At 32.6% G+C, this 57,671-nt stretch carries 55 protein-coding genes and 1 pseudogene (1 of these 56 running past the window's edge); 42 read left to right on the plus strand and 14 right to left on the minus strand.

Features of this window, described 5'->3' with window-relative positions; translation table 11 throughout:
- Window positions 1-362, plus strand: the 3' portion of a protein-coding gene (locus tag MY490_RS06720; protein ID WP_248268533.1) for a hypothetical protein. Its footprint begins 97 nt before the window's first position; only the last 362 of its 459 coding nucleotides appear in the window; the start codon falls outside the window, past its left edge; its stop codon occupies window positions 360-362.
- Between the two features lie 180 nt (window positions 363-542).
- Here the strand turns inward: MY490_RS06720 and MY490_RS06725 are convergent, their stop codons facing one another.
- Window positions 543-1,952 carry an Ig-like domain-containing protein gene (locus tag MY490_RS06725; protein ID WP_248268534.1) on the minus strand — a complete coding sequence of 470 codons (1,410 nt, stop codon included), beginning with the start codon at window positions 1,950-1,952 and terminating at the stop codon, window positions 543-545.
- Between the two features lie 378 nt (window positions 1,953-2,330).
- On the opposite strand from MY490_RS06725, the gene MY490_RS06730 reads away from it, so the two are divergent.
- Both MY490_RS06730 and MY490_RS06735 read left to right on the plus strand, forming a co-directional pair.
- Window positions 2,331-3,749 (plus strand): fibronectin type III domain-containing protein, encoded by a 1,419-nt coding sequence (locus tag MY490_RS06730; protein WP_248268535.1) that lies wholly within the window; start codon window positions 2,331-2,333, stop codon window positions 3,747-3,749.
- Between the two features lie 211 nt (window positions 3,750-3,960).
- Entirely contained in the window at window positions 3,961-4,494 is a 534-nt protein-coding gene (locus tag MY490_RS06735) for a DUF6933 domain-containing protein (RefSeq protein WP_248268536.1), read from the plus strand.
- A gap of 41 nt (window positions 4,495-4,535) precedes the next feature.
- On the opposite strand, the gene MY490_RS06740 is transcribed toward MY490_RS06735, so the two are convergent.
- A complete protein-coding gene (locus MY490_RS06740) occupies window positions 4,536-5,081 on the minus strand; it encodes a hypothetical protein (RefSeq protein ID WP_248268537.1) in 546 nt (181 codons plus the stop codon).
- Between the two features lie 829 nt (window positions 5,082-5,910).
- Here MY490_RS06740 and MY490_RS06745 point away from each other — a divergent pair.
- Complete coding sequence (locus MY490_RS06745; protein WP_248268538.1) at window positions 5,911-6,474, plus strand: RpnC/YadD family protein; 564 nt, start codon at window positions 5,911-5,913, stop codon at window positions 6,472-6,474.
- Between the two features lie 60 nt (window positions 6,475-6,534).
- Complete coding sequence (locus MY490_RS06750; protein ID WP_248268539.1) at window positions 6,535-6,888, plus strand: hypothetical protein; 354 nt, start codon at window positions 6,535-6,537, stop codon at window positions 6,886-6,888.
- Between the two features lie 31 nt (window positions 6,889-6,919).
- Here the strand turns inward: MY490_RS06750 and MY490_RS06755 are convergent, their stop codons facing one another.
- Window positions 6,920-7,378, minus strand: coding sequence for a hypothetical protein (locus tag MY490_RS06755; RefSeq protein ID WP_248268540.1), 459 nt, complete (start codon window positions 7,376-7,378; stop codon window positions 6,920-6,922).
- A 668-nt stretch (window positions 7,379-8,046) separates the two neighbouring features.
- On the opposite strand from MY490_RS06755, the gene MY490_RS06760 reads away from it, so the two are divergent.
- The 11 genes from MY490_RS06760 (at window position 8,047) to MY490_RS06810 (ending at window position 20,198) form a co-directional block, all read left to right on the plus strand.
- The gene (locus MY490_RS06760; protein ID WP_248268541.1) at window positions 8,047-9,330 is read left to right on the plus strand and encodes an ABC transporter substrate-binding protein; all 1,284 of its coding nucleotides are present in this window, start codon (window positions 8,047-8,049) and stop codon (window positions 9,328-9,330) included.
- Window positions 9,331-9,370: 40 nt separating this feature from the next.
- Complete coding sequence (locus tag MY490_RS06765) at window positions 9,371-10,318, plus strand: carbohydrate ABC transporter permease (protein ID WP_248268542.1); 948 nt, start codon at window positions 9,371-9,373, stop codon at window positions 10,316-10,318.
- Window positions 10,305-11,135: a carbohydrate ABC transporter permease gene (locus MY490_RS06770; RefSeq protein ID WP_248268543.1), complete on the plus strand. Its 831-nt coding sequence runs from the start codon at window positions 10,305-10,307 to the stop codon at window positions 11,133-11,135. The genes MY490_RS06765 and MY490_RS06770 overlap by 14 nt, the downstream gene beginning before the upstream one ends.
- Before the next feature lie 15 nt (window positions 11,136-11,150).
- The gene (locus MY490_RS06775) at window positions 11,151-11,939 is read left to right on the plus strand and encodes a sugar phosphate isomerase/epimerase family protein (protein WP_248268544.1); all 789 of its coding nucleotides are present in this window, start codon (window positions 11,151-11,153) and stop codon (window positions 11,937-11,939) included.
- A gap of 4 nt (window positions 11,940-11,943) precedes the next feature.
- Window positions 11,944-12,912 carry a Gfo/Idh/MocA family protein gene (locus tag MY490_RS06780; RefSeq protein WP_248268545.1) on the plus strand — a complete coding sequence of 323 codons (969 nt, stop codon included), beginning with the start codon at window positions 11,944-11,946 and terminating at the stop codon, window positions 12,910-12,912.
- 17 nt (window positions 12,913-12,929) lie between these two features.
- Window positions 12,930-13,838 (plus strand): myo-inosose-2 dehydratase, encoded by a 909-nt coding sequence (gene iolE / locus MY490_RS06785; RefSeq protein ID WP_248268546.1) that lies wholly within the window; start codon window positions 12,930-12,932, stop codon window positions 13,836-13,838.
- A 26-nt stretch (window positions 13,839-13,864) separates the two neighbouring features.
- Window positions 13,865-14,860 (plus strand): LacI family DNA-binding transcriptional regulator, encoded by a 996-nt coding sequence (locus tag MY490_RS06790; RefSeq protein ID WP_248268547.1) that lies wholly within the window; start codon window positions 13,865-13,867, stop codon window positions 14,858-14,860.
- Window positions 14,861-14,974: 114 nt separating this feature from the next.
- On the plus strand, window positions 14,975-16,840 hold the full coding sequence (iolD, locus tag MY490_RS06795) for a 3D-(3,5/4)-trihydroxycyclohexane-1,2-dione acylhydrolase (decyclizing) (protein WP_248268548.1): 1,866 nt from the start codon (window positions 14,975-14,977) through the stop codon (window positions 16,838-16,840).
- A 17-nt stretch (window positions 16,841-16,857) separates the two neighbouring features.
- On the plus strand, window positions 16,858-17,682 hold the full coding sequence (iolB, locus tag MY490_RS06800) for a 5-deoxy-glucuronate isomerase (RefSeq protein WP_248268549.1): 825 nt from the start codon (window positions 16,858-16,860) through the stop codon (window positions 17,680-17,682).
- Between the two features lie 15 nt (window positions 17,683-17,697).
- Entirely contained in the window at window positions 17,698-18,708 is a 1,011-nt protein-coding gene (gene iolC / locus MY490_RS06805; protein WP_248268550.1) for a 5-dehydro-2-deoxygluconokinase, read from the plus strand.
- Between the two features lie 29 nt (window positions 18,709-18,737).
- Window positions 18,738-20,198: a CoA-acylating methylmalonate-semialdehyde dehydrogenase gene (locus tag MY490_RS06810; RefSeq protein ID WP_248268551.1), complete on the plus strand. Its 1,461-nt coding sequence runs from the start codon at window positions 18,738-18,740 to the stop codon at window positions 20,196-20,198.
- Between the two features lie 174 nt (window positions 20,199-20,372).
- On the opposite strand, the gene MY490_RS06815 is transcribed toward MY490_RS06810, so the two are convergent.
- The 5 genes from MY490_RS06815 to MY490_RS22100 all read right to left on the minus strand — a co-directional run bounded on the left by MY490_RS06815 (window position 20,373) and on the right by MY490_RS22100 (window position 24,713).
- Window positions 20,373-20,828 carry a hypothetical protein gene (locus MY490_RS06815; protein WP_248268552.1) on the minus strand — a complete coding sequence of 152 codons (456 nt, stop codon included), beginning with the start codon at window positions 20,826-20,828 and terminating at the stop codon, window positions 20,373-20,375.
- A gap of 23 nt (window positions 20,829-20,851) precedes the next feature.
- Window positions 20,852-23,002 carry an FtsX-like permease family protein gene (locus tag MY490_RS06820; RefSeq protein WP_248268553.1) on the minus strand — a complete coding sequence of 717 codons (2,151 nt, stop codon included), beginning with the start codon at window positions 23,000-23,002 and terminating at the stop codon, window positions 20,852-20,854.
- 12 nt (window positions 23,003-23,014) lie between these two features.
- Window positions 23,015-23,638 carry a putative bacteriocin export ABC transporter gene (locus MY490_RS06825; protein ID WP_248268554.1) on the minus strand — a complete coding sequence of 208 codons (624 nt, stop codon included), beginning with the start codon at window positions 23,636-23,638 and terminating at the stop codon, window positions 23,015-23,017.
- Window positions 23,639-23,702: 64 nt separating this feature from the next.
- A complete protein-coding gene (locus MY490_RS06830) occupies window positions 23,703-23,987 on the minus strand; it encodes a lactococcin 972 family bacteriocin (RefSeq protein ID WP_248268555.1) in 285 nt (94 codons plus the stop codon).
- A gap of 591 nt (window positions 23,988-24,578) precedes the next feature.
- Window positions 24,579-24,713, minus strand: a complete 135-nt coding sequence (locus tag MY490_RS22100) for a hypothetical protein (protein ID WP_268875887.1) — start codon at window positions 24,711-24,713, stop codon at window positions 24,579-24,581.
- Window positions 24,714-24,929: 216 nt separating this feature from the next.
- Here MY490_RS22100 and MY490_RS06835 point away from each other — a divergent pair, with 216 nt between their 5' ends.
- The 5 genes from MY490_RS06835 (at window position 24,930) to MY490_RS06855 (ending at window position 29,263) form a co-directional block, all read left to right on the plus strand.
- Complete coding sequence (locus tag MY490_RS06835) at window positions 24,930-25,673, plus strand: metallophosphoesterase family protein (RefSeq protein WP_248268556.1); 744 nt, start codon at window positions 24,930-24,932, stop codon at window positions 25,671-25,673.
- 413 nt (window positions 25,674-26,086) lie between these two features.
- A complete protein-coding gene (locus tag MY490_RS06840) occupies window positions 26,087-26,425 on the plus strand; it encodes a hypothetical protein (protein ID WP_248268557.1) in 339 nt (112 codons plus the stop codon).
- 206 nt (window positions 26,426-26,631) lie between these two features.
- Window positions 26,632-26,886, plus strand: a complete 255-nt coding sequence (locus tag MY490_RS06845; protein ID WP_248268558.1) for a DUF2187 family protein — start codon at window positions 26,632-26,634, stop codon at window positions 26,884-26,886.
- A 469-nt stretch (window positions 26,887-27,355) separates the two neighbouring features.
- The gene (locus MY490_RS06850) at window positions 27,356-28,252 is read left to right on the plus strand and encodes an ABC transporter ATP-binding protein (protein WP_248268559.1); all 897 of its coding nucleotides are present in this window, start codon (window positions 27,356-27,358) and stop codon (window positions 28,250-28,252) included.
- A gap of 54 nt (window positions 28,253-28,306) precedes the next feature.
- On the plus strand, window positions 28,307-29,263 hold the full coding sequence (locus tag MY490_RS06855) for an ABC transporter permease (protein WP_248268560.1): 957 nt from the start codon (window positions 28,307-28,309) through the stop codon (window positions 29,261-29,263).
- Window positions 29,264-29,344: 81 nt separating this feature from the next.
- On the opposite strand, the gene MY490_RS06860 is transcribed toward MY490_RS06855, so the two are convergent.
- Together MY490_RS06860 and MY490_RS06865 are read right to left on the minus strand one after the other, a co-directional pair.
- Window positions 29,345-29,983 carry a GntR family transcriptional regulator gene (locus MY490_RS06860; protein WP_248268561.1) on the minus strand — a complete coding sequence of 213 codons (639 nt, stop codon included), beginning with the start codon at window positions 29,981-29,983 and terminating at the stop codon, window positions 29,345-29,347.
- Window positions 29,984-30,363: 380 nt separating this feature from the next.
- A complete protein-coding gene (locus MY490_RS06865; RefSeq protein WP_248268562.1) occupies window positions 30,364-31,011 on the minus strand; it encodes a GntR family transcriptional regulator in 648 nt (215 codons plus the stop codon).
- Window positions 31,012-31,294: 283 nt separating this feature from the next.
- Between MY490_RS06865 and MY490_RS06870 the strand changes: the two genes are divergently transcribed.
- The 4 genes from MY490_RS06870 to MY490_RS06885 all read left to right on the plus strand — a co-directional run bounded on the left by MY490_RS06870 (window position 31,295) and on the right by MY490_RS06885 (window position 36,346).
- Window positions 31,295-32,782, plus strand: coding sequence for a spore germination protein (locus MY490_RS06870; RefSeq protein ID WP_248268563.1), 1,488 nt, complete (start codon window positions 31,295-31,297; stop codon window positions 32,780-32,782).
- A gap of 17 nt (window positions 32,783-32,799) precedes the next feature.
- Window positions 32,800-33,885, plus strand: coding sequence for a GerAB/ArcD/ProY family transporter (locus MY490_RS06875; RefSeq protein ID WP_248268564.1), 1,086 nt, complete (start codon window positions 32,800-32,802; stop codon window positions 33,883-33,885).
- Complete coding sequence (locus MY490_RS06880) at window positions 33,882-34,964, plus strand: Ger(x)C family spore germination protein (RefSeq protein WP_248268565.1); 1,083 nt, start codon at window positions 33,882-33,884, stop codon at window positions 34,962-34,964. Before MY490_RS06875 ends, MY490_RS06880 begins: the two co-directional genes overlap by 4 nt.
- A 266-nt stretch (window positions 34,965-35,230) precedes the next feature.
- The gene (locus MY490_RS06885; protein WP_248268566.1) at window positions 35,231-36,346 is read left to right on the plus strand and encodes a GGDEF domain-containing protein; all 1,116 of its coding nucleotides are present in this window, start codon (window positions 35,231-35,233) and stop codon (window positions 36,344-36,346) included.
- 74 nt (window positions 36,347-36,420) lie between these two features.
- Here MY490_RS06885 and MY490_RS06890 read toward each other — a convergent pair whose 3' ends face one another.
- On the minus strand, window positions 36,421-36,915 hold the full coding sequence (locus MY490_RS06890; RefSeq protein ID WP_248268567.1) for a hypothetical protein: 495 nt from the start codon (window positions 36,913-36,915) through the stop codon (window positions 36,421-36,423).
- Between the two features lie 98 nt (window positions 36,916-37,013).
- Here MY490_RS06890 and MY490_RS06895 point away from each other — a divergent pair, with 98 nt between their 5' ends.
- The 3 genes and pseudogenes from MY490_RS06895 to MY490_RS22295 form a co-directional block, all read left to right on the plus strand.
- The gene (locus MY490_RS06895; RefSeq protein WP_248268568.1) at window positions 37,014-37,595 is read left to right on the plus strand and encodes a vWA domain-containing protein; all 582 of its coding nucleotides are present in this window, start codon (window positions 37,014-37,016) and stop codon (window positions 37,593-37,595) included.
- A 140-nt stretch (window positions 37,596-37,735) separates the two neighbouring features.
- Entirely contained in the window at window positions 37,736-38,170 is a 435-nt protein-coding gene (locus MY490_RS06900; RefSeq protein ID WP_248268569.1) for a DUF6526 family protein, read from the plus strand.
- Window positions 38,171-38,352: 182 nt separating this feature from the next.
- Window positions 38,353-38,503, plus strand: a pseudogene (locus MY490_RS22295) (phosphate ABC transporter permease PstA); the annotation flags it as partial.
- Window positions 38,504-38,715: 212 nt separating this feature from the next.
- Here MY490_RS22295 and MY490_RS06905 read toward each other — a convergent pair.
- Window positions 38,716-39,924 carry a macrolide family glycosyltransferase gene (locus MY490_RS06905; RefSeq protein ID WP_248268570.1) on the minus strand — a complete coding sequence of 403 codons (1,209 nt, stop codon included), beginning with the start codon at window positions 39,922-39,924 and terminating at the stop codon, window positions 38,716-38,718.
- A gap of 328 nt (window positions 39,925-40,252) precedes the next feature.
- Between MY490_RS06905 and MY490_RS06910 the strand changes: the two genes are divergently transcribed.
- Complete coding sequence (locus MY490_RS06910) at window positions 40,253-40,690, plus strand: MarR family winged helix-turn-helix transcriptional regulator (protein WP_248268571.1); 438 nt, start codon at window positions 40,253-40,255, stop codon at window positions 40,688-40,690.
- A gap of 114 nt (window positions 40,691-40,804) precedes the next feature.
- A complete protein-coding gene (locus MY490_RS06915) occupies window positions 40,805-42,751 on the plus strand; it encodes an ABC transporter ATP-binding protein/permease (RefSeq protein WP_248268572.1) in 1,947 nt (648 codons plus the stop codon).
- A gap of 164 nt (window positions 42,752-42,915) precedes the next feature.
- On the opposite strand, the gene MY490_RS06920 is transcribed toward MY490_RS06915, so the two are convergent.
- Entirely contained in the window at window positions 42,916-43,188 is a 273-nt protein-coding gene (locus MY490_RS06920) for a hypothetical protein (RefSeq protein ID WP_248268573.1), read from the minus strand.
- Window positions 43,189-43,552: 364 nt separating this feature from the next.
- Here MY490_RS06920 and MY490_RS06925 point away from each other — a divergent pair, with 364 nt between their 5' ends.
- A complete protein-coding gene (locus tag MY490_RS06925) occupies window positions 43,553-44,539 on the plus strand; it encodes a LysM peptidoglycan-binding and 3D domain-containing protein (protein WP_248268574.1) in 987 nt (328 codons plus the stop codon).
- A gap of 57 nt (window positions 44,540-44,596) precedes the next feature.
- On the opposite strand, the gene MY490_RS06930 is transcribed toward MY490_RS06925, so the two are convergent.
- Window positions 44,597-46,045, minus strand: coding sequence for a L,D-transpeptidase family protein (locus tag MY490_RS06930; protein ID WP_248268575.1), 1,449 nt, complete (start codon window positions 46,043-46,045; stop codon window positions 44,597-44,599).
- Window positions 46,046-46,518: 473 nt separating this feature from the next.
- On the opposite strand from MY490_RS06930, the gene MY490_RS06935 reads away from it, so the two are divergent.
- From MY490_RS06935 to MY490_RS06985, 11 genes are all read left to right on the plus strand, one after another.
- Window positions 46,519-47,517 (plus strand): NAD(P)H-dependent flavin oxidoreductase, encoded by a 999-nt coding sequence (locus MY490_RS06935; RefSeq protein WP_248268576.1) that lies wholly within the window; start codon window positions 46,519-46,521, stop codon window positions 47,515-47,517.
- 268 nt (window positions 47,518-47,785) lie between these two features.
- On the plus strand, window positions 47,786-50,713 hold the full coding sequence (fdhF, locus tag MY490_RS06940; protein WP_248269333.1) for a formate dehydrogenase subunit alpha: 2,928 nt from the start codon (window positions 47,786-47,788) through the stop codon (window positions 50,711-50,713).
- Between the two features lie 12 nt (window positions 50,714-50,725).
- Entirely contained in the window at window positions 50,726-51,205 is a 480-nt protein-coding gene (locus MY490_RS06945; protein WP_248268577.1) for a helical membrane plugin domain-containing protein, read from the plus strand.
- Between the two features lie 147 nt (window positions 51,206-51,352).
- Window positions 51,353-52,144 carry a formate dehydrogenase accessory sulfurtransferase FdhD gene (gene fdhD / locus MY490_RS06950; RefSeq protein ID WP_248268578.1) on the plus strand — a complete coding sequence of 264 codons (792 nt, stop codon included), beginning with the start codon at window positions 51,353-51,355 and terminating at the stop codon, window positions 52,142-52,144.
- Between the two features lie 45 nt (window positions 52,145-52,189).
- The gene (gene moaA / locus MY490_RS06955) at window positions 52,190-53,215 is read left to right on the plus strand and encodes a GTP 3',8-cyclase MoaA (protein ID WP_248268579.1); all 1,026 of its coding nucleotides are present in this window, start codon (window positions 52,190-52,192) and stop codon (window positions 53,213-53,215) included.
- Window positions 53,216-53,469: 254 nt separating this feature from the next.
- Window positions 53,470-54,486, plus strand: a complete 1,017-nt coding sequence (locus MY490_RS06960; RefSeq protein WP_248268580.1) for a molybdopterin-synthase adenylyltransferase MoeB — start codon at window positions 53,470-53,472, stop codon at window positions 54,484-54,486.
- 19 nt (window positions 54,487-54,505) lie between these two features.
- Window positions 54,506-55,795 carry a molybdopterin molybdotransferase MoeA gene (locus tag MY490_RS06965; protein WP_248268581.1) on the plus strand — a complete coding sequence of 430 codons (1,290 nt, stop codon included), beginning with the start codon at window positions 54,506-54,508 and terminating at the stop codon, window positions 55,793-55,795.
- Window positions 55,796-55,834: 39 nt separating this feature from the next.
- A complete protein-coding gene (locus tag MY490_RS06970; protein ID WP_248268582.1) occupies window positions 55,835-56,305 on the plus strand; it encodes a molybdenum cofactor biosynthesis protein MoaE in 471 nt (156 codons plus the stop codon).
- Window positions 56,302-56,538, plus strand: a complete 237-nt coding sequence (gene moaD, locus MY490_RS06975) for a molybdopterin converting factor subunit 1 (RefSeq protein WP_098426792.1) — start codon at window positions 56,302-56,304, stop codon at window positions 56,536-56,538. Before MY490_RS06970 ends, moaD begins: the two co-directional genes overlap by 4 nt.
- Window positions 56,539-56,571: 33 nt before the next feature.
- Complete coding sequence (locus tag MY490_RS06980) at window positions 56,572-57,066, plus strand: MogA/MoaB family molybdenum cofactor biosynthesis protein (RefSeq protein ID WP_248268583.1); 495 nt, start codon at window positions 56,572-56,574, stop codon at window positions 57,064-57,066.
- Window positions 57,063-57,635: a molybdenum cofactor guanylyltransferase gene (locus tag MY490_RS06985; protein WP_248268584.1), complete on the plus strand. Its 573-nt coding sequence runs from the start codon at window positions 57,063-57,065 to the stop codon at window positions 57,633-57,635. The genes MY490_RS06980 and MY490_RS06985 overlap by 4 nt, the downstream gene beginning before the upstream one ends.
- Window positions 57,636-57,671: the final 36 nt, after the last annotated feature.

The raw sequence follows: 57,671 nt of genomic DNA on the forward strand, positions 1-57,671 counted from the left end.
AGATTAATATAGAGAAAAATGAAATAAGTAAAGAATTAAATAGTAACCAAACAATTCTTATTCCTACTGAATTTGAATTGAAAAATGTATATCTAATAGATAATGGATTCCTCTCACCACATGTTGAAGTGCATCTTTCAAATAAAATTCATATAAGTATTCACTTATCAAATAGTTTAGATTACGAAGGTGGGAAAAAGGTCAGAACTAAAATTCTAAACAATATAAAAATAAGAGAATATCAAACGAAAGATAAAAGAGTGATCTATATTTTTAATGTAGATCAACTTAATTATTTATTTGAATTCCATGAAAATTATAGGGAAAGTATTGATGAGTATTTATCCAAAAATTCAATTTAAAAATGGGGTGATGGTGTGCATATTGGGGATTACTTATTTCATTTTTTTGTTTATGGGATTCGATTAATATTTAATTAGTATTTATTTTGCTTTTAAAAAAGAAAGAATAAGGGAAATCTGATTGTCTGGTTTTTTAAAAAAACAAAAACCAAGGAATCAATCCTTGGCTCAATGTCTAGATTAATGCTTTACAACTTTTACTGTAGTAGCTTGACTAGTATTTCCGGCAGCATCCTTTGCAGTTACAGCAATAATGGTTCCTTTTTTCTGTGCTTTGATCTTAACAGTAAAGTTTCCTTTTGAATCAGCTTTGGCAGTACCTAAGACTGTACTTCCAACTCTCACGGTTACGGTTGAGTTGGCTTCAGCTTTTCCAGTTACTTTCAAATCGTTATCATCCACTCTATTAACCTTTGGCTTAGCTGGTGCAATAACATCTACAACGGTGACAGTTGTTGCTGCACTTACATTCCCAGCAGCATCTTTAGCGGTTACAGTCAGCTTTGTTCCTGCACTTTGAATGGCAATAGGAAGCGAATAGTTTCCAGAAGAATTAGCTTTTGCAGTTCCCAGTACTGTAGAACCTCTTTTAACAGTAACAGTAGAATTAGCCTCAGCTTTACCAGTTACAACTTTGTCATTATTATCCACTTTATTTACTATAGGCTTAGCTGGTGCGATAACATCAACAACTTTTGTAGTTGCTGCTGCACTTGTATTACCTGCAGAATCTTTTGCATAAACACTTAAAGTAACTCCTGCTTTTTGTGTTTTAATTGTTACAGAATAAGTTCCTTTTGATGATGCTTTAGCAGTACCGATTTGAGTACTTCCTACTTTTACACTTATAGTAGAGTTAGCTTCTGCTTTACCTGTAACAACTACATCATTATTATCCACTTTATTTATGATCGGTTTATTTGGAGCAACATTGTCCTCGAAACCAGTCGCGATAGCATATAAGTCATCTTCTGTATTATTGTCAATATCGTCTGCATTATCATAATCCATAACTCCTACATAATAAGTACCAGCTTTTGCTTTATATGCTTGGTACTCAGTCCCGTCATCGTCATATTCCGAACCTAAGTATACTAATTTTTTACTCTCAACAAAATCCTTTTCTACAGCTGCAAATAATAAATCAATATTAATAGAGTTAGTTGCCCCAGCAACATATAAAAGTCCATCAGTCGGTACGACTACTTTATGTAAATCTAAATCATACAAAGGTAGTAACTGCCCAATCAAGATTTTCTGATATGATGTATTGTCTGCATAATCAAACTCATCATTGTATTCCGTCTCATAAATAAAATCATCATCTGCACTAGTGACATTACCTTTATTCATAGTTCCCATTTTATTAAAGCTTTTTACTGAAAAGGATCGAGCATAGTTTACTTCTTTTCCAAGCTGATTAAACGTATGAAAATCTAGGATTCCTTTTGGAAGAGGCTTTTTAACTTGATGTTCAATCATCTTCTTTGATAATTCGTTTCCTTTTCCCTCTGCCTTAACAGTTCCTAAAGACAATGGTGAAACTAATAATCCTAATGTAACCAATGATAAGATTTTTTTATTAAGCACTAAACCACTCCTTGTTTATTATTAAGAACACTGAGGTCTCTAATGCTACTATAAAAAATCAGGCATAACCATGGGCTTCAATACACATTTATTTTTCGACAATTAGAAAGACTTTAGGCTTGTTTAATGAAAGTCTAATAATCGATTACAATAGTAATAAATCTAAATAAGACCATTTGTGACGATTTCAATTAAAGATATCAAACTATTATCATATGCGAACAATCTGAGAATCATCTTTATGATTCTCTTTTTTGATGTTCAATTTTTTGAACACCTCACTTTATATAATAAAGTCATCAAATGTAGGAGGTATAAATAGTAGAGCGTTTCTGTAAGTGGTAGTTCAATAAAATGAAAGATTTTAGGAGGTAAATCATGAAAAAAGGAAGTTTTATGTACTTATTTTTAACATTTATAATTATGTTTTCATTTAATTCAAAATCAGCTTTTGCTGAAATAGGAGATCGTAGCACTCCATATAGTGCATGGTTTAATTATAATTTTTTACTTCAAGAATATGAATGGGATACTCCTAAAGAAGTGGAATTGCAATTATTCGATATGTATACAGGTGAAGAAGCAAATGAAATTGTAGAAAATGAAAATATGTATAATACAAAACCAGCTGAAGATGAAGAATGGATTGTGATGGGATTTAATTTAAAATATGTCTCAGGACCAGAAGAACCTTTATACGCTTATGATGTGGTTAATAGTTACGATAGTTTTTATACAAAGTCTGGTCAAAAAGTTAACCCAATTGATACAGCTGCATTTTCAGACCAGTTAGAAGGTTTAAGTGAAGACGATGTAGAGTTATATCCAGGTGCTGAATCTGAAGTTTATTACGGTATATTAGTGAAAAAAACAGTTGGCTATCCAATTATTCGAATCGGGATGGGGTATGATTCTCGTGCAGATCAAACTAAATACGGATGGTTTTCAACTGATCCAAATTATGTAGAGCCTATACTTTCACCAACCAACGTAAAGGCAGCAGCTAGTTCATATAATAGTATTAAATTAAGCTGGACAAAAGCTGAGGATGTGTCAGGTTATGAAATTTATCGTTCTACTTCCAGTACAGGTACGTTTACGAAAATAGCAACTACTTCAAGTACTTCGTATACTAATACATCTTTAAATACAGGTACAACTTATTATTATAAGATTAAGTCTTATAAAACAGGAACACCTACACAATATAGTGATTATAGTAAGGCAGTATCAGCAAAACCGGTCCTGTCTACACCAACATCCGTAAAAGCAGTTTCATCTTCATACAATAGTGTGAAAACGACTTGGGCAGCTGTAAGTGGAGCTAGTGGATATGAAGTTTACCGATCAACGTCAAGCACGGGAACATATTCACTTGCTGGTACAACTTCTTCTACAAGCTTTAATAATACAGGGCTTACTACAAATAAAACTTATTATTACAAAGTTAAATCTTACAGAATTGTTGGAAGTAAGAAAGTCTATGGAAATTATTCAACAGTAGTAAGCGCAAAACCAATTCCATCAGTTCCAACTAATTTCAATGTGGCAAAAGTAAATTCAACTAGTGCAAAAATATCATGGAGTTCTGTGAGTGGAGCAAGCGGTTATGAAATTTACAGATCTACATCAAGCACTGGATCATATAGTTTAGTAAAAAGTACAACTTCAACGTCTTATACAAATAGCGGTTTAACAAAAGGAAAGACATACTACTATAAAGTAAGAACGTATCGAACAGTTGGAACTACTAAAGTATATAGTGGTTGGACAACAATCAAGAGCGTTAAGCTTTAAGCTTTAAGAGTTAACATATTTATATTTTTTATTGTGAAGAGAATCAGTTAACGATTCTCTTTTTTTATGATGAAACTTACAAGACCTTTCTAGACTTTGAATATGTCTTGTTTTAGTAAAATGATCAAAAATATATTCTTTAGATACTAGATTTAGTTTGATGCGATGTTAGAATATAACTAAAAATAATTAATAAACGAGGACCGAAAACATGTACATTCAATTAACAAAAAAACTTTCAGATGAAATGAAAATAAAAGTAGATAAACCAGATTTATCAAACGAGAATCAGCTTTTTTGCTGGCACGCGAATATCTTTAAAATTGGCCGCAAAAAATGTGTATTGGTAATGAATAATGTAACTAGATATTGTTTTGTTATGTATGGTCTATTAAAAAAGGATTTTACAAATTTTGAAGAGTTAATGAAGAGAAGTATTGTGACAAATTTTCTGGCAAACGAATTCGATGTTGAGAAAGTCGATCAATATATGAAACAACTAGGGGAAGTTCAATACACTGCGACAAGCGATCGAAGTATACTTTCACAAATGAATGATATGATTTATCTTGCTGAATCTTATGTTTATCGATTGGCTGAGAAAGGCGAAATAATTAGTTTACTTCATTTAAATCTCAAACTTAACCAGACTCCTTTATGTAAGTTAAATGCGTTTCCAAATGAGTTAATGAAAGAGGCATTGGATGAATTTTTATCAAATAAAGAGAGCTTTGGAAATCTTTAAGTGAACAAAAAAAATCCGCAATAATTGAGGGTGAGCATTAATTATAATTCGTTTTTACGTTTTTCTTTATTTTTCTTTAATGCTTCTTTAAATTCTTTTAGAATTACCTCATTTGGAAGTTTATCATTTTTTCCCTTAATTTTTGTATTACCTTTTAACGGAACGATAATTCTATATCGATCTTTGTCTTTTATATTACTTGTTGCAAAGACATATGAATTTTCAGTAGTTAAAAAATCATCTTCAACATCCATCTTTCTTATAGCTTTGTGACTACTTTCATAACCAATACGTTGTTCAACTATAACTTCCTGATTTGCTTCCAATTCACCTTTTAAATTATTTTCGACTTCCACCTTATATGGTGTATACGGCCCACCCTCATCTGATTCTGTATCTAATTGTTCGACTACTTTTCCTACATACAATTGTTTTGCTGCTTCTGTTATATTTTCTTTTTTAGTAATATCAAATTCATATTCTGTATTTGAAATTTTTACTCTATTTGGGGTATTAGTAGAATAAATTATACCAACAACTACAAATGAAGAGATTGTTAAAATGGGTATTTTTTTAGTCATCTTCATATGGACACTCCTTTTTGTTTAGACATTATAAATTAATTACAATATAGCACCTAACATAAAAGAGATTTTTGAGGAATTGTTACAATTTAAGGAACAAACGTTAATAATTAGGCTAACTTCATACATTTTTCAAATATAGAACATTTTTCCAGTAAATTAATATGTTAGTATATTCACAAAACAATGCGATTTCGCGGGGGTGTGTTTAAATTTGAAAAGTTTTTACTATCTTATTTTTAGTTACTCAATTTTCTTTTTAAATGTCACCTTTAACGGATTTAACAATTTTAACATATTTTTAAGTTTAAATTGTTTGAGCATTATTTTAAGCCTACTAAGTTTTCTGGTTTCAATCATTTCATCAAATAGGAGATGGAAAGAAAAGGTCAATATTGGTCTAAGTTTGAATTTAATTCTAGTATCATCACTTTGGATTAACTTAGTATATGTTGAGGTTTAAATGTTTTAAATAGAAATATCATGAAATAGGAGAGTATAATGGGAAATTTATTTAGAGTAATTTTAATTTTTATTTTAGCTTTTATTGTGATCGTTTTTTTGTTGATTTTCTTACTTAAACCTGTATCCAGTAGTAAAAGTAGTAGCCACTCTACTGTAACGTTCCTAGATGAGCCTATATTAATTGAATCCAATATCATAAAAAACCTCTTCCTGAAGTAACCTCACTTTAATTTAAGAAATGAACACTTTACTACGTTGGAAAGAAGAATTCTTCATACAATCGAATTACCAAAGGATTAACAAGAATTATTCATTGTTTTTCCATTAATAAAAACAATTGATTCTAAATGCATTTGCAGGGGGAAATATGTGTAAAGAATTTGATAATTTAGGACACGATAGGATGTTTAAAAACCTCCTCCATCTGTTTCTGGAAGAATACTTACAATGTTTTTATCCAGATTTTTATTTTAAAATTGATTGGAACAGACACGTTAGGTTGCTATCCGAGGGAACGGACTTACCTAAACTCAATATAAAGAAAAATGAACCGAGATATGTTGATGTTCTTTTTGAAGTTTATTTAATAGATGAAGATAAGAAGATTTTGCTTCACTTCGAAAGCCAGTCCTATGCTCAAAAAAAATTTCCTAGGAGAGTGTACGAGTACAATTGTTTAGTTAGAAGTAATCACCCTGATTGTTCAGTGTATTCATTTGCTATTTGTTTCAAGTCCTATCCTTGCACGGGAGTTAGGAATAGGTATGAATATAACGCAGTTGATGGATTAGAAAAAAACGTCTTTACATTTAATGAAGTTCATCTTAAAAATTTCTACTGGCGAGACTCAAGTATTAATCATCATTCTATTATATGGGCTTTAGCTCCTTTAATGAATAGGGACAACTCTGAGGATGATTACGAAATCTAAGTTTCATGTCTTCAAAAGGTTATAGAATCATATTGTTTTTTAGGCACTGATAAAGCAAATATGATAACATTATTCCTAGACTATTACTTCCAACCTGATGATAAAATTGTAGAAAAAATAATTAATGAATTAAATGAGAATATTTTGGAAGGGGACGAAGAAATTATGACTTCAATCGCAACCCAAATTCAACAAATTAGTCAAGTAAGAGCTAAATCAACAATGTTAAAGAATGCTATTCAATTTAGGTTTTTCGATGGAAAAGCTATTCCACAATACACATTAAATCTAATTGAATCAATAGAAGACGGAAATAAACAAGAAAAAGTTATCGGAGAAATAATGAGTATAAAAGATAACGATCCTGAAATTATTTCAAAACTAAATACTTACTTACAGCGAAATACAGTATAAACAAATAGGAACCAATTTAGGTTCCTATTTTCTATTCTATCGATTTCAGTTCTATTTTTAGTTTTCTTGCTAGGTCGATAATAGTTTGTGTGTTAATATTTCTACCTAAATGTTTCGATGTAATTGTCAGTTCCTTATCATAAGTTTCCAAAAGGCTAATGAATCTTTCATACTGGTTTAAGATAGAACTTATTTTATAGTCATAATCTTTCTTTAATTCTCTATTTTGTTCATCTAACTTTTCTTTTAGCAATAATTCAACCTTATCCTCATCAGAGTTTAAAGCTATATATAACGTATTTACGAATTCATTTGATAAAGGGTAATCATTTGGAGAAACGATAGTATTGCTTTTTCTAAATTGGGTTACTAATTCAAGCAATTTTATATTGTTCGGATACCGTTTTAATAATTCTTTCAGTAGATATTGTTTTTTTGATTCGAAATTAATGATTGGAAAATCTTTTAATATATCCGTTAATTCTGCCATGAATACCACCACCTTAAGTAATAATTCTATTTTGAAATTAAAATTCCTTTTATAACCTTTCGTCATTAAAATATCTAATACTACAACTACTGCCTGAAGAGCAAAACATGGTTGAAGATAGTTCGGCACAGCAAGGATATGTTCCGCAAAAAAATGGAACAGGTTTTTATTTTGTAAAAGAAAAAAATAAATAAAATCTAATATCAACTAGGCACTAAAAAAAGATTAACTTCACATCTCTTAAGAGGTGTTTTTTTATTTTCTGAAATAAATGAAAGTAAAATGTAAATTTCTGTAACAAACAAAACGTAAGTTATACAAATAAAATTTTCTCTATGAAAAAAATGGAAATCTTTCAAGATTTTAGTTGTTAATTGTAATTTAATGTTACTAAATATGTCTGGAATTTTGTAGAAAAAACACGAATATTTTCAGTTGAAAGAATATTCACTCAATTATAAAATAAAAATGTAAACGCTTAACAAATTTTTCATAAAACTTACATAAAAACGGAATGGTGGTGCATAAGATTAACCAGTAGAATACGTTCTTTTGTTATGAAAGCAATTACATGAATCATTGAGAATTTTTTTGTAAGCCATACTTTTATTTTCTTTTTAGTTTCGGGAAGTTGAAAATATAAAAATTAAAGGGAATGGGGAAGGAAAATGAGTAAAAAATTTCTAATGAGAAGTTGGATTCTACTTTTCGTAGCAATGATTCTTTTTACAGGGTGTAGTCAGCAGTCGGCTTCGACTAAAGGGGACGGAAAAGTTACGATTAAATTTTCTGTTGCGGAGTATGACTCAAAGATTAAGCCTGAAATGCAGGATATGATTAAACGATTTGAGAAAGAAAATCCGAATATTAAAGTTAAATTATTGGTTAGTAATTGGAACGACTATCATGATCGTCTAGTTACATGGGTTACTGGAAATCAAGCTCCTGATATTGCGAATTTATCTGGTTTATGGATTGGTGAATTTAAAGATATGGATGCGATTAAGCCAATTGACTCATATGCAAATAAAGATCTTCTAAATACTTTTGTTCAAACTCCATTAAATTCTTTCAAGGGAAGTAACGGAAAACTAACTGGTTTACCATTCTTTCTTGATCCTAGGGTTTTATATTATCGTAAGGATTTGTTTGAGAAAAATCATTTACAAGCTCCAAAAACTTGGGATGAACTATACAATGACGCGAAAATATTAACTTCTTCTGATGTTTATGGTTTTGGTGTAGGTGGAAAATATCCAAACGTAATGACAGGTTTTGAGTATTTCTACTTTAATTCAGATCAGGCTGTTTCTTCTAAACATTTTGGACCTCAAAATAAATTATTATTTAATTCACAGCAAGGCGTTGATTCATTAGCATTCTTAAACAAGCTAGTAAAGGATGGCTTAACAAATCCGAATCCAAATGCAATAGAATGGGAAAATGGTGTTCAGCCAATCTTCCAATCTGGCAAGCTAGCAATGATGATTACTGGACCTTGGTTCGCTTCGATGCTTGACCAAGATAAAAAGGTAGAGTATGGAATGGTGCCAGTGCCAACTGCAAAGCCAGGAATGGTTTCAAAATCAGTCATGCAGCCAGATGTTATTTCGGTTATGAATGATGATCCTTCTAAAAAGGCAGCGATTGGCAAGTTCCTTCAATTCATGTATAAGCCAGATAATCGCTTAAACTTTGCGTTAAATCATGGAAATATTCCAGAGTTAACTGCTGTTTTAAATGATCCTAAATACAATAGCACTGAAAATAATAAGTTCTTTGCATCGCTGTTACCAAATGCAATTAATAAATATGCTGATGCTGGTAAGTATGGTGATCAAATGGATCATATCGTTACAGATGAAATTCAAAAAGTTTATTTACAACAAATTAGCCCTAAAGAAGCGTTGAAAGAATCTGCTAAACAAGTAAAAGATTTATATGCAAATTAATTAATCGAATCTGTTTTTTATTAAGAGAGGGGAGATTCATGTGCCTACCCAGACAGAGTTCATACAAAAGATAGGCGTTTCAACATACAAAAAACGTAGGAAGATATCTATTTTTCAGATGGCACTTCCTTATTTACTCGTATTCCCTACACTACTATTAATCTTTTTAACAATTATTTATCCGATGCTTCAAACGCTATTAATTTCTGTTTCAAAAGTAAATCGAATTGGAAAGATCCAGTCGGTTGGATTTTTTGGGAATTTTAAAGCTATTTTAACCTACGACGGCATTTGGGCAGTACTTGGTCAAACGGTACTTTGGGTAATAGTGACTGTTGGGGTTGCATTTGTTCTTGCCTATCTCCTTGCTTTAATTTTAAACAAAAAATTTCGTTTTAGAAAAATTGCTTATATTCTAGTCGTTTTACCGTGGGCAGCTCCTTTAAGTATCGCGACGATGAGTTGGATGTGGATTTTTCATGGTGAACTTGGACCATTAAATCAAATTTTAAAATATTTTCACTTAATTCAACAGTATCATCAATGGCTTGGTACACCGACTTCGGCATTTGTCGTTGTTTCAATCGTTGGTATTTGGTCAAACATATCTTTTATTGTCATTACTTTACTTGCAGGCTTACAATCAATCGATCCTGAGTTATATGAATCTGCTAATTTAGATGGAGCTGGGCCAATCACACAGTTTAGGCATATCACTTGGCCTTTAATGAAATCAGTTAACTCTTTAGTTATTGTTCTTTCGGTTTTTTGGGCATTTAATGCTTTCCCAATCATCTGGATTTTAACAAAGGGTGGACCAGCGGGGTCGACAGAAACATTCGTTACATTAATTTACAAATTATCATTTGTTAAGATCGACTTTGGGCAAGCTTCAGCACTTTCATTTTTAACATTCTTGATTATGCTTGTCTTCTCAGTTATTTATTTCATTTTAAGTAAGGGGGAGAAGAAAAGTGTACAGAATTAGGCTAAATGGATGGACAACATTACGCTGGGGTTTTCTGCTTTTGATGATCATACTGCTTGATTTTCCATTTTTCATCATGTTAATTACATCATTAAAAACGAAAAGTGAGGTATATGATACTTCGGTTTTCTTACCAATTCATATGGTTTTCTCAAATTATATTAAGCTATGGAGCCATACAAATTTAAGCGTCTATTTTATTAACAGTATTAAAATTGCACTTGGTTCTACTCTACTAGTATTAGTTCTAGCAATCCCTACCTCATACGCTCTAAGTCGTTTGCAATTTAAAGGAAAGAATGCAGTTTTGGCATTGTTACTTGTGATTCAAATGTTTTCTCCTATTATCATCCTAGTACCACTTTATAAAATGTTCGCAAATCATCATCTGTTAGACAATATTTGGTCACTAATTATTATTAATACTACTTTTTCAATTTCCTTTGCAGTTTGGTTTATCTATTCATTCTTTAACAATGTGCCTGTCGAAATTGATGAGGCTGCACAAATTGATGGATGTAATAAATTTGATACGTTAGTTCGAATTTTAACTCCATTAGCGATTCCTTCAATCGTAACGGTAGGCGTATTTTCATTCATTAATGCTTGGAACGAATTTCTTTTCGCTTTAACCTTTGTTCAAACTGATAGCAAAATGCCAATCACACTTGGACTTTATAGCTTCGTAGGAAGATACGATGTTCAGTGGAATTACATGATGGGAGCTTCACTTTTAAGTACGGTTCCTGTCCTAATTTTATTCATACTTATTCACAAACATTTAGTAAAAGGTCTTGCAGCTGGTGCACTTAAATAATGAGGAGAGATATTAATGAAAATAGCATGTAGTTCGCAATCATTTGATGAGCTTCTTTTAGAAAGAAAAATGGAGTTGGATGAGTTTTTTCAATACTGTTCAACTTTATCGTTTGTTGATGGTATTGAAATAGAAGATAAGCATATTTTTCATCCGAATGACAAGAGTTACCTTAATGAAATTGTTGAATTAAGTAATCAATATGATCTACCAATCGTGAATCTAGCATTTGATTGTAATTTTGGATTTGAATCAGAGGAAAAAATAAATGCGGAAATTGCTCGCGTGAAAGAATGGGTTGAAGTCGCAAAAGCTTTACATATTCAAAACTTCCGCTTATTTGCAGGCTGGCCTGACTTTGATAAAGAAAAACAATGGAATTCAATGATTCGATTTGTGGATCAAGCAGCAACGATTGTTGAAGAAGCTGGATTAACAGTCGTCATCGAAAATCATAATCATGGTGGTTTTTTATCTAATAGTGATGATGTATTGAGGATGTTCAATGACTTAAATCGTCCTTCTATTAAACTACTTTTAGATACTGGCAATTATGTTGACCAGCTTGAAGGCGTTTTAAAAACGGCTCACTTTTCGGGGCATGTACATGCAAAAGTGAAAGAGATTACTAGTGATGGTGAAGAAGTAGAGATTAACTACCCAACGATCTTAAGAAAATTAAGAGATGTACATTATAATGGTTGGCTTTCGATTGAATACGAAGGGAATCTTGATCCAAAGTCGGTAGTCAATCAGTTTGGTCAGTTTTTAGCAAAAGAATTAAAAGAAACGATGGAGGTATAAATAGATGAAAATTGGTATTGTTGGCGCAGGAAATATGGGTAATCTACATGCATCTCTTTTGAAAACGAGATCGGATGTAGAGTTTATGGGTGTAACTGACATTGATTTGGAAAGATGCAAATCATTTTGTGAAACACATGGTGGAAGGGCATTTCGTTCTGTTGCTGAGATGGTTCAGGCTGGAACAGAAGTTGTGTTTGTAACGATTCCCAATACAAAACATAAAGAAGCAGTTGTTTCGGCATTAAAAGAGGGTGCAACAGTATTTTGTGAGAAACCTTTTGTTACAAGCTTACAAGATGCGGATGAAATTATGAATGTTTTAGGAGATGACGAGAACCGTTTATATGTCGGGTTTAATCGTCGATTTGCACCGGTTTACGCAGAAACGAAGCAAATTATTCAAAATGGTTTTAAAGTTTTTTCTGGAAATATCATTATGAATGATGGTGATATGACCTCGCCTCCATGGGTAACGAATGTTGAATTAACAGGTGGATTTTTATATGATTCAACGATTCATATGTTTGATATGGTTCGTTATTTAATGGGGGAAATTCGTGAAGTACGATGCGTTTCGCAACAGTGCTTGTATCCTCTTCAAGATAATTTTTCTTGTATGTTTACAACAGAGGAAGGTCAGTCGATTGTTTTAAGTACAAATGGGCATGCGTCGTGGACTTGGCCATCTGAGCGAATTCAATTATGGGGAGACCATGGAACAATTATTACGGAAGAGTTGGATTTAGTGACAGAGTGCGGTCCATTAAAACAAGAGCAGCAAACAAAAAATGTTAGAGGAATCGACCGTAATTTAAAATGGGGTTATGTACAAATGCATAAAGACTTTTTAGATTCAGTTAAAAATAAAACAAAATTTAGTGTATCTGCTAATGATGCGTATCGTTCAGTACTTATTACGGATGCTTGTTATCGAAGTGCTAGTGAAGGTGGAAAACTTATTTACGTATAATCGGGAGGGGACATAAAATGAATACTTTTTATAATTGTCAATTAGCTATTTCTCCAATTAACTGGGCGAATGATGATATGGCAGATTTAGGGGATCACTACTCATTTCAACAAATAGTTGATGAAATGAATGAACTTGGCTTTAGAGGTACGGAGCTTGGTCGTAAGTATCCAAGGGATATTGTCACTTTACAAAAGGAATTAGGACAAAGAAATTTAGCCCTAACTTCAGGATGGTGTGACATCCTATTCTCTGACCCAGATCATTTAGACGAAAGCTTACAAAAATTTAAAGCGCATGTATTATTTTTAAAACGAATGGGTTCAACATTTGTTGTAACAGCTGATGGAGGTGGTTCCGTTCACTGGGATCCAAGAGAGGATCGTTCAAATAAGGGGATTAAAAAATATACTGGACGTGAGTGGGCGTCACTTTGTACTGGTTTAAATATTGCTGGTGAATTTTGCAGACAACATCGAATGACACTTGTTTACCATATTCATACGGGTACAGGAGTTGAAACATTAGATGAGATTCATACGCTTTGTGCAGGTACTGACCCGGAAGTTGTTTCATTGTTATTGGATACAGGTCACCTATATTACTGTGGGGTAGATCCAGTTGAAGTGATTCAAAAGTACGGTGAGCGTGTAAAATATGTTCACTTAAAAGATGTGCGTGAAGATGTATTGAAAAACGTGAAAGATAATGGAATTAATTTTAATGATTCTGTAAGAATGGGTATTTTTACTGTGCCTGGTGATGGTACAATTAATTTTGAAGCAATATTCAAAACACTTGCTGAAATAAATTATCAAGGATGGTTTGTAATTGAAGCTGAACAAGATTCACTACAAGCAAATCCGATTGAATATGCACAAAAATCAATAAATTATATTGAATCGGTTACAAATTTAAAACTTTAGAGTAGATAGATTGGAGTTGTGTCAGTATGTCCGTAACGATTTATGATGTTGCAAAACATGCAGGAGTATCTATTGCTACAGTTTCGAGGGTAATTAATGAACACCCGAGTGTAAAATCAGAGACGAAGAAAAAGGTATTCGAAGTAATTGACCGTCTGCAATACCAGTATAATGCAGCGGCTGGTGTTCTTGCCTCTGGACGTACAAATACTGTCGCATTAGTTACACCAAATAATATAAATCCGTTTTATGCAGAAGTTGCAGAAGGGATTTATTATGAAGCATTAAACAAAGGAATTAATATCGTTACGACTAACATGTCATTAAACAAAGACAATGATATTCCTTATTTAAACAAACAAAATGTAGATGGCCTTCTTTTGATGGATATGACTGCTAAACAAGTTGCCAAATTAAATAAACAAGTCGAGAACTTGGTTATTATAGGGAATGACTTACTGGATAGTAAAGCAAACTGTGTCATTACTGATAATTTCGCTGGTATTCAATTGGCAATGCACTTTTTATTTGAAAATGGGCATGAAAAAGTTGCCTTAATTTCGGAACCGCCGATTTTTAATGACATTAAGGATCGTGTAAGGGCGTATCAAATCATTATGGAAGAAAAGGGACTTTCTTCTTTTAGAGAAGTAATAGATGCAAAAGGCTGTGAAATTGTAGATGGAGAGCAAATTGGTGAACGTATTTTGAAAAATGGATTGAAACATACTGCTTATCTTGTAACGAATGATCTTCTTGCAATTGGTGTAAAGAAAGCCTTTGAAGCTGCGGGAAATAAAGTTCCGAGTGATGTGTCAATTGTAGGTTTTGATGGATCATGGATTACAAATATTGTGTATCCTTCCTTGACTACGATTAAACAACCAATGCATGAGTTAGGTAGTACAGCACTTACATTATTACTTGATTTATTGGATAGCGATCGTACTTCTGCTAGAAAGATTGTCTTAAATCCGACACTTCAAATTGGTGGTACTGTAAGTAAAATCAATCATAAATAAATAGTTTGGGGCATGGTGATAGGTATTTACTTTATCAACGTGCCCAATTTTTGAACCTTTTTTCGAGGGTTTTACCTATTTTCAGCTTTTTAAGTCAAAAAATTAGGAGGATCTATGGAATCAATTCGTTTAACGATGGCTCAAGCGTTACTTCGATTTCTAGATAATCAATATATCGAACTTGATGGTGTTGAACATAAATTTGTAAAAGGAATTATGGGAATTTTCGGACATGGTAATGTGACCGGTATCGGTGAAGCATTAGAATACGGTCCTGAGGAACTACTATTTATTCAAGGTAAAAATGAACAAGGAATGGTTCATGCAGCGACTGCTTATGCAAAGCAAAAAAATCGTTTAGAAATATTTGCTTGTACTACATCGATTGGTCCAGGTGCCTTAAATATGGTAACAGCAGCTGCAACTGCTACTGTTAATCGAATTCCAGTATTACTTTTACCAGGAGATAATTTTGCATGTAGGCAGCCAGACCCAGTTCTTCAACAAATTGAAAACACATCAGATTATACAATTAGTGCGACGGATGCATTTAAACCAGTTAGTAAATATTGGGATCGTATTGTACGTCCTGAACAGTTAATGACAGCCGCTATTAATGCAATGCGCGTTTTAACTGATCCAGTTGAAACGGGTGCAGTAACCCTTGCTTTACCACAAGATGTTCAATCTGAAGCTTATGATTATCCGATGCAATTTTTTCAAAAGAGAGTACATCACATTGATCGAAGACCAGCTGTAAAATCGGTCCGTGAACGTGCGCTTCAGTTGATTCTACGAAAGAAGAAACCTCTTATCATTGCTGGTGGAGGTGTACATTACTCATTTGCAACCGAAGAACTTGTAAAATTTGCAGAAGCCTTTCAAATTCCGGTATCTGAAACACAGGCAGGGAAAAGTTCGATTCCGTGGGATCATCCTTTAAATGTAGGAGCCATTGGAGTGACAGGCTCTTTAGCAGCAAACAAATTAGCCAAACAAGCTGATTTAATCATTGCGGTCGGTACTAGATTAGGAGACTTTGCAACTGGCTCAAAAATAGCTTTTCAAAATAGTGAAGTTGAGTTTTTAGGAATTAATACTAGCTCTTTTGACGCGATGAAACTAGATGCGACATTCATCGTTGCAGATGCAAAAGAGGCTTTAAGTAGTTTACATGAAGCACTACTAAATAATGAATATCGTAGCTCTTATCAACAAAATGAAATTCGCTTACTGAAGGCGGAATGGGATCGGGAAGTTGATAGATTATACAGCGTTGAAATGAAAGAAGGTTTATCACAAACAAGGGTCATGGGAGAAATAAATCATTTAATAAATGATGAAGATATTATCGTATGTGCAGCCGGTAGTTTACCTGGTGATTTACATCGCTTATGGAGAAGTAAAAAACCGAAAACATATCATATGGAATATGGTTTTTCCTGTATGGGATATGAAGTTTCGGGCGCATTTGGTGCAAAAATGGCAGAACCAAATCGCGAAGTTTACGCATTTGTTGGGGATGGAAGTTATTTAATGCTTCACTCAGAATTAGTAACTAGTTTACAAGAGGATTATAAAATTACTATCCTTTTATTTGATAATCACGGTTTCCAATGTATTCATAACTTGCAAAAAGGCCACGGTAGTGAAGGTTTTGGTAATGAATTTAAATATCGTTCAAATGAAAAAAGACGCTTAAGTGGAGAGTATATGAATTTTGATTTTGCTAGCCATGCTAGAAGCTTAGGTGCAAATGCATATACAGTGACAACAATTGATGATTTACGTAAAGCTTTAGAAAAAGCAAAGCAAGAAACTACTTCAACTCTCATTGAAATAAAAGTTTTGCCAGGAACAAATACTGACGGATATGAATCATGGTGGAGAGTAGGTGTTTCAGAAGTTTCGAATAGTTCAAAAGTTGTAAAAGCTCATCAAGAAATGAAAACAAATATTCAACTGACAAAGCCTTATTAATGATGGGAGTGAGTAGAATGTCAAAACTAATTGTTCATAGCTTGAGTGAGCCAAAAGCGGATGGAAATGTAATTAAAATAACACCTGAATCGGCAAATTGGGAATATGTCGGATTTGAAGCTTATGTTCTGAAGAAAGGGCAATCTCTAAAAAAACAAACTTTTAACCAAGAAGTTTGCATCGTGTTACTAAGCGGAAAAGCGAATGTTTATACGAAACAAGAAATCTGGGAAAATATCGGTAAACGAATGAATATTTTCGAGAAAATCCCTCCATATTCCGTTTATATTTCATTAAACGATTTTTATCATATAGAAGCGATCACTGAACTTGAAATTGCTGTCTGTTCAGCTCCAAGTAATGGCACTTACCCATCTCGTCTTATTTCACCAGAAGATGTAGGGGTAGAGATTCGAGGGGCTGGTAATATTCAACGCCAGGTGCATAATATTTTACCAGAAAATGAGCCAGCAGACAGTTTATTAGTTGTCGAGGTTTTTACACCAGAAGGAAATTCATCTAGTTATCCACCACATAAGCATGATCAAAATAATTTACCACATGAATCGATATTAGAAGAAACGTACTATCATCGAGTGAATCCAAATCAAGGCATAGCAATTCAAAGAGTTTATACAGACGATTTATCACTTAATGAAACAATGACTGTCAGAAATGGAGATGCCGTTCTTGTTCCAAAAGGCTATCATCCAGTTTCAGCTCTTCCAGGTTACGAGCTTTATTATTTAAATGTCATGGCAGGACCAAATCGTACATGGAAATTTCAAAATGATCCAAATCATGAATGGATCTTAAATCACAAACTTGCTTTGAAATCATAGAAGGTAGGAGAGAATATGAATCATTTAACGTTTCGTAATCAATCACCAATCGATTTTATTGCTCTTGGTAGATTATGTATTGACCTGAATGCAAATGAAATCAATCGGCCAATGGAAGAGACCATTACTTTTACAAAATATGTTGGAGGATCACCTGCAAACATTGCGATTGGTATGTCTAGATTAGGAAAAAAGACCGGTTTCATTGGTCGTGTCGCAGATGATCAAATGGGAAGTTTCATCCTCAATTATTTAAATAAAAATCAAATCGATACTTCAAATGTTTTAATTGATCAATCGGGTTCAAAAACTGGATTAGCTTTTACTGAAATTAAAAGTCCAGTAGATTGCAGTATCTTAATGTACAGAGACAATGTAGCCGATTTAAAACTTGAACCAAGAGATATAAAAGAGGACTATATCAAAAGTGCAAAATCTTTGTTGATTTCAGGGACGGCTTTAGCTAAGAGCCCTTCGAGAGAAGCTGTTTTCTTAGCAGTTGAGTATGCAAGAAAACATGATGTTTGTGTATTTTTTGATATTGATTATCGACCATACACTTGGAATTCGGTTGAAGAGACTGCGATTTATTATAATTTAATTGCTCAAAAATGCGATGTCATTATTGGAACGCGAGAAGAATTCGATATGATGGAATGTTTTGACCATAATCCTAATCACGATGATGAAATGACTGCAGAAAAATGGTTTAGCTATTATGCAAAAATTGTTGTGATTAAACATGGAAAAGATGGCTCGATTGCTTACACTTCAATTGGAGAAAAGGTTAAAGGGAGAACCTTTCCTGCAAAGGTAATAAAGACATTTGGGGCAGGTGACTCATATGCTGCTGGCTTCATCTATGGTTTAATGGAGGACTGGTCTCTCTTTGAATCGATGGACTTTGGAGCAGCTGCAGCTTCAATCGTCATTTCAAGTCATAGTTGTTCAGATGCAATGCCTACAGTAAATCAAATTAAGAAATACATTCAAAAATGTCAGAATGGTGAGATCATAACAACCTAAAATTACAGGTGATGAAGGGAGCTATTAAAATGAATACAGTAACAAGTGTAAAAACAATTAAAAACTTTATTAGTGGACAATGGAAAGATTCAAAATCGACATCAAGTGAACCAGTTTATAATCCTGCAACAAATGAAATAATCGCAAATGTGCCACTATCAACTCGTGCTGAACTTGATCATGCAGTAGAAGTTGCCAAAGAGGCTTTTCAAACATGGGGGAAAACACCAGTTCCTAAAAGAGCACGTATTTTATTCAAGTACCAGCAATTATTAGTTGATAATTGGGATGAATTGGCTCGTTTGATAACGTTAGAAAACGGAAAAAGCTTTGGAGAAGCACACGGAGAAGTACAACGAGGAATTGAATGTGTCGAATTTGCAGCAGGTGCACCAAGTTTAATGATGGGGAAACAATTACCTGATATTGCAACGAATATTGAATCAGGAATGTATAGATATCCCATTGGTGTAATTGGTGGAATCACACCTTTCAATTTCCCGATGATGGTACCGTGTTGGATGTTTCCTTTAGCGATTGCTTGTGGAAATACATTCATATTAAAACCTTCTGAACGTACGCCATTGCTTGCAAATCGTCTTGCAGAATTATTTAAAGAGGCTGGATTACCAGATGGAGTTTTAAATATTGTTCATGGAGCACATGACGTTGTAAACGGACTACTAGAACACCTAGATGTAAAAGCTATTTCATTTGTAGGATCTCAACCGGTTGCTGAATATGTATATAAAACAGCGGCATCAATTGGTAAAAGAGTCCAAGCTTTAGCTGGTGCTAAAAACCATTCGATTGTAATGGAGGATGCTAATTTAGATTTAGCTGTAAAAGAAATTACTAGTGCAGCGTTTGGCTCAGCAGGGGAAAGATGTATGGCAGCATCAGTAGTTGTTGCAGTAGGTGATGTAATCGATCCATTAATTGAGAGATTACATAATGCAGCGAATGAATTAAAAATTGGCAATGGAATGGATGATGGGGTATTCCTCGGTCCCGTTATTCGAGAAGGACATAAAGCTAGAACAATTCAATATATCGAAACTGGTGAAAATGAAGGAGCTCACCTAGTTAGAGATGGAAGAAAAGATGCAGTTACTACAAAAGAAGGATATTTTATTGGCCCAACAATATTTGATCGTGTAACAACTGATATGAAGATTTGGAAAGAAGAAATTTTCGCACCAGTACTTTCAATTGTTAGAGTAAATTCATTAGAAGAAGCAATCGAATTAACGAACAAATCCGAATTCGCAAATGGTGCATGTCTATTTACACAAAATGGAAGCCATGTTCGAAAGTTCCGAGAAACAATTGATGCTGGTATGTTAGGTGTCAATTTAGGAGTACCAGCTCCAATGGCATTCTTCCCATTTTCAGGATATAAAAACTCGTTTTATGGGGATTTACACGCTAATGGATCAGATGGCGTTGAATTTTATACTAGAAAGAAAATGCTGACTGCTCGTTGGTAGACTGACTGCATTCTATCCAATTTTTAAATGAAAAGCCCCCTTTGTATGAAAAGTGTTACTAGGGGGCATTTTAAGTTTATTTCCAAAATATTAACTTTGGATATTTAAAATTATCTGTAAAGTAGTATTGATATAGAAGTTTTTACATTAGGAATAGGTAGAATTTGATTGTAATTATAGAGACTTTTGGATTTCAGCTAATCGATTTTCAATTTCTTTTAAAGCTTCATTATATTTCTCTTTTCCTGCTATTTTTTTAATTATTTTTTTGTTGCTTTTAGAAACAATAAAATTATCAATTTCTATAACTTTATCTGCATTTATAATATTACCATTGTCATCTATTGAAATAGATACACGATAGTCAGAGTCATTTTTAAAACCAGGATTGAGATTTAAAGGAATAAAAGACGAGGCTACACCATTTTCCTGTTTAACATATATAATATAATAATTGTTTTTGTCGGGAAATGGACTTGTATTTCCAGTACTATTTGGTTGAGTAACTAGGTTATTTATCGGTTCGCTTGCTTCTTCTTTATTATTCAAAGATATGTAATTTCCATAAATTCCAAAAGAAAAAATTAGAAAAAAAATTAAAAAGCTGACTGTTACGTTAGATTTATTCAAGATTTTAAACCTCTCTTTTATTGTTACTTTGCTATAAAAACCTGTTTGACAGTTTGATATTCTTTTATAATTAAAATAATACTTATAAGTAAAATATCAAACAATGCAAGCCCAAACGTTATTTTTAATAGTAGATTACTACTACTTATAAAAAAGGAAACCATAAATGTTAAATTCCAAAATACTAATATTACTAGATAAACTAGACTATGTTTTTCGAAAAACATATATCCAAAAATCCATTGTAGTGCTAGTAATTGTTTGTTCATTTCTAAATAATACATTGAGGAAAAGAATATTAAGACAGTTGCCAAAAGTAGATATAGGGTGCAATAAATTGTAGATAATTGAAGTGACTTTCTGTCATTTTCAATCTTTAACTCCACACTGGAATAAGCAATAGAATTAGGTTGCCAAATATCATGTAATTCATATTTCTTTAATGTGTTTTGTGTCATTTCGAAAGGGGCATTACATCCACTATTTTTAGTATAGAAACCATACCCCATAGAAATATGATTAGCAAGAATTCGTGGATCAAACTGGTCATTAACCAAAATTGTGATTGGATCTGTAATTTGATGTGCATTCTTCACTGCCATATTTGTTGAATATGTAAAGTAAGTTTGTTTATTTTTAACATAAATTATATTTACATTAACTGGCTTAAGGTCTTTTAAATTGTAAATTCCTATGTAGTCTTTTCCAATCGTTCTTTTAATACTATTTTCATACTTTTTATACTTTATTGGTACGATAGCAGTTATTTGATTTTTACTATTATTTTCTGGAATTTGTAAACGTTTGTTGTTAGTATCAACAATTTTATTAATGGTTAGGTAATTTTTATTAATTTCAACTTTTTTTCCATCCATGCCCCAAGGGTCTGGGTTTAGTGGGAAATTTGAGGCATTATTCAGATAGTATGGTGATGGAGAAATATAGAAAGCTCCCTGTGACTCCAGTTCTTTATATAGAAACTGAAATTGTTTTTTCTTTTTTTCATTTTCTAGTAAACTCATAGTTTCTGAGATATTTGTTGCTACTACTCCTAAATAAGAGTAATCTTTCAATAGTGACCATTTTTCATGTTTATCTACTGTACTTTTTAATTCAAGATAAGTACTTATTCCTTGTTGTAAACCTAAAATAAGAAAAATAGCTAATATAAAACGAACAACAATATTTAAATAAAATAATGATTCAATAGGTTTTTTATTTTTAATCATTTGAGATATATTTATATTCTTAGTCCCTATCCATGTAATTAAATAAATAAATATAAATATTAAAATTAAAGGGATTATATTAGTTACCCAAAAATATAAAAAAGGTAATAATTGTTGGAACTGATTGTAAAGGTATAAATATAATATTAATCCCAAGAATCCAACAGCTATTGCCCCAAATAAAACTTTAATATACTTTCTTATTAAATATGATCCAATATGCCAAAAGTTATAACCTAATAACTTCCTTACTGCAATCTCTTTATAGGTATTAACTACATCATATTGTATGGCAAGAGCAATTAGAAAACATAATATTAACAAAGCTTTATAAAGCATTTCTTGGTAAGGATATTTAGTAATTAAACTCTGAGCCTGATCTTTTGAAATATTAACAATAAACCCATTCTCTGCTGCCTTACTTTTAAAACTTTCTGCCTTATCTATACCATATAAAGTATAGGTTCCTTTAATATCCTTTGTTTTTTCAGCAGCAATCATTGGACGAATTTCTATTGGATCAAAACTATGAAATATTTCTAATTGTCCTACTTGATGAGTGTCATTGGTATGAACAGTTGAGAGAAAATCGTTATAATCACTACTTTTTTCTAAAAATATTCCGGATTTTAATTTTAGTTTTTCAAAATATTTGTTTGCCTCATATAGAACTACATAATATACTACTTTATTTTCATTGTTTCTATCTTTTTCATAGGATACACGTTGTAAATTAACTTCTGCTTTTAAAGCCACAGCATTTAATAATTGAAAGTTTTCTAACTTATTATTTTTAGGATTTCCTGCCTCTATATGGACATTCCATATCTCATTATTATCATTTTTATTAAAAGATTGAAATTGAATATATTCAAATTGTTTTACAGTTAAAAAACTTACAACTATTAAGGTGATTGTTAGAAGAATAAATATCAGCCTTTTCATAACAACCATTCCTTATAATTGTATAGTTCTTGAAAAAAACTTGGTTAATTCTTTATCATGAGTCACCATGATTATCGTTTTTCCTTGTTTCTGCAATTTCTGAAACAATGACACAATAATATCCCGGTTCTCATTATCTAATGATCCTGTTGGTTCATCAGCTAAAATCAAGTTGGGTTCTTTTAGTAGTAATCTTGCAATTGCTATGCGTTGCTGTTCTCCACCACTCAAGGTATGTACCTTTTTCTTACCATAATTATCAAGTCCTACTTCTTTTAGAACAAAAGATATAGCATCATTTTTTTGTGAATTTTTAAATTTTTTATGTTTAAGAGCAATTTTTAAATTTTCATTTACTGATGCATTATCTATTAATGCATAGTTTTGAAAGATAAAACCTAATTCTTTTCTTAATAGTAGCTTTTTTATTTTTTTATCACGTATTTCTTTACCATTTATTTTGACAATGCCTGAATCAGGTTCTTCTAACATGCCAATTATATTTAAAAGAGTAGTTTTTCCTTTTCCGCTTTTTCCAACAATACCAATGAATTCCCCAGATTTTACTTTTAAGGTAAAATCTTTAAATATGATCTTTTGGTTAAAGGATTTACTAATATTTATTATTTCAATCATAAGTTTAGCTCCTTTTAATAAGTAAAAAGGGATTTATTAAATCAATAAATCCCCTTTTAAACTATTATTTAATAATAAATTTATTATAAGTAGTAGCGTATGGTCCGTTAAAATCTAAATAAAAATAAGACCATTTCCCAGGGTTTGCAGTTGGACCAAACCAAGTAATTCCATTTTTCGTAATCGTACCATAATGCTTGGAATTACTATGATAGTAATGGTTAAACCACTGCATAGTTGATTTATTATATCCATAATCCCATGATTCTGCAGCCTTTGATACTATTGGTAGAATAGAGCCGCATGCAAATAATGCTAATAATGAAGCTGTAAGTATTTTCTTTCTCATTCCTTTCAACTCCTTTCTAATTTTTTTTTTTTCTGAAAAATATATAAATATAGTTATAATACACTAGATTTAAAGTGGGAAACTAAAATATTTCTACGAATTTATAGATATTTAAATTTATGGAAAATTACTCTTTGAAGAAGGTATATATGTAATGAAAATTAAAGAAAAAGTAGTGTGATTTCTTAGTATTCAGCTATATATAGTAAGAATAAATTTTACTAATATTATCCATTGTTAATATATTCACAAACTAATCAATGAAAATATGAGGACATGGATTATCTCTAGAAAGAGGATCTTTCATTATAGTATCTTATATCCTTGGATAGATGAGCAGTTTCTAATGGAGTCTAAAATTTTTGAATAGGTTAAACCTAAGTGGTATTTGCAAATGGTTAAGAAGTACAATAGGAGCAATTAAAAAATCTATAAATTTACTTTAATGAATTTTAAAGTATCTAAAATTCATATCAGAAAATTTATTTAAAGTATATCACAGGGAAAAAAAGGTATTAAGGAAATTTGTTACAATTTGTGGAACATTAAATAGAAAAAAGGCACCCTTTATAGAGCACCCTTCTAATTAACTCACTTCTTACAATCATAAGCAACCAAAGTAATATCCAATTCCTCTTCCAAATTCTCAATCTTACTCTTCGCATCACTAGTTAAATCTGCAATAAAAAAGTCACTATTATTTAAATCTTTATTCTCATTACTCATTTAAAAAAACCCCTTTACCAAAAATTTTACCTTTTCATTATTCCCGGTGGTATAAAAACTATCCTAGCTATAATTTGACATTTAAATAAAATTTTATTATGTAAAAAAGCAATAAGGGGGATAACTTACTTTCGTAATTCATATTTGTTAAACTATTTATATTATTTAAATAATTTAGTGGTAATAATAGGTATACAGACAGAAAGGGTTGGATGTATGGATAAGGATACGGTATTTGCAATTGGAGATATACATGGCAGTATAAATGAATTAGAAAAATTACTTAAACAATGGAATCCAGATAATGAAAGGCTAGTACTACTTGGCGATTTAGTAGATCGTGGTGAGAATCCATACGAGGTTTTGATCAGAGCGCAGCAATTAGAAACAGAATATGGAGCGGTTGTTTTACTAGGAAATCATGAGCAAATGTTATTGGACTGGCTTGAGCAACCTGAGTTTAAACAAACGTATTATTACGGACAAGGTGGTTTAGAAACAATTAATTCATTTTTTAAATTTGAAATTACAAATAAAAGAGGTCCGAATGAAGTAGCACAATTAATGAAAGAGCAATTTGAATCTGAATTACAATTTATTAAATCTAGACCATTGTATTTTGAATGGGGAAATTATGTATTTGTTCATGCCGGAGTCGATCTTAATCTTGAAGATTGGAAAGAAACGACGGACAAGGAATTTTACTGGATTCGCGATGAGTTCCATTACGGAAAAAATGAAACAAATAAAACATTTATTTTCGGCCATACTCCAACTTCAATCCTTCACAAAACTGAAGGTAAATTCGATATATGGTATTCACCTTGTAAAACGAAAATCTGCATTGATGGAGCAGCTGCATATGGTGGGATTTTACATGGGATTAAAGTAAATAAAGATGGAATTCTGTCCACATATTCAATTCCTTCTAAGACAAAGTCTACGAAGTATGAAATATAAATTTATAAAAAATTGAAGAGCTTCAGTAATTATATTTAGTTGAAAAAGACCATATAATAGTCATTTGAAATTTTTTAGTTGTCTTCTCAAAAAGGGACGTAACTGCATAATTTTCAATTTAGTTTTCCAACAAAGGTAGCCTTTATTTAAGAAAAAGGCTGCCTTTGTTGATAATAGCCAGGTCAAATTAATTGAAAGTAAATGAAGTTATGGGGATTGACATGATAAAAAAATCAGGTACTATTATATGTTTTTGGATTATTATGATAAAATTAAACTTATTCAAGTTCATTTTGAGGTAAATGGTCATTTGAATAGGAAGAAGAGCGATCGATATGAGCTCTGACCTTTAATATTTCAGAGGTTGACTTTCCGACTACAAGAGAAGCCATTGTGGCTAAGGAGGAATTAAAATGACAAAACTAGACCTACTGAAAGAATTTATTCTTAACAAAGAATTAGACATCGATGTATCTATACCTACTGAGGATTATACAAATTTTTCATACAATGGATTTGATGCGGGTACAGTCTATAATAATGACACCTACAGAATTTCTGTAGCTCGTGGAACGAAGGTAGAACGACTATTCCGTAAACGTAAATACAAAATGAAGGTTTCTAAAGACAATAACAACAATCTAGTTGCAATTTTTGAACTAGCAAGTGCTAATGATTTTGTTCAAGTTAAGACGCTGCTTTTGAATATTGATAAATTAGCTAGCAACGGACTTCGTGTAAACGTTGGTTAAATAATATGATCGAACCCACCAATAGATGGTGGGTTTTGTTTCATCTGATGTTCACATTATAGAATAAAACATTGGTTATCTAGCACTGTATATACACCAATTTTTAGGTACACGGTCACGATGAAATCTAGTATCCGGTTCACTTTTGAATATTCAGATATTTTTGTAATATTAAATAAAAGTTGATGGAAAAAGGTGACTAAGATATGTGCAAAAATAATAAAACAATCATAACAATGAATAAATATTATGTTAGACCAGGTGACGAAATACAATTTACTCCAAGAGAGGCTAATGAGATCAAACCAAATTTAGTAAAAGGAATTGTAACAAAAGTTCTTTCAAACTCTGTAATTGTAGATATGAGAAATGATTGTACTCACCGAAAATATTACGAACATGATCACACTGTAATCAATCACAAAAAGTATAAAATATTAGCTTCTATTTCAAAAAGTTAACAAGCTTAATTTCCTAGAAAATAGCCTTAGCCCAAATTAAAGGGTTAAGGCTATTTTAAATTTTAGGTACAAATACACCTATGATATTCCTAAATTAGTAAAAATTAAATATGTAAAACTACCTTAGATTTAAAAAAGAACTCAACAAATTTCATTTCTGGTGAAAGAATGAAGTGGGAATTTTTGTTGTTTATTGCCTATTTATACGGTCTATAAAAATAGTTTTTTTGGCAATATAAAATTTAAAGAAAAGAAAACAAGTGCCATTAATATCCACAAATTTACACTGTGACTACTAAAATATTTCAGAAATCAGTTAAAAATAATGAAATATGTAATATTCTTCATATTTTTGTAATAATACTTTCCAGTTTTTAATAAACTCAGACTTTAGTCCGTTTTGCTGTCCAATTAGTTTTGTTAAAATAGAATTAGAAATTTAGAAAATATTGGAAATAAGGAGGACGAAATGAAAAAGGCTATTGTACAAATTAAGAACTTATCAAAGGAAATAAAAGGGAATAAGATTGTTTCTGATTTAAGCTTTGATATTTTTGAAGGGGAAGTTTTTGGATTCTTAGGTCCAAATGGAGCTGGTAAGACGACGACGATCAGGATGATGGTTGGTTTGATGAATATTTCTGAAGGTGACGTTATCATTAATGGTCATAGTATTAAGTCCAACTTTGAAGAAGCAATTAAGAATGTAGGAGCAATTGTAGAAAATCCAGAATTGTATAAATTTCTAAGTGGTTATGATAATTTATTGCAATATGCTCGAATGGATAAGACTGTAACAAAAGAGAAGATTGATGAAGTTGTTGAGCTTGTTGGTTTAACTGGGGCTATTCGTCAAAAAGTTAAAACGTATTCTCTTGGTATGAGGCAGCGTCTTGGTTTAGCTCAATGTTTATTGCATGATCCGAAGGTTTTAATTCTTGATGAGCCTACGAATGGACTTGATCCAGCGGGTATCCGTGAAATGAGAGATCACCTGCAGCTGCTTACGAAGAAAAAAGGGATGGCCATTATAGTATCGAGTCACTTATTAGCAGAAATGGAAATGATGTGTGATCGAATTGGTATAATTCAACAAGGTAAGCTTGTAGATGTACAGACAGTAACAGAGCTTACTACTGAAGATGTTCAAACGTATTCAATTGAAGTGAATAATAATGAAACTGCACTTAAAGTATTATCTAAACATAATGCACAGTTAGTTGATGGAGAAATACATATTGAATTAACGAGAGAAGATGTACCGAATGTAATTGAGTTATTAGTCGAAAATCGCATTCGTGTATATGGATTTAAGGCAAATTCAAAAACATTGGAAGATCGTTTCTTAGAAATTACGAATGTTTAACAACTCTTTAGTTTGTTGGTGCTTTAGAATTTCAAAAAGAAAGGAACTTAGAACATGTTAAAATTGATTCAAAATGAATGGATAAAGATTATTAAAAGACCAGGTACAATAGTGATGGTTGCTATTATTATTTTACTTGTAGGTGCTATGGGTTCATTTGTAAAATATAATGAACATAAAAAAGAGCAAAATGGAGATAAGAATTGGAAGCAAACATTACAAGTACAAACAGCGGAAGATAAAAAACAATTAAAAGGTATAAGTGATAAAAACAACCCAGAAAAACCATATTTAGAACGATCAATTGCAATTAATGAGTACCGAATAAATCATAATATATCACCTAATGAAAAGACGAATGTTTGGACTTTTATGGATACTTCATCAAGTTTAATTATTTTAGTAGGACTATTTACGATTATCGTTTCTGCCAATATAGTGGCGAGTGAGTTTAATTGGGGTACGATTAAACTATTACTAATTCGTCCGTTTTCTAGAAAAAAAATAATTATGTCAAAGTACTTAACTAGTATTCTATTTGGTTTTGCGATGTTATTTATATTATTTGTAGTTTCGAATTTACTAGGTTTAGTACTATTTGGTACAGGAAGTGGGAATACTTCATATTTAGCATATGTTGATGGTCATGTTGTAGAGCAAAGTAGACTTGTCTATTCTGCAAAACTTTATGTAATGAGCTTTATCGAAACATTTATGCTTGCTACGATGGCGTTTATGGTTTCAACAGTATTTAGGAACAATACAATTGCGATCGGTATTTCAATTTTACTATTAACAGTCGGAAATACGGTAACAGTTATTTTGGCTGGATTCTTTGACTGGACAAAATTTATCTTATTTGCCAATACAAATTTAATGCAATACGTCAATGGTACTCCACCAGTTGAAGGGATGACAATGACATTCTCAGTAATTATGCTATTAGTCTATTTTGTTATTTTCCTAGGATTATCATTAGTTGTATTTTCAAAACGAGATGTAACAGCTTAAGTTGTTAGAGTATTCTTTTTATGTACTAGTTTCATTGAAAAAAGCCTTATTCAAAGTGAAGAATAAGGCTTTTTCATATTTCTAGAATAATGATTGTATTTTTTCTTTCATCATTTCATTATATCGTTTCAATGCTTGGTCATACTCTTTTTCTTCAAAAAATTTAGTTAATTCTTCATACTGCTGAATATGATTTTCAATTGAACTTCTTCTATAGGAATAGTATTTACTTGCAATAATCTCAAATTTATTTTGTAAAGCTCCGATCGTTTCCATCATTAAATCGTTTTGGCTCGTTTGTAAAATAAGATTATGATAGCGATTTGCTTCTTCGAAATATAAATCATGCTCTTCTTCAGCAACCGCATTTTTCAATAACTGAATGCAATCATTCATTTCATTAATTGGAAAATCAAGCATTTTCCTTTTAGCTTTTTCAATACTTCCAATCCCTAAAAATAATCGGCATTCTAAAAAATTAACGATATCGATCATTGTGATTTGAATATTTTGCACCATTGATCCTTGGTTTTTAAAATGTTTAACCAAACCAGTTGATTCTAATTTGACAAGTGCTCTTCTGATCGGGGTTCTACTCATGTTCAAATCCTTTACAAGTGATGCTTCAGTTATATATGTTCCAGGAGAATATTTACCTTGTATGATAAATTTTTTGATTTCTTCATATGCTTTTTGTTCTAGTGTTATATTATTTGGCAAGTAATTCACCATCCTACTTTCTAGTTTTATTTTAATGTGTAGCTAAACAAAGAGTTGGATTTTTTTTTATAAATCTCTCATTATACTTACAAATCAATAGAACCATTATTATACACAAAGTATACAATGAAAATTGACTAAATAGTATAGAAAAATAATTGTTTCATATATATGGTAATAAAGGGAATTAGCTAATTGAATTAATCAAAGTGGTAAATGAAGTAGGCGGGTGTTTAAAGGAATCAGAAGTAGATAAGTTAATGTTGTATTAATCTAGAGTAAAAATTGTATACAAAAATATTTTTATTAGTTAATTCTCGATAATCAATAAAAAACATCTAAAGACTTAAAAGGTTTAGATGTTTTTTATTGTATTTTCATTAAAACATTAAATCCATAAATGCTTCTTCTTTCAATTGAGTTAATATTTCAGTTGCTTTATCAAATTCAGATTTTTCGACAAGGTCAACAAGAGAGCTATATAAGTTTAATGTGTGTGGAATTCTATTTTTTCTTACGTTAAATACATTAGATGACGTTGCTTCTTCAGTAAATCTTTTCCATAGATGATCAAGCATTTCGATGATTAAATTATTTTGAGAATTTAGTAAGAATGTTTTATAAAACTCTGTCAACGCTCGGTGATAATTGTAGGAATCATCTTGATTGTATGCTTTTTCCATAGAGGCAGTAATTTCTCTAAGTAGTTTGACATTAAATGGAGTATGCTTTCTTTGGGATTTTTCAACACAAAATACAGCAAAGCACCATTGAATTTCAATCATATTTATAATTTCATGTAAAGTAAAATGAGTATATGTAACAGTTGTTCCATGAAAGTTATTATGTGATAACAACCCTTCGGATACAAGCCTTCCAAGTGCTCTTCTAATCGGTGTTCTGCTCATTTGAAGCTCAGATACAAGTGCAGTTTCTTTTAAATGCATACCAGTTTGATACTCACCTGAAAGGATTAAACTTTTTAATTTTTCATATGCAATTTGTTCTAATGTTTTCTCTTTTGCCATTTTATTCTCCTACTAAAATATATTAACCATTTCATAAAAGGTCTCCTTATTGAATCATTTAATTAGTATACAATAAAAATCCAATTGTTAAACTTTTGAATAAATATTTCATTTTTTTATACATGCAGATAGGTCTTAACTAGATATAAATGAAGTTACTGTAATGCATAATACAATAACTTTTTTTGAACAATTAGTTAAACGATGTAATTTTTTACCATTTAGTAGAATAATTTCCATCCCTTTTTCAAATCATAAATTAAAATCGAAATAGGGGAACAGTATGAGAACTTATAAAGATAGTAAGAAAAGAGATTCTTCAAAAGAAAATTGGATTGATGAATTATCGAAATCAAATGATTTCATTAAATTTAAAACTTCAAGTGATCTAGAGAATGAAAGTTATTATAGCATCTATTTTTATCGAACGTTAATTAAGTCTGAGACTATGCATGAACAGATACTTCCATATTTGACCAAGAACTATACATTAGAAGATTTGATGTCTCAGCTTCCTGTTCAACAACTTACGATTACTTCAGATAGTTCTAAAATCATAAGTAAACTTTTACAAGGTTATATGGCAATTCAGTATGGTGAAAATAAAACTGATAGCTTACTTGTTAATATTCAAAAGAATGTTTCAAGAACGATTGGTCCTCCTCTAATGGAAGCTACTACTTTAGGGCCGCAAGTTGGATTTGTAGAAGATATCGATGTAAACATAAATTTAATTCGAAATAAATTACCAATTTCTGATCTTCATGTGGAGGAATTGGAAGTTGGGGAGCTATCAAAAACTAGAGTTGCGGTTATCTATTTAAGTGGAATTGCTGATGATGAAAATATTAATACGGTTACACAGAGGATTAAAGATATCCAATATGATCATATACCAGATAGTTCTTTTATTTCGGGAATGATCGGGGATAACACGCATTCTATTTTTCCACAATCGATTCCAACTGAAAGACTTGATCGTACAATCGGAGGTTTAACGGAAGGGAAAATTGCCATAGTTGTTGACGGTTCTCCAAATGTTCTTCTTACACCTGCTTTAATTGACGAAACTTTTATAGCGATGGAAGACTATTATGTCAATTGGGTGCTTGCAACTTTTTTCCGTTTTCTTAGAATGTTTGGTTTTGCACTTTCAATCTTTATAACACCATTTTATGTTGCAATTCTGACTTATCATTACGAACTCATCCCACCTCGCTTACTTGAATCTTTAATCCTATCAAGAGCATCCGTACCATTTCAGCCAATTTTTGAGGTTTTATTTTTAGAAATTACAATCGAACTAGTTAAAGAAGCAGGACTTCGTTTACCTTCCAAAATTGGGCAAACACTTGGTATTGTTGGTGGGATTGTTATTGGTCAAGCGGTTGTTGAAGCTAAACTAACAAGTAATATTCTCTTAATTCTTGTAGGTCTAGGTACACTCGCTTCTTACACTTCTGCAATTTATAAGTTTAATAATACAATCCGATTTATTAAATTTCCTGTTATATTAATGGCTCAAATTATTGGCCTTTTAGGTATTTTTATGGGATTTATTTATTTAATGACTCATTTACTACGATTAACATCTTTAGGAAGACCGTATATTGGTTCTTACCCTTTTAGAAAAACTTCATTCTCTGATTTGTGGATAAGATTACCTTTTGCAATGCAGAAGAAAAGACCAACAAATTTAAGACCAGCTAGTCTATTTCGAGCAACTAATGATATAAAACGTCCTGGTCCACCAAGTGATTTTGATGAATAAGATGAGGAGATGTGATCATGGCATCGTATAGAAGACAACAGGTATCACCTTACCTCCTGTTTTTTATTATTTCAAGCTCTCAAATAGGAGTGGGTGTTTTAGGGTTTCAACGAATCATTGCAAAAGATGCTGGTTATGATGCATGGATTAGTGTAATCATTGCTGGACTGGCTGTTAATGCAGTTTTATGGTTTATGTATAAAATATTAACGAAGGCACAAGGCGATATTATTGATGCCCATAAGCAATTATTTGGTCATATTATTGGTTCAACTTTAAGTATAGTCATTTTATTGTATTATCTAATATTATCTATTTCTGTTCTAAGATTATATATTGAAATCGTTCAAGTTTGGATGTTTCCGTCACTATCAACATGGCTTTTAGCAATTATCATATTATTTTTATGCTATTACATTGTATCAGGTGGATTTCGTGTTGTAGTAGGAATTGCTTTTTTATCTGGAGTCTTCACAGCACTGCTTTATGCTTTGCTATTTCATTTACCACAACAGTATATGCATTTTGATAATATATTACCTGTATTTGATCATTCATTTAAAGATCTGTTGCTATCTGCAAAACAATCAATCTATACGATGGCGGGATTTGAAGTTTTACTAATGGTCTTTCCCTTTATTAAGAATGGAAATTCTTCTCAAAAGTTTGCTCAATTTGGAGCTGGCTTTTCAACATTAATTTTCACTTTATCAGCTTTTACAACATTCTTACTTTTAAGTGAAAAACAAATTCAACATATAATCTGGGCGAGACTTTATATTGCTAAGTTAATCAATTTTCCATTTTTAGAAAGAATTGAATATATTCTAATTTCTAGTTTCTTAATTAAGGTTATTTCAATTTTAGCGCTGCTATTATGGAGCACAAGTAGAGGACTAAAATTAATCTTTAAATGGAAACAAAAGTATACATTAATATTGATTAGTGCTATTAGTTTTATTGTTTGTCAATTACTTGAAACTCGATATGAAATTAATATTTTCACGGATTATACTAGTAAAATTTCCCTTTATCTTTTTTATATTTATATACCACTTTTTTCAATCATCTTTCTGATGACTAAGTCTGGGAAAGCAACATGAAAAAATATCATTTTTTCATTATTATTTGTATTGTATTCATTTTAAATGGATGTGCACTTGTTCCGTCTGCGAATGTTAATGAACTAAATATTATTGAAATAGCAGGATTCGACCTGACAAAAAACAATCTACTAAAAGGGAGTGTTGTTTTTCCTGTGTTTCGTCCATCTGGGGAGACAAAGTTTGGAATGTCTGCTGCAAGTGGGGAAACGATTAAAAAAATACGGGAAAGATTAGATAGTCAAATGCGGTATCGTTTAATGTCAGGTCAGCTCCGAGTTGCTATATTCAGTTTAGACTTAGCAAAAAAAGGTTTTTTTCCGATCATTGATACGTTTAACCGGGACCCTGCCATTGGAAATCTAATGCAATTAGCTATAGTTGATGGCCAATCCAATGATTTACTATCATTAAAACAGTATCAAAATGAAAACCTAGCTTTATATTTATATGATTTACTTAAACATAATTCAGAGACTGGCCCTTTTCCTTATACTGACTTCTCAACATTTATGTATCAATATTTTGAAGTAGGACAGGACCCTTATTTACCTGTGTTAAAAGTAGTGAATGACAAGATTGATTTAACTGGAATTGCACTCTTTAAAAGAGATAAACTCGTAACAATTGTTCCATGGAAATATGCTTTCATTTTTAAGAGTATGATGGAAGATTATAAACAAGGTTTACATCAGTTCAAAATAGATGGAGAATATGTAGCAATTGACAATTTAGTATCAAAAAATAAACTTGATATCAAAATTAAAAAAGGGAAACCAGAATTTACAATTCATTTGAATATGAATGCTAGAATTCAGGAATATACAGGTGATAAACCAATCGTATTCCCAAAACATATTAAACAAATATCGAAAGCAATTAAAAAGGATATTGAAAAAAATGCTCAAGAGATTATTTCAATCCTTCAAAAAAATAATGTTGATCCAATTGGCCTAGGCTCAAAGTTAGAAGCTCATCAAAGAGACTTTGATTGGAAAAAATGGAGGAAACAATATCCTAGTGCAAAAATTAATGTAAAAGTTAAGTTAGATATACTTCATACTGGCATCGTTGAATAATCATGATCATGAAAAAGGACTATTAAAAAGTAAATAAAATTAAAAAGAGGACGTCTGAAGGTTATTGTTAACCAAAAGACGCCTATTTTTTATAACGTTCATATTCAAAAAAAGTGTATGTAAATTGTATACAAAATGTGTTTGTAGTATGTTAATATAATATTACGGAAGAATAAACTATATTAATAAAGCAAAAATGAATTACGAAAAAGTCTAACATTTTCAAAATAATTCCTATTTATTTTAAGGTAATTCCTGGAGGGATTATGCTTTTTAAAAATATTTTCATAACCCATACAATCATCATTAGTTTTTTTTATTTAACCTCTTCTATTTTATGGGGAGAAGCAAGACAAAGGTTTGCAGGAAAATCGAAATTTCAAGAGTTTTTTATTGGATTTCTATTGAGTGGATTAACGATATTATTATTAAATTTCCCAATTTTCACAGATCATGGAACAAATATACAAATTAAAACACTTGGAATGGAAATTGCAGCAATATTTTTTGGAAATATTACCTTAGTGACAATGTTTTTTTTCGATCTTATTGCTTTTTATTTTATTAATGGATTTAACTTTGTTTACTTAATCGATTCACTATTGCTATTGTTTGTTTTATGTTTTGGTTTTTATATGAAGTATGAAAAATGGGATGAAAAGAAAAGAATTCTTATTTTGACCCCAATGATTATTTTGTTTAAGTGTATTGGTTTTTATTTAATAGAAAAATGGATGCTAAGGCCGGTTGGTGTCATTGTAATTGGAAGATTACTTCAAACGATTGGGTTTTGGTTTTTAATGTATGTTCCAGCATTATTATTAAGTTACTTTATAGCGTATCAAACACGTAATACAGAAATAAAATTAAAGAAAATGGAAAATATCGCAAATGTTGACAGTCTAACTGGACTATATAACCGTAGATACTTTGAAAAACAACTTTTAAATGGATGCTCAATATCTTATGAATCATCAATACCAATAACATTATTAATGATCGATGTGGATTATTTTAAAAAATATAACGATCTATATGGTCACCCTAAAGGTGATGAATGCTTAAGAAGAGTAGCTACTAGTTTGCAATTAGAAACGACGAGCGAATTAGGTATTGTTGCACGGTATGGTGGGGAGGAATTCTCAATCTTGTTACCGAAAACTGATCTGAATGATGCACTTAAAATAGGTAACCGATTATGTAAAAATATAAAAAAATTAAAGATTGAACATGAGCAATCAGAGAAAAAACTAGTTACATTAAGTATTGGTGTAGCATCATTGATTGCCGAAAATGATCAAGATTACTTAAAGTTAGTTAAGCAAGCTGATCAGGCATTGTACAGATCAAAACATAATGGAAGAGATCAAGTGAGTTACTAAAATATGTTAAAAAAACATCTATTAATCACTTCAGAAAAAGGTGATTTAAGATGTTTTTTATTTATTTTGTTGTTTTATTTTAATAGTGGATTTAAATTAAAGTGGTTCAAAGCTTCGTTGACTAAGTCGATATCATAAATGTTTTTCTCTAAGAAAAATTTTATAACTAAGTCATTTAAATCGCTGTCTGATAATGTATAGCCTGCAGAACTTAAGAGATCGCACGTTTCAATTTTATCTAGTTCAAGTGCTAGTGATAAAGCAATTATTGTATTTTTCTTTGGAAGGTAATTAGGAATGGAGCGGATTTTTGAAAAATGTTTTCGGTCAATTCCCGCCTTTTTATAAATTAATGGATCACTGACATTTTTTTTATCAATAAAGTTAAACAAGAGCTCTTTAAATGTTGGTTTCAGTTTATTTTTAATAAATGCTTCAATTTCTATATTTTCTAAAGGCTCAGCAGCATACATTTCATTCTGACTAAAAAGTATTTCTTCTTTTTTTACTTCATCTAAATGGCGTTTTACATATAGTTGTAATTCAATCAAAAATTCTTGGTTAAGCAATTTAAAATCCCCCTTCCAAAATGTCTCTTTTAAGGCGACCTATCTACTAATTAATTCAGTTACTATTATAACATCAAGAATGAAGGGGCTGATTAAGAATGAACAGTAATAAAACAGAAATTATATTTTTAATCGATAGAAGTGGTTCAATGGCAGGACTTGAAAGTGATACGATCGGCGGATTTAACGCATTTATAAAAAAACAAAGTAGTTTTGATGGAGAAACAATTGTAACAACAGTGCTTTTTGACGACCAGTATGAAGTCTTAAGGAATGGGCGAAATGCACAAGAAGTAAAATTAACGAATAAAGAGTATTTTATAAGGGGCACTACTGCACTTTTAGATGCAATAGGTAAAACCATCTTAGATGTCGGCAACAGATTGTCTTTATGTAATGAAATGGAAAAACCTAGTAAAGTCATATTTGTTATTACTACTGATGGGTTAGAGAATGCGAGTGTTGAATTCACGTATAGTAAAGTGAAACAACTAATCCATCACCAACAAGAAAAGTATAATTGGGAATTTATTTTTATGGGAGCAAATATTGATGTAGCAAAAGAAGCTAGTAGCCTAGGAATTTTAAAAGAAAATGCTTATACTTTTGAATCTTCAAATGAAGGTGTTGAAAATATGTATAGTATAATAAGCGAAGTAGTTTCTGAAAAAAGAATATAATTTAAATTAGAATCTAGTAGGTCTTTTTGACTTATTAGATTTTTTTATTGTAAATAAAAATTCTAAAATGATAAATAAGTAGTAAGATTAATAATGTTAGAATAAGGTGCATAAAACATATCTAGAGGAGAGATGTACATATGAAACCCCAAAGCTTAGATCATCACGTTCGATATCATCCAGTTTTCCATTTTTTTGGAGCACCATTAGCATTAATCACAATCATTGGTTCAATCGTTAACTTGTGTATCGCGATAAAAAATAGCGATCACATTTGGTTAGCAGTATTTATTTTAGTAACTTCGCTTTTATTAGTTGTTTCGTTTTTTCTAACAAGACTTTATTCCAACAAAGTGCAAGACCGTGTCATTCGAATGGAAGAAAATTTTCGTCACTTTACGCTAACTGGTAAACCGTTAAATCCTCAATTAACAATGGGGCAAATCATTGCATTACGATTCTCAAGTGATGAGGAATTTGTAGCGTTAAGTGAAAAAGCGGTAAATGAAGGACTGAGTTCGAAAGAGATTAAACAAAATATTAAAAATTGGCGAGCGGATGAATATCGCGTTTAATTTTTTGTAAGGGGCCTATTGAAGGTCCTTTTTCATTTTTAGAGGGATTCTTTAAAAATTAAATCTTGATTTTTGATTTTTGAACTAAAAAAGGGTGCCTAATTAGACAACCTTTAGAAAAATTTATGTAACCAATGCAAGCGTTCGTATTAGGGGAGACATGTATAATGTAAGTTCGAGGAATTGATAAGATATGGACAACCATTTTCTATATCGTTTCATCACTTGTTGTATTATTTTTATTTATTATGGTAGATTATTTTGGTTTAGCAAAGTAAAACTCAGTCAGGTGGAGGAATTGGTCCACAATTATTTAATTCGTTTTATTCATTGCCAGATCTTTACCACTAGAGTTGGGTCAGGAATATACTTGGTTGAATAGGGTTGACCTTTTTTCGTTAGGTCTAATGATAGCGGTAGTCGGGGAAGAATATTATATAGCCTATACTTATCTGGAGTATAGGCTATATAGTAGCTGTTACAGACAACGTGATGAATCGTACGAAAAAAGACCGACGATATTCATATTCTTGGAGCACTTCTTACTATTTGATACCGCGTTCCTGGCGAAATCGATCCGCCGCTGACAGAGCAGCACGGTAGCCGCCAGCGTCGCGTAGGGATTGACCGATAGTTGCGGCGCTGCTCTTGAAGCGTTGTTCGTTAAAGGCCTGATTTACTGCATCCCGAAGTTTGCCCGCGGTAAGCTTGGATTTGTTCAATACGACACCTGCCCCCAACTTCTCTACACGCGCAGCGATAATAGGTTGATCGGCCGCGTGAGGAATGAGCACCAATGGCACATCGTAGTACAGTGCCTCAGACACGCTGTTCATACCGCCGTGACTCACAAAGACGGCCGACCGTTGCAATACCTCCAGCTGTGGCACATACGGACGGGCAATGATGTGGGAAGGTGCGTTCCGGAAAAATTCCATATCCGTATTGCGCCCCGCAGAGATCACCACCTGATAGCTCGCATCTCGGAAGGCATCCAGACATAACTGAAAGAAGGGTTCGCTCTTGGCTAATACAGTTCCCATGGAAATGTACACAACGGGTCTGTCGTCCTCATTCAGAGAGCCTAGCGGGAAGTCCGAGTGGCTTTCACGTATGGAAATGGATGGCCCGGTGAATACGTACGAATCGTCGAGGCGCTCATAATCCGGTTGGAAGTAGGTACTAGTATAGACCAGATTCAGTTGACCGGTCTGAGAGAACACCTCATTGATGGATGGCGCCGGTACGTCGTATGTTTCGGCAAGATTGGCGGAAAGCCTCTTGATCTCGGGAATGAACTTCCCTCCCTTTAGGAGGTCGCCCACTTGCTTCAGCAGAGTCTCACCTGCCATCTTAGGTTTCTTACCAGTCGAAGCAAAGGAAGCATGTGAGGCAATGTGTGGCAGCTTCAAGAGTCGGGCTATTAAATTGCCCCATCCGAAAAGGGAGTCGTGGAACACATAGTCGTAAGCCTCTTGCCGGGCCTGCTCCACTACTGTCGACACGACTTGGTCGGCAGAGTTTAGGAGCAAAACAATAAATTCTAAAAAATGAGAGATGTCCTCTTGGCGTACGCCACCTAGGAAGTTGTCGAAAGGCTTGAAGACTGCTCCTGCGGCCTCCGCTTTGCCACGGGCATCCTCAGTGCTGTAGAAGTGTACCTCATCCCCGTTCTCACACCAGGCTTTGATGATCGGTAGCATGGGATTCACATGTCCATCACCAATTCCACCAATTGCTAATATCTTTGCCATATTCATTCCCCCTTATATGTAATCTCCAATAGTAATGCATTGAGTGCACATTGTAACATTTAATTGTAGTATGTTTTAGGGCTTATGTCTATATGAACATTTGTACAGGGAATGCTAGAAAATCTACCTAGTAGCTTCTTCTACAACAATAATCTGGAGGAGAAATTTGACTAAGAAATATAGATATTTAACGATTCATTTTCTAATTAACTCAAAAACTTCTAGGTTTTATATGCATAAAAAAGTATAGTTTGACGAACGAATAAAATCAGAATATAATTAGTTTGTCAAACTAACCATATTCTAATATAGAGGAGGTGAAATTTTAGTGGAGAAAATTCTAAGGGAATTTATAACGACATTAGATACTTCATTTAAAATGCTAATAAAAAATACAATTGAAACGGTAGGAGTCGCAAATTTAAGTGTAAATCAAATACAGTATATACAAGCAATTGGCAAGTTGGGGAGTCCAACAATTAGTGAAATAGCAAACGAATTAAAAATTACTAAAGCATCTGCAACAGCAGGGATTAATAAATTAGTTAACTTGGGATATGCACAGAAAAACCAGTCTACAATAGATAAAAGAATGTATCATGTTACTTTGACAGAATCAAGTCAGACGTTCATGCGTCTGCATAAACAAGCATTAGTAGAATATGTAGATTTCATAAAAAAATCATTGACAATCGAAGAGTCTGTTCAATTTAAATTAATTTTAGAAAAATTAATAAAAGAATTCTACCAAAAAAAATCTTTTTAGAAAAAATGGCAAATTTGAAAAATGCCATTTTTTCATCAATTAATAAAGTTAGTTTGTCTAACTAACTTTATAGTTGGTGGTTCGATACAAATATAGTCTAAATGGAGGAAAATTATGAGTTATGTGAAGATTACCAAAATCAATAAATATTACCGTCTTGGAAAGAAAAATAAGACACGAGTTTTGCATGGAATAGATGTTGAGTTTGAAAAAGGAGAATTTGTTTCTATACTAGGAGAATCGGGTAGTGGTAAATCTACATTTATGAATATTATCGGTGGTATGGATCGAGATTTTGAAGGAGATGTTATTGTAGATGGATCAAGTCTACATGGAATGAAAGAATTAGAATTGGATTCTTATCGCAAGTTAAAAATTGGTTTTATTTTTCAAAGCTTTAATTTAATTGGTCATCTGTCAGTCTTAGAAAATGTGATTTTAACTATGCAAATGACGGATATGAATTCAGCAGAAAGAGAACAAAAAGCAAAAAATATTTTAACTGAACTTGGACTAGGCGAACACCTCAATAAAAAACCTAATCAGCTATCAGGAGGACAGAAACAAAGAGTTGCCATCGCTCGTGCTCTTTCTAATGATCCTGACATAATTTTAGCAGATGAGCCAACTGGCGCGTTGGATAAGAAAAACAGTGAACAAATCATGCAGTTATTAGATAATATTGCAGCCAAAGGGAAACTTGTAATTACAGTTACCCATTCTCAAAAGGTAGCTAATTATGGGACAAGAATTATTACAATGGATGACGGAAAGATCATAAAAGATGAATTGTTAAGAGAGCCTTATAATCAAATGAATTCCAATCAGAAGGTGAAAAATAAAAACCTTCGTTTAGGAGCAGCATTAAAAATGGCATTTAACAATATTAGATTAAATCTCAAAAGAAACATGCTCGTATCATTCGGTGGAGCAATTGGAATTTTAAGTGTCGTCCTTATGTTGGGTTTGGGGAATGGAGTTACCAATTATATAAACAAGGAAATTAATGCAAACGTAAAACCTAACGTCCTTCAGGTGACGAAAATCCCAGAGGGACAAAAAAGCTCAACAGGACCGTTGCCAAACCCTGTGCAGGAAACAGTATTACTAAAAAAGAAAGATATTGAACAAGTAGAAAATATTTTTCACATTAAAAAGGTTGAAAAAGTGTTTACATTAACCATGGGAAGTTCAGTCCAGTATAATGATAATTTAGTTAATATAGTTCAGTATCAAACGATGAATGATAGTGTAACCAAAGATGATTTAGTCGAGGGTAATCTTCCAAAAAATAATGAATTACTAATATCAGAAACAGTGGCAAAAAAACTAACAGATGTAACGGATAAGTTAGTAGGCAAAAAAGTCGAATTGTATATAAACACGAAAGATAGTAAACAACGTCCAATGATATTAACAAAAGAACTAAAAGTATCAGGGATAATTAAAGGTAGCATGAACCAGGATTTAGCATACACATCTTATCAAACATTAGAGAAAATGTATTCGAGTAAAAAAACCAACTTGATGGCAACTCAACTAGATGTCACTGTGGATCAGAAAAAGAATCTGGATAGAGTAAAAACAGATCTTAAGGAAATAGGTTTTACTGGGACAGGTATTGGAAATATATTGAATCAAGTTACGAATTATCTAAAAATCGCAACAAATGTATTAGCTGGAGTAGCAGGTATTTCTCTACTTGTCTCCGCAATTATGATCATTGTCGTATTATATATCAGCGTTGTGGAACGTACAAAGGAAATTGGAATACTTCGAGCTGTCGGAGCAAGAAGAAAAGATATTAAACGAATATTCTTCGCTGAAGCAGGCTTACTTGGTTTAACGAGTGGAATTATTGGGGTAATAGCAGCCAATGTTATTAGTAGTTTAGGAAACAATGTGATGAAAAAAGTTTTTGATGCACAATTAATACAAATTAGTGTGGAGAACATACTAACGGGAATCTTAATTAGTATAATTATTAGTATCTTAGCTGCCTTACTTCCGTCTGCAAAAGCAGCTAAACTTGATCCTATGGAATCACTTCGATATGAATAACTAAAAATATAACAAGTAGACATCAATGGGGTATAAAATCCTCTATTTCATTGGAAAATAGATAGAAGCCAATCTTTTACATATTAAAGGATTGGCTTTTTCTTAGTCCGATGCAATTTCTTTTATTTCCTCTTTATAAAAATCCTCCAGAATAAAATTTGCATTCAATTATTTCTTTTTCTAAAAAATCTCCAATTAATAAATACCAAAGTAGATAATAACACGATTGCCGAGAACCAAAAATAAAAGCCAAGCTTATGTTTCGTAACAATGGATGTATTTCCTGCCTCATCAAGCATCAGTTCCATTGGAAAAAATGATTTAATAGCTAGAAACAACATAAATAAGTGACTAATACTAGTTTTTTTTCCTCTTAATGTTTGAACCGATATGTAAATAAAAAACAGGTTTGCATACCAACTAACATTAGACACCATCCCAGCAAATACACCTAACCATCCTATAAAAAATACAATACTACCCTCGAATGTTAAGAAAAAAACTCATTGTAGGAATTGTTTATCTATTGTAATTTATGTAATTTCCTTCATCAGATTTTGTCATAGACTTTAATGACAAAAAGGAAGGGCTAAATACCTAGTAATATGGGCAATTTTCTTTGAAAAGGGTTTGAGGAACAGCTCTTATTTTGCTGTTTGCTTAGTAATTTTAGTTAAATACCTGTAATAAACGTACGATGAAAGGAAATGATTTATCATCTCCCTGTTACTTTTTTTGAGAAAAATCTATGTTACGATTAGTGAAAATTAGCAAATAAAGGAATATGGAGGGTAAAAAGAAATGATTAACAAAGTTAAAGTTACAACCATTTTAGCAGCTGCTGCACTCTCAGTATCTGTAAGTGCTAATGTACAAGCTGCTACTGTTAATGTAAAAAAAGGTGATACGTTGTGGGATCTATCACGTGCAAATAATGCCACCGTTGAAAATACTAAAATGTTAAACGGGATTACTTCAGACTTAATTCATCCCGGTGATAAACTGATCATTGCACCAGAAAAACATTATGAAGTTAAAAAAGGTGATACGTTATGGGATATTGCACAAAATCATGATATAACAGTATCGCAAATTCAAGAATGGAACAATATACATACGGATCTAATTCAACCTGGATTAAACCTAGTAATTTTTGAAGGCGTAAAAAATATAGCTCAATCAAAAATGACAACTACAAATCTTGCAACAAATTCTAAAACTACTTCAACAGTGAAGTCAGTACAAGAATCTTCAAAGACTGCGTCGGCATCAAAAGAAGATGTTCCTAAAACAAAGGAAATTGTACCAGCAACAAAGGAAAGTGCATTAACAACAAAGGAAAGTGTACCAGCAGCAAAAGAGAGTGTACCAGCAGCAAAAGATAGTGTATCAACAACAAAAGAAAGTACACCAACAACAAAGGAAAGTGTACCAGCAATAAAAGAAGATGAATCAACAACAAAAGAAAATGTATCTAAAACAAATGATTCAGCTGGTTTAAAAGTAATAACTGTGGAAGCATCAGCTTATACAGCTTCTTGTAATGGTTGTACTGGTATTACGGCTACTGGAATCAACTTAAAAGAGAATCCAAATACAAAAGTCATTTCCGTTGATCCAAGTGTAATCCCACTTGGAAGCAAGGTGAATGTAGAAGGTTATGGTGTAGCAATAGCTGGAGATACTGGCGGTGCCATTAAGGGAAAACGAATTGATGTATTTATTCCAAATAAACAAGATGCGATTAATTTTGGAAGAAAACAAGTGAAAGTAACGATATTAGACTAATCATAAAAAAACACTGAAACGTTAATGGGTTTCAGTGTTTTTGATTATGCAATTTTTTTAGTAGATGACTACTGGTTCATATGTGCTGAGATTATCATATACGGTTTTCATTAGACTAGGTGGAGTATTAACACAGCCACCCGATCCTGCAGTCAGATAGGCATTGCTTGACCAGTTGCTTCGCCAGCTAGCATCGTGGAAACCTTGTCCGCTGTTTGTAAATGGTGCCCAATAATCTACTTTAACTTCATAAGAACCAAGACCTACATGTGAGCCCCTGAGGATCGACGGTGTTCGTTTATAAAGGATATACCAAACTCCTTTTGAAGTATCTTCACCAGTGATATGTTTACCAGTAACGACATTCGTTGTGATAACCAATTTGCCATTTTTATAAAGCCAAATTCGCTGTTCGGCAATCGACACTTCAGCATATGTATCGCCAATCCCATTGTTCGTAGTCGTATTATATCCATAACCTTCATTATTCCACCCATTTCCGATAATATGAGTAGGAGTGATCGATTTTTCTCCTGTTTCAAAAGCCTGCTGAACTAGTGCTGATTCTTTATCAACATCTAATGCCCACCCATAGCCTTCTCCTTTAACTGAAATGACTGAACCTGAATGTGTCTTAAATGTAAAATTTTTATTTAATGTAGATTGAGAATTATTTATTTCAGCAATTTTGTTTTTAAGATTACTAGAGTCGATCGTAACGTTCATATCTTTTGACACAGAAGCATTTTGAATGTATTCACTCGCATTTAAAGAATAAACTTTATCCTGAACTTTATACTGAACTGTACGCCCTAGTAGTTCTTGAAGTTTTTTCTTTTCATTTTTCACAATTTGATTGTCTTCTTTGATTGGTTGTTTGTATACAGGTTTTAGACGGATTATACTAGTATACTCATGTCCATTATAATCTTTTAATAGACGATCAACATCATATTGCTCACCGCTAATGCTTTTCGAGACAATAATTTTACCTTGTATCAATTGAACAGTTGCATCTTTTGGAGCTTTTAAGCTCTTATTAAGAGTGTGAAGCTTATCTTCAATCTGTTTTTTCATTGTGTCAATTTGATCTTCATCTCGTTTACTCGGTAGTAAAGAATAATTTTTTTCTTTTGAAGAAGGAAAAAACGTGCGCTGGTTTTTAACTATTTTTTTAATTGCCGGCAGATCATTTTCAGTAAAGTTCATTTTTGTATTTTTTCCATCCAAGATTTTCTGGTCACCAACATAAACGATGTTTTTAAGTTCGCTAGTTTTTAATTTTATTAGTGCCTGCTTTGCATTCAGTCCACCTAAATTTATCCCGTTTACCTTGATTCGAGCATTAAAGTGGTTAGCCCGATAGCTGAAAACAAAGATGAGTGTAATAATAATAATGATACCAATCAAAATGAAATGCCAAGGCAAAGACCGTTTAAATGATCTTTTTCGATGAATATTATTTCCTTTAACATTTAAAGTGCTTTCCAAAACAATTCCTCCCATAACCAAGTAGTCCATCTATCCATATTTACTGAAATTAAGATTAGAATATTACAAATATATTACATTATTTACTTATATGTGACTATTCTACAATTTTCTTTAGTCGAACTTTGTCACAATTTGTTTAGATAAAGAAATTTTTTCCTTTTTTTTATTTTGAAAGGTCAAAGAGAAAGTATAGGACTAAAAAGTATAAATTAATTATATAATGGTTCACTGTAATTCTAATAATATTTTTCTATCTACTATTAAGGTATCAGATTATTAAATTTACGAATCTATTAGTGTATTGAGTTTATATGCTCCTTTTTTTATTATTCACTATATTATATTTGTATATCAAGTTTAGTAGCATAACTATTACAAATAGCCTGCAAGAAGCATTTTTGCACAGATAGAGTTGAAAAGAATAGTTTACTAATGTATCATTATTAATAATCAGAATATTCCGTAAAGAAAAGAGGGGCATGTAAATGAGTAAACAGTTTCCTGAAAAATGGTGGAGTCAATTGAGGGTGCCAGCTATTTCTGCACCGATGTTTTTAGTTTCTGGTCCTGAGCTAGTAGAGGCAGCATGTTTAAATGGTGTAATTGGATCATTTCCAGCACCAAATGCTCGTCCAATTGAGGTACTTGATCAATGGATGGGTCAATTAAATGATCATCTTGCTTTGGCGCGCGCAAATGAGCCAGAGCGTAAAATTGCACCGTGGGCAATGAATATGGTCGTTCATAGTTCTTATAGTAGATTACAAGAAGAGCTTGAGCTGTTGAAAAAACATAAGCCGGAGCTTGTCATTACTTCATTAGGTTCTCCAAAAGTAGTAGTTGAAATTGTACATAGTTATGGTGGTTTAGTATTTTCTGATGTTAGTGATATTAAGTTTGCTAAAAAAGCAGCAGAGGCTGGTGTAGATGGACTAATTTTAGTAGCATCAGGTGCTGGTGGACATGCTGGTAATTTAAATGGATTTGCGTTCGTTGATAGTGTTCGTACGTTCTGGGACGGCATTATTGTGTTAGCAGGTGGAATTTCAACTGGTAAAAGTATATTGGCTGCACAAGCTGCAGGTGCTGATTTAGCTTATATGGGAACACGCTTCATTGTTGCGAAGGAAAGCTTAGCAAATGATGAATACCGCCAAATGTTAGTTGATGCGACGCAAGATGATATCGTCCTGACTGATGCATTCTCTGGTGTGAAAGCGAATATGTTAATTCCGAGTATAGTTAAGGCTGGTCTTGATCCTGAAACTTTGAAAAAGAAAGATAAAGTCGATTTCGATGGAATGAAAAGTGAATCGAATGCGAAGGCTTGGAAAGAAATTTGGTCTGCTGGTCACGGTGTTGGGGCAATTACAAAAATCAGTTCAATTGCTGACATTATAGATGAGCTGGAAGGAGAGTATAGTGAGGCAGTTAATAAATTAAATAGAAATGCTGAGAAATTAAAATCAACAGTAAGTAAATAAATCATATTGTAAGCGTTTTACTTTCGTGCAGTGAATCTATTGTTTAATTAGCATTTTAAGATTATAATTAACTTATTGAGATGGAATCATAGTATGGGAGATGTTATGACTCTATCAATTTAGTAAACAAAAAAATGGATTGGTATGTTAGTACGATTTGCTAATAAACTATTCCACCATGAAAACATTAATCCTATTTATCGGGAATGTGTATTTCATGGTGGATTTTTTTATGTGAAAAAAGGGGAGGAAAACCGTGAAAAATAACATGGTTACAATCACGATTGACGGGAAAGAAGTAATCGCAAAGCAAGGTTCTACAATCTTACAAATCATCAATCAAAATGAAATTAGTCATCCACAAATTTGTTATGTTCCTGAAGTCGATCCAATTCAAACTTGTGATACTTGTATTGTAGAAATAAATGGTGAATTAAAACGTTCATGTTCAACTGAAGCAATGAGTGGAATGAATATTCAATTGACTTCACCTAAAGCGAAGGAAGCTCAAACTGAAGCAATGGATCGTTTATTAGAAAATCATTTATTATATTGCACAGTTTGTGATAATAATAATGGAAATTGTAAGCTACATAATACGGTAGAAGAAATGGGCATTGAACACCAAAAGTATCCTTATCAGCCAAAGGTTGCATCTTGTGAAGTAGACTTGACACATCCATTTTACCGATATGATCCAAATCAATGTATTGCATGTGGACAGTGTGTGGAAGTTTGTCAAAATTTGCAAGTCAATGAGACTTTATCAATTGATTGGGAAGCTGAGCGTCCACGTGTTATTTGGGACAAGGGTGTTTCAATTAATGATTCTTCATGTGTAAGTTGCGGTCAATGTGTAACGATTTGTCCTTGTAATGCATTAATGGAAAAATCAATGCTTGGTGAAGCTGGTTTTATGACCGGATTAAAAGATGAGTTACTTGATCCGATGATCGATTTAGTCAAAAAAGTAGAGCCTGGATATAGTGGTATTTTCGCAGTTTCAGAAGTTGAAGCAGCAATGCGAGAAACAAGGACCAAAAAGACAAAAACAGTTTGTACATTTTGTGGTGTTGGCTGTACATTCGAGGTTTGGACGAAGGATCGAAAAATTTTAAAAGTTCAACCAAGCTCTGATGCACCAGTTAATGCAATTTCGACTTGTGTAAAAGGTAAATTTGGTTGGGATTTTGTTAATTCCAAAGAGCGAATTACAAAGCCTTTAATTCGAAAAAATGGCGTATTTGTTGAAGCGAGTTGGAATGAAGCCCTTGATTTAGTCGCAAGTAAACTTGGTTCCATTAAACAGGAATTTGGTAAAGGCTCTGTAGGATTTATTTCATCTTCAAAAATTACGAATGAAGAAAATTATTTAATTCAGAAGTTAGCACGACAAGTATTTGAAACAAATAATGTAGATAATTGCTCACGTTACTGTCAATCACCAGCAACAGATGGATTATTCCGTACAGTTGGTATGGGTGGAGATGCAGGAACGATAAAGGATATCGCAAAAGCGGGGCTAGTAATTATCGTCGGTGCCAATCCTGCAGAAGGTCATCCAGTACTTGCGACAAGAGTTAAGCGAGCACATAAACTACATGGACAAAAACTGATTGTTGCCGATCTTCGTAAAAATGAAATGGCAGAGCGCTCTGATATCTTTATTAGACCAAAGCAAGGTACTGACCAAGTATGGCTGATGGCTGTAACAAAATATATCATTGACCAAGGCTGGCATGATTTAAAATTCATCTATGAGAATGTTCATTTCTTTGAAGATTTTAAAGTTGTACTTGAGAAATATACGCTTGAATATGCCGAAAGTGTAACTGGAATTTCAAAGGAAACGTTAATTCAAATAGCTGAAATGATTCATGAGGCTGATGGAACTTGTATTTTATGGGGCATGGGCGTGACACAAAACACTGGTGGCTCTGATACATCTGCTGCGATCTCGAACTTATTGCTTGCAACAGGAAACTATAGACGCCCTGGTGCTGGCGCTTATCCGCTTCGTGGTCATAATAATGTACAAGGTGCTTGTGATATGGGTACTCTTCCTGGTTGGCTTCCTGGTTACCAACATGTAACGGATGACAAGGCTCGCATGAAGTTTGAAAAAGCGTGGGGCGTTGAAATTGGAGGAAAACCTGGTTTAGATAATATTCAAATGCTTCAGTCAATCGAAAAAGGCGAAATGAAAGCTATGTACTTAGTTGGTGAAGATATGGCGCTGGTTGATTGTAATGCAAACCACGTACATGAAGTGTTATCAGATTTGGACTTCTTTGTCGTACAAGATCTCTTCTTTTCAAAAACAGCGCAATATGCGGATGTTATTTTACCTGCTGCGCCATCACTTGAAAAAGAAGGAACATTTACAAATACTGAGCGTCGAGTACAAAGATTATATCAAGCATTACCAACTCTTGGTGAATCGAAGGCTGACTGGTGGATTGTCCAAGAAATTGCAAACCGATTAGGTGCTAACTGGAATTATCAACATCCAAGTGAAATATTCGCTGAAATGGCAAGTTTAGCACCACTATTCTCACAAGCTAGCTACGAAGTGATGGAAGGCTGGGATAGTTTCCTTTGGGGAAGCTTAGACGGAGCAAGTACACCACTGCTTTATGAGAATGGTTTTAATTTCCCTGATAAAAAGGCAAGATTTGCTTTAGCTGATTGGATGGAACCAACTGAGTTTGCAGAAGAGTTTGACCTATTAATTAATAATGGGCGTATGCTTGAGCATTTCCATGAAGGGAATATGACGAATAAATCTTATGGTATTCAATTAAAAGTGCCTGAGATTTTTGTAGAGGTTTCACCAGAGCTTGCGAATGAACGGGGTATTAAAGATGGTTCACTAGTTCGATTAGTATCACCGTATGGAGCGCTGAAATTACCAGCATTAGTTACGGACCGAGTTCAAAAAAATGAGTTGTTCTTACCGATGAATTCAACAAATAAAGAATCTGCAATCAATTTCTTAACAGGTCCAGCTAAAGATCACCGTACCAATACACCAGCTTATAAACAAACGAAAGTACGTATGGAAGTATTACGTGTAGAAGGTGAAAGTCCGATGCCAAAGTCGAACCCACGTAATAAAAAGCGCAACCCTCAAAACGGAGTTGAGGTACAGCGTAAATGGGAACGAAAAGGATATGTCCACTTAACGACAAAATAAAGGAGAATCAAGATGGCACAACCAATCACGACGATTCAAAAATACGTACCGACAAAAGAAGAGCAAAACCAACAGAAACTAGAGGATTTGAAGCTTTTATTAGCAGAAAATGAAGATTCTTTAAATAAAATTTTAAACATCGTTTCGGAATTAAATGAAACAGGTGTCCTTGAAGCTGCAAATGCAATGCTACAATCCAAAGAGAAAATTACAAAAATTGCTTTAGGACAAATGAACCGCGAGCCAGTCACGAATATCATCAATCATATTATGGGAGCTGCAGGTGCACTTTCAAGTGTGGAACCAGAGTTAACAACAAAGCTAGTCAATTCCGTAACAAAAGGAATCGATGAAGGAAATAAACATCTTGAAAAGGATGACAAAGTAGGAATTCTTGATTTAGTAAAAGTTTTAAAAGATCCAGATGTAAATCGTGCAGTTGGTTTTGGTATTAATTTTCTAAAAGGTATGGGAAAAGGTCTAAAAGAATAATAGAAAAAACAATTTGTATTTAATAGAAAAGAGATTAATAATAAGAGATGAACCTTTTAATCAAAATTGAAAGCTTCATCTCTTAATGAATATTTTTTCGGAAAACACAATAAAAAAAATAATTCAGGAAGAAGGGAATCTTTAACGATGCTACCAACTGAAGTGAGAAGAAGAATTCTCCGCTTTGAAAATGGTGAAACAAACTATATTGAAGACAGCGTTGTCACAGAATTTCCCGTTACAGTAAAAATCAATGGACAAGAATTTGTTACGTTGGTCAGTACGCCAGAATACATTGAGGATATGGTCGTAGGATTTCTAGCATCCGAAGGGGTTATCCGAAAATACGAGGATATTGAAAACATATGGTTTCAAGAAAAAGAAGGCTTTGTCCATGTAAAAACAAAGAATATTAATCCATATTATAAGGATATTCAAAGTAAAAGATATATTACATCATGCTGTGGAATGAGTAGACAAGGGTTCGTTTTTGTAAATGATGCATTAACTGCAAAAATAATGAAAGAAGTGAATGTTCAACTATCAATTCAAGATTGTTTTCGGTTAATGAAAGAAATGCAACAGTCTGCATTTTTGTTTCATGAAACAGGCGGAGTCCATAATGCTGCTTTATGTGATTTAAATGGGATCGTTTTGAATAGAATGGATATTGGTAGGCATAATGCATTAGATAAAATTTATGGATATTGTCTAAAAAATAATATTCGTATTTCAGATAAAATAATTGTTTTTAGTGGGCGATTGTCTTCTGAAATTTTACTAAAAGTAGCTAAAATTGGTTGTGAGGTCATATTAACTAAATCAGCTCCAACAGAATTGGCACTTCAATTAGCTGAAGAATTAGGTATTACGACAGTTGGATTTATTCGAAATCAGTCACTTAATGTCTATACTCATTCAAAGCGTATTGTGAAATAGAAGTTAAAAACAATTTATGAAATAAAAAGAAGTGAGGCAATGGTTATGAAAAATGTTGCATTGGATAAACATCATCGACCTTTACAGGATTTACGTATATCTGTTACCGATCGCTGCAATTTTCGTTGCCGTTATTGTATGCCGGAAGAAATTTTTGGTCAGGACTATTCTTTTTTATCACAAGATAACATACTATCCTTTGATGAAATTGAAAGATTAACGCGTATTTTTGTATCTTTAGGGGTAAGAAAAATTAGAATGACTGGTGGAGAACCTTTATTACGTAAAAATTTACCTAAACTCATTGAACGATTAAATAAAATAGATGGCGTTGAAGATATTGCTTTAACAACAAACGGTACTTTACTTAAAAAGTTTGCAAAAGATTTATATGAAGCTGGTTTAAGAAGAGTGACCGTTAGTATAGATTCTTTAGATGAAGAACGATTTTCATATATGACTGGTAATCGAGGAAATGTAAAGTCTGTCCTTGAAGGGATACAAGCTGCTTCTGATATCGGAATGAAGGTTAAAATCAATATGGTTGTTCAAAAAGGTAAAAATGAACAAGATATTATCCCGATGGCACAATATTTTAAAGAGAAAAAACATATTCTTCGTTTTATTGAGTATATGGATGTTGGAAATTATAACGGATGGAGACTCGATGAAGTAGTAGGAAAACAAACAATCATCGATATGATCAATGAAGTCATGCCTTTAGAATTTACAGAAGCTAATTATGTAGGAGAAGTTGCGAATCGATATCGCTACAAAGATAGTGATGATGAAATTGGCATTATTTCATCGGTGACAGATTCATTTTGTTCAACTTGCACAAGAGCACGCATATCTGCAGAAGGAAAATTGTATACTTGTTTATTTGCAACAAAAGGGTATGATTTAAAAGAATTAGTAAGATCTAACCAAGATGATGAACAAATAAAAGAAACGATTCATACGATATGGACCAATCGATTTGATCGTTACTCAGATGAACGATTAAGTAATACGAAAAAAGTGAATGATAAATCATCACATAAAATTGAAATGTCCCATATAGGTGGTTAATCATTATCAATAATAGAAGGTTTGGAGTTTATGCAATTTCTGTATAATTCTTTCACTAAAAATTAGAAAGTGATGATTGGTATCTCTGTTCGTATAGCAGGGGAATTAAGCAGCATTCAGAACTCCTTATATGATGAGGATTTCTTAATGCTGCTTTATTTAATAGAGGGAAAAAGCAGAAAAATTGGTGAGGATACCTGGAGAAAATTTTTTATCTCTTTCGCTAGGTCCTGCTCTTTAATGGAGGATATCTTATGTCAGAACGTTATTCACGTCAGCAGCTTTTTACCCCGATTGGTGAAAATGGACAAGAATTAATTAGAACGAAACATGTTTTAATTGTTGGGGCAGGTGCATTAGGAAGTGCTAGCGCGGAGGCACTTGTTCGAGCTGGAATTGGAAAGTTAACTTTAATTGACCGAGATTATGTTGAAATGAGTAACTTGCAAAGGCAACAGCTGTATACTGAAGAAGATGCATTTGAGAAATTGCCGAAAGTAATTGCCGCTAAAGGGCGTCTCCAAAAAATAAATTCAGATGTGTTCATTAATGCACTAGTAATGGATGCAAGTGCAGATAATATGGAAGTCCATTTGAAGGACACTGATGTTATCATTGATGCAACAGATAATTTTGATATTCGGTTTATCATAAATGATTTATCTCAGAAATATGAAATTCCATGGGTGTATGGCTCTTGTGTTGGGAGTGTTGGTATGTGTTGCACGATTCTACCAAGTAAAACGCCATGTTTAAATTGCATATTAAAAGGTGTACCAGTACCTGGGGCGACATGTGACACAGCTGGAGTCATTAGTCCTGCCGTACAATTAGTAGCGGCATACCAGGTTGCTGAAGTATTAAAACTATTAGTTGAGGATTATTCAGCGGTTAATCCAAAATTTCTTACATTTGATTTATGGAATAATCAGCATTTTTCATTTAAAGTGACGAAACTCAAATCAGATGATTGTCCTTCATGCGGAACAAATAGATCATATCCTTATTTAGCTTTTGAAAATCAAACGAAAACAAGTAAACTTTGTGGACGAAACACGGTTCAAATTAGACCTTCAAGGACTAAAAGTTACGACTTTAATGAACTAGAAATTCAACTAAAACAACACGGAAAAGTTCAACGAAATCCTTATTTGATTTCTTGTCAGATAGAAGATTATCGATTTGTTGTTTTTCAGGATGGTAGGGTGTTTGTTCACGGAACAAATGATATACAGGAAGCTAAAAAACTATATTATCGTTTATTAGGTTAATAGAGAGAGGTTGAAAAGAATGGTTGAAAAAAGAGTACCACTACCGATTGAAGAAGCAGTTCGTAAAGTGATGGATTTTGCCAAACACGGATCACAAGAAATGGTATCAATCGATTTAGCATATGGCCGAGTATTAGCTGATGATATAAAAGCTGATCAGGATATACCTGCTTTTGACCGCTCTCCATATGATGGCTTCGCGATTCGCGCTGAAGATACTATTCTTACAAGCAATGAAAATCCAACAATCTTTGAAGTAGTTGGAGAAATTGGAGCCGGTTCAGTTTTTCCAAATGAAGTAGGTCCATTACAGGCCGTTCGGATTATGACAGGGGCTCAAATACCTCAAGGTTGTTCAGCCGTTGTTATGCTAGAATTAGCGAAAGAGATTAAAACTGAAGGTAAAACTTTTATTGAAATTAAACGTTCTTATCAAAAAGGCGACAATATTTCATTCCAAGGCGAAGAAACGCATAAAGGTGATATTCTTGTTATGAAGGGTACTGAAATCAACCCAGGAGTAATTGCTTTACTTGCTACTTTTGGATATCGTCAAGTTCCTGTAGCGAAAAAGCCAATCATTGGAGTTATTGCAACAGGTAGTGAGCTACTTGATGTCGATGAACCACTTGAACCTGGTAAAATTCGCAATAGTAATTCCTATATGGTGCTCGCTCAAATTCAAAAAGCTGGTGCAATCCCTAAATATTTAGGAAAGTTTAGCGATGATTTTGATACTTGTTTTTTAGAAGTTCAAAATGCCTTAGAGCAAGTTGATATTCTAATTACGACCGGTGGAGTATCTGTCGGTGATTATGACTATTTACCAGATATTTACGCAAGATTAGGAGCTACCGTTTTATTTAATAAAATTGCCATGCGTCCAGGAAGTGTAACAACAGTAGCGCATTTAGAAAATAAATTATTATTCGGTTTATCTGGAAATCCATCTGCTTGTTTTGTTGGATTTGAGCTATTTGTTAGACCAATTATTCAAACTTATTTATTTAACGAAACACCACATTTAAAAAGAGTTAGTGCAATTTTAGGAGAAAATTTTCCAAAGCCAAATCCTTTTACAAGATTTGTAAGAGGTAAAATTGTTTATCATGAAGGTCAATTAACAGCAATTCCTGCAGGTTTTGATAAGTCTAGCGCCGTATCTTCATTAGCTTATACGGATGCTTTTATTGTTTTACCTGGAGGAACTAGAAAATATGAAAAAGGTATGTCGGTCGACTTATTATTATTAGAAGACCATGAAGGAAGTAAATGGCCTTGGTATGATTTTGTACCTGCATATAAGTAAATAGAACGCTATTAATTTAAGAAAAGTGAAGTGGTTTACTTGGAACAAAAATTATTTAATATTGTTGATACACCAATTAACGTAGAGGAAGTTTCAGATAAAGTAAAAAGTAGAAATGCAGGAGCTATTACTGTTTTTATTGGTACAGTTAGAGAGTTAACAAAAGGAAAAAAGACTTTGTCGCTAGAGTATCAAGCATATGAATCAATGGCCGTAAAAAAACTTGCCCAAATTGGTGATGAAATCAACGAGAAATGGCCAGAAGCTATTGTTGCGATTACTCATAGAGTTGGAAGATTAGAGATTAGCGATATTGCAGTTGTGATTGCAGTTTCCTCTCCGCACCGTAAAGTTGCTTACGAAGCAAATGAATACGCAATCGAACGAATTAAACAAATCGTCCCGATCTGGAAAAAAGAGTTTTGGGAAGATGGTACGATGTGGATCGGTGACCAATTAGAAAATACACCGTACCAAGAAGGAAAACCAAGTGTGGAGGAATCAAAATGATTAAAGTTTTATTATTTGCTCATTTACGTGAGAAAGCCGGAACTGATGAATTAACAGTGACCGATAAAAATGGAATAAACGTAAAAGAGTTAAAAGACTGGCTTATGACTAACTATGATTTACCACAACTCAATCAGATTATGACTGCAGTAAATGAAGAGTTTGTAACGGATGAAGAAATTGTAAATGATGGAGATACTGTCGCATTTATTCCACCAGTAAGTGGGGGCTAATGGATTTTATAAAGCTTGAAAGTAGGTAGAATGATGCATAAACATAATGAAAAGGCGATTATTAACGCAGCGGTTTTAACAGTAAGTGATACTAGAACTGTTGAAAATGACGAGAGCGGTAAACTAATTAAAGCTTTATTAGACGAGCAAAAACATATCGTCCATGATTATAAAATCACTAAAGATGAAATAGCTTTGATCGATTCAATTGTTAGATCATGGAGTGAAGATGAAACGATTCAAGTTATAATCATAACAGGTGGTACTGGTTTTACGAAAAGAGATATTACATATGAAGCAATTTCAAAAATACTCGATAAAGAAATGCAAGGATTTGGAGAATTGTTCCGTTCATTAAGTTATACAGAAATCGGTCCTAAGGCAATGTTTAGTAGAGCAATCGCAGGTAGCTTTCATGATAAAGCGATCTACGTAATTCCAGGTTCAAAAAACGCAGTAAATCTAGCAATGACAAATCTAATTCTACCGACATGCCAACATTTTGTTGAGGAATTAAATAGGCAATGAATATAGCTGGCGTCGTTTTAGCAGGTGGAAGGTCATCCCGTTATGGTAAACCAAAAATGTTTGAAACGTATAAAGAAAAATTATTGTATGAATATAGTGTAGATGCCTTAAAGGAAAATTCGGTATCACCAATTATCATTTCAACGAACGAAAAACTAGTTCCTTATTTTAGTAAAAATGATCATCTAGACTTTGTCATAGAGGGAGAAGCTAAAGAATACCAAGGACCTCTGTATGCGATGTATAATGCATTTTTAAACATACCAAACAAAGACTGGTATTTTGTCCTAGCGTGCGACACACCTTTTATTACAGCTAACTTTGTAAGAAACATGATCGAAAGGGCCGAAAATACGAATGTTGATGCAGTCGTTCCAATCCAGTCCGATAAACTTCAACCTCTATTTGCGCTCTATCATCGTAATTGCATCGAAAAAATGAAAGAGATATTAAATAAAAACAATCGAAAAGTTCAGTTATTATTTAGTGAAGTAAATGTAATGACTGTTCAATTTTCAAGTGACGATTTCATCTTTAAGAATATAAATAGTCCGAGTGACTGGATTTAATTTATCAAATTTAAGACTTACCTGGAGGTACTAAGC

Source organism: Gottfriedia acidiceleris (genome assembly GCF_023115465.1).
In the GTDB taxonomy this organism is placed as follows: Bacteria; Bacillota; Bacilli; order Bacillales; family Bacillaceae_G; genus Gottfriedia; species Gottfriedia acidiceleris_B.

Bases quoted from the DNA above. Each gene is read 5' to 3' on its own strand.
- MY490_RS06730 (WP_248268535.1), top strand. From the start codon at position 2,331: ATGAAAAAAGGAAGTTTTATGTACTTATTTTTAACATTTATAATTATG.
- MY490_RS06735 (WP_248268536.1), top strand. From the start codon at position 3,961: ATGTACATTCAATTAACAAAAAAACTTTCAGATGAAATGAAAATAAAA.
- MY490_RS06740 (WP_248268537.1), bottom strand. From the start codon at position 5,081: ATGAAGATGACTAAAAAAATACCCATTTTAACAATCTCTTCATTTGTA.
- MY490_RS06745 (WP_248268538.1), top strand. From the start codon at position 5,911: ATGTGTAAAGAATTTGATAATTTAGGACACGATAGGATGTTTAAAAAC.
- MY490_RS06750 (WP_248268539.1), top strand. From the start codon at position 6,535: ATGATAACATTATTCCTAGACTATTACTTCCAACCTGATGATAAAATT.
- MY490_RS06755 (WP_248268540.1), bottom strand. From the start codon at position 7,378: ATGGCAGAATTAACGGATATATTAAAAGATTTTCCAATCATTAATTTC.
- MY490_RS06760 (WP_248268541.1), top strand. From the start codon at position 8,047: ATGAGTAAAAAATTTCTAATGAGAAGTTGGATTCTACTTTTCGTAGCA.
- MY490_RS06775 (WP_248268544.1), top strand. From the start codon at position 11,151: ATGAAAATAGCATGTAGTTCGCAATCATTTGATGAGCTTCTTTTAGAA.
- MY490_RS06780 (WP_248268545.1), top strand. From the start codon at position 11,944: ATGAAAATTGGTATTGTTGGCGCAGGAAATATGGGTAATCTACATGCA.
- iolE (WP_248268546.1), top strand. From the start codon at position 12,930: ATGAATACTTTTTATAATTGTCAATTAGCTATTTCTCCAATTAACTGG.
- MY490_RS06790 (WP_248268547.1), top strand. From the start codon at position 13,865: ATGTCCGTAACGATTTATGATGTTGCAAAACATGCAGGAGTATCTATT.
- iolD (WP_248268548.1), top strand. From the start codon at position 14,975: ATGGAATCAATTCGTTTAACGATGGCTCAAGCGTTACTTCGATTTCTA.
- iolB (WP_248268549.1), top strand. From the start codon at position 16,858: ATGTCAAAACTAATTGTTCATAGCTTGAGTGAGCCAAAAGCGGATGGA.
- iolC (WP_248268550.1), top strand. From the start codon at position 17,698: ATGAATCATTTAACGTTTCGTAATCAATCACCAATCGATTTTATTGCT.
- MY490_RS06810 (WP_248268551.1), top strand. From the start codon at position 18,738: ATGAATACAGTAACAAGTGTAAAAACAATTAAAAACTTTATTAGTGGA.
- MY490_RS06820 (WP_248268553.1), bottom strand. From the start codon at position 23,002: ATGAAAAGGCTGATATTTATTCTTCTAACAATCACCTTAATAGTTGTA.
- MY490_RS06825 (WP_248268554.1), bottom strand. From the start codon at position 23,638: ATGATTGAAATAATAAATATTAGTAAATCCTTTAACCAAAAGATCATA.
- MY490_RS06830 (WP_248268555.1), bottom strand. From the start codon at position 23,987: ATGAGAAAGAAAATACTTACAGCTTCATTATTAGCATTATTTGCATGC.
- MY490_RS22100 (WP_268875887.1), bottom strand. From the start codon at position 24,713: ATGAGTAATGAGAATAAAGATTTAAATAATAGTGACTTTTTTATTGCA.
- MY490_RS06835 (WP_248268556.1), top strand. From the start codon at position 24,930: ATGGATAAGGATACGGTATTTGCAATTGGAGATATACATGGCAGTATA.
- MY490_RS06840 (WP_248268557.1), top strand. From the start codon at position 26,087: ATGACAAAACTAGACCTACTGAAAGAATTTATTCTTAACAAAGAATTA.
- MY490_RS06845 (WP_248268558.1), top strand. From the start codon at position 26,632: ATGTGCAAAAATAATAAAACAATCATAACAATGAATAAATATTATGTT.
- MY490_RS06850 (WP_248268559.1), top strand. From the start codon at position 27,356: ATGAAAAAGGCTATTGTACAAATTAAGAACTTATCAAAGGAAATAAAA.
- MY490_RS06855 (WP_248268560.1), top strand. From the start codon at position 28,307: ATGTTAAAATTGATTCAAAATGAATGGATAAAGATTATTAAAAGACCA.
- MY490_RS06865 (WP_248268562.1), bottom strand. From the start codon at position 31,011: ATGGCAAAAGAGAAAACATTAGAACAAATTGCATATGAAAAATTAAAA.
- MY490_RS06870 (WP_248268563.1), top strand. From the start codon at position 31,295: ATGAGAACTTATAAAGATAGTAAGAAAAGAGATTCTTCAAAAGAAAAT.
- MY490_RS06875 (WP_248268564.1), top strand. From the start codon at position 32,800: ATGGCATCGTATAGAAGACAACAGGTATCACCTTACCTCCTGTTTTTT.
- MY490_RS06880 (WP_248268565.1), top strand. From the start codon at position 33,882: ATGAAAAAATATCATTTTTTCATTATTATTTGTATTGTATTCATTTTA.
- MY490_RS06885 (WP_248268566.1), top strand. From the start codon at position 35,231: ATGCTTTTTAAAAATATTTTCATAACCCATACAATCATCATTAGTTTT.
- MY490_RS06895 (WP_248268568.1), top strand. From the start codon at position 37,014: ATGAACAGTAATAAAACAGAAATTATATTTTTAATCGATAGAAGTGGT.
- MY490_RS06900 (WP_248268569.1), top strand. From the start codon at position 37,736: ATGAAACCCCAAAGCTTAGATCATCACGTTCGATATCATCCAGTTTTC.
- MY490_RS06905 (WP_248268570.1), bottom strand. From the start codon at position 39,924: ATGGCAAAGATATTAGCAATTGGTGGAATTGGTGATGGACATGTGAAT.
- MY490_RS06915 (WP_248268572.1), top strand. From the start codon at position 40,805: ATGAGTTATGTGAAGATTACCAAAATCAATAAATATTACCGTCTTGGA.
- MY490_RS06920 (WP_248268573.1), bottom strand. From the start codon at position 43,188: ATGGTGTCTAATGTTAGTTGGTATGCAAACCTGTTTTTTATTTACATA.
- MY490_RS06925 (WP_248268574.1), top strand. From the start codon at position 43,553: ATGATTAACAAAGTTAAAGTTACAACCATTTTAGCAGCTGCTGCACTC.
- MY490_RS06930 (WP_248268575.1), bottom strand. From the start codon at position 46,045: ATGGGAGGAATTGTTTTGGAAAGCACTTTAAATGTTAAAGGAAATAAT.
- MY490_RS06935 (WP_248268576.1), top strand. From the start codon at position 46,519: ATGAGTAAACAGTTTCCTGAAAAATGGTGGAGTCAATTGAGGGTGCCA.
- fdhF (WP_248269333.1), top strand. From the start codon at position 47,786: ATGGTTACAATCACGATTGACGGGAAAGAAGTAATCGCAAAGCAAGGT.
- MY490_RS06945 (WP_248268577.1), top strand. From the start codon at position 50,726: ATGGCACAACCAATCACGACGATTCAAAAATACGTACCGACAAAAGAA.
- fdhD (WP_248268578.1), top strand. From the start codon at position 51,353: ATGCTACCAACTGAAGTGAGAAGAAGAATTCTCCGCTTTGAAAATGGT.
- moaA (WP_248268579.1), top strand. From the start codon at position 52,190: ATGAAAAATGTTGCATTGGATAAACATCATCGACCTTTACAGGATTTA.
- MY490_RS06960 (WP_248268580.1), top strand. From the start codon at position 53,470: ATGTCAGAACGTTATTCACGTCAGCAGCTTTTTACCCCGATTGGTGAA.
- MY490_RS06965 (WP_248268581.1), top strand. From the start codon at position 54,506: ATGGTTGAAAAAAGAGTACCACTACCGATTGAAGAAGCAGTTCGTAAA.
- moaD (WP_098426792.1), top strand. From the start codon at position 56,302: ATGATTAAAGTTTTATTATTTGCTCATTTACGTGAGAAAGCCGGAACT.
- MY490_RS06980 (WP_248268583.1), top strand. From the start codon at position 56,572: ATGCATAAACATAATGAAAAGGCGATTATTAACGCAGCGGTTTTAACA.
- MY490_RS06985 (WP_248268584.1), top strand. From the start codon at position 57,063: ATGAATATAGCTGGCGTCGTTTTAGCAGGTGGAAGGTCATCCCGTTAT.